The sequence below is a fragment of the Cellulophaga sp. genome (genome assembly GCF_039943695.1).
Taxonomy (GTDB): Bacteria; Bacteroidota; Bacteroidia; order Flavobacteriales; family Flavobacteriaceae; genus Cellulophaga.
On sequence record NZ_JBDVAA010000157.1, the window covers coordinates 1 to 42,830 of the forward strand.

The following is a 42,830-nucleotide window of genomic DNA, read 5'->3' on the forward strand; positions in this document are numbered from 1 at the left end:
GCCTCTGGTATTACAGATGCTACTACTTTAGCTACTATAAAAACATCTTTAGGAAAAGAATACGGAACAGAAGGTTTAGCCAATAGCTTTAAACAAATGACATACATTTACCCTAATGCAACAAACAAAGTTGCCGTTGGAGATACTTGGGAAAATGAATACTCTGGTAAGTTAAATACTAAAAACAAGTGGACCTTAGATGCACAAGATGCTAACACAACCACTTTAAGCTGTACTGCAGATGTTATAATGACAGTTAAAGATGCAAATGCTAATATGGATTTAACTGGTACGCAAACCACTAAAGCAATAGCTAATGCAAAAACTGGTTTTATTAACACAATGGAAGTTACCGGAACAACTAACGGAAATTCTACTATACCAATGTTAGGAGATCAAAAAATACCAACAAAAATTACATCAACAATTACTTATAAAACTATAGAAGAATAAAATATGTTCAATAAAAACATTAAAATAGGTATAGCAGCCTTAATTATAGCATACGCAGTATATCAATTTATAGAAGGTAACATAGGTAACGGAATTGCCCTTATCTTACTTTCTCTTGTATTTGTATTTCTTTACTTTAGAAACGAAATTATTTTACTTGCCTTTTTAAGGATGAGAAAGCAAGACCTTGCTGGAACCCAAAAATGGTTAACTAAAATTAAAAATCCTGAAGGTGCTTTAACAGTTAAACAACAAGGGTATTATAATTACTTACACGGAATTATTTTTTCTCAAACAAATTTAACTCAGTCTGAAAAATACTTTAAAAAAGCTCTTAAATTAGGCTTAACAATGGATTATGATGTTGCTATGGCTAAATTAAGCTTAGCAGGTATTGCAATGCAAAAAAGACGTAAAAGAGAAGCTACAATGCTTTTAAACGAAGCTAAAAAATTAGACAAACAAGGTATGCTTGCAGATCAGATAAAAATGATGAAGCAACAAATGAAGAAAATCTAATTATATAGAATAGTATTTTTAATTTAAAAAGCCCATTAAACTAAGTTTAATGGGCTTTTTAAATTAATAGTAATAACTACTTAATCTACTTTATAATATCCTTTATTAGGAATTTCAATAGTATACTTTTTTCTAGAATTATTATTTAAATGAGGCTCTCTTAACCAAGGATTGTGACGTTTTAAAATCTTATAGTTAATCTCGTACTCATTTGCAAAGTCAGCAAAATTAGATACAGGAACATCTAAATCTACCGTAAAGCTAGGCACAGCTTTATACATTTCATCTTCAGAAATTTCAAAACCATATTTTTCTGGTGCAGATAAAATTTCTTTTATTGCCATAATCCTAAATAAATATCTCCCTGTCTCCTGCCCTAATAATAAATCGTAATAAGAATCTACCTTCTGCTGTGTTAGATATTTATTAATAGCTCCTGCACCTGCATTATAAGAAGCAGCTGCCAAAGTCCAATTTCCAAATTTATTTTTATACTTTTTTAAGTACTTACAAGCAACCTCTGTAGATTTTTGAATGTGGTAACGCTCATCTACATTACTGTTAACCTCTAAACCATATTCTTTACCTGTAGCTCTCATAATCTGCCAAAATCCAGTTGCACCTGCAGGCGACACTACATTTTGTAATCCGCTTTCTGCAACCGCTAGGTACTTAAAATCATCCGGAACTCCGTTTTTAGCTAAAATTGGCTCTATTATAGGAAAGTATTTATTAGCTCTTTTCATTAACAACAAAGCATTAGATTGCCAGTATGTATTTACTAAAAACTCACGGTCTATACGCTCCATAACTTCTGGATCTGTTAATGGTACAGCTTCACCTGCAAAATTTAAATCTGCAGGAATATCAATAGAAGTAACTTTATATCCATTTTCTGGTGTCACAACATCTACATCTTCATTTAACTGTGGTATTACAGAAGTACTCTGTACTGCAAACATTAAAGAGCCTGCCACTAAAACCACTCCCAAAAACATCAATATACTTTTTACTATTTTCATCCTATATCTATTTCTATTTAAATTCAATTGCTACCAAAGATATTAAATACCTTATCTATTCTAAAATTATTTGTGGCAAATGCTCATTAAACCACTTAAATCTATTTATTACCATAATATGAGTTCCTTTTGGTACTATAATACAGTCTTTTATATGTTTTATAGGAAAAACAGGATCGTTATCTCCGTGTATATGAACTAAATCTGGACTATATTTTTCTTGATTCCAGTTTATAATCTGTTCTAAAGACCAATCTATGTAATATTTGTCGTTAACAGATAAATATTCCTCATACAACTCTAAACGTTTGGTTACCGTTTCTCCAAATGCATACTTAGCTAATACTTCCATATTAGTAACTAAACCTGTTGGCAATAACTTATATGCCTTGGTATACTTTGCTAAACGCATACGTTTAGGAAGCTCATACTTTGTTTTTACACTTGATATAATTATAACTTTCTTAACTTTAATATGTTTGGCCATTTCCTGAACCAAAATACCACCAAAAGATACACCTATTAATACAACGTTAGTTTCTTTAATTTTAGTACACATCTCCTTTGCGTACTCGTCTAATGTCATATTTTTTGCAGGTACAAACCACTCTAATAAATGTTGATTAAAATTTTCTTCTGGTAATTTAATGTTTTTAAATATCGATGGGTTTGCAGCCATACCTGGCATTAAGTAAACGTTAACCATATATTAATACAACTATTTCTTTAGTAAATTGAAAACTAGGTTTTTACGTATTTTTAACGTAACTTTGTTAGGTTGTTATCATTTTTTTCTCTGAAAAATATAATGATTTCACGATACTAAATATCGTTATTTTAGAACACAATAGCGCATATTTTAACTTCAATTTAAAATAAATACTATATGAATGCAGTAGAAATTAAAGACAATAGTTTTTTACGTCAGTATGAAACTAGAGTTAATGGGCATTTGGCCAAATTAGAATACTCATCACAAGAACGTAAAGTGTTTTTAACAAAACTTATTATTCCTGAAGAAATTATCGAAACTGAATTTAAAGAAGGCTTTATTAAGGCTGTTTTAAACGATATACAAGAAAAGAATATGCGAGTTGTTCCTACTAGTCCTGATGTCGCTAGCTTTTTAAGAAAAAACAAAAGACTCTACAAAGAAATGTTACCTATTGGTATACGTATCTAATAAAATTACAAAAGGTGCTTTAAAAGTTGTTCTACTTTAAAAGCACCTTTTTTTTATACCGTAACTTCGGTTTTAACAAAGTCAAATCGTACCAAACCATCCTCATCAATTTCCGTTAGTTGTATTGTATGCAATGTGTTTACCAACTCTGGGTTCCAAGGTGACTTAACTTTTACATAATTCTCTGTAAAACCAGTTATGTAACCTTCTTTATTTTCACTTTCAAACAAAACCGTTCTTGTAGATCCAAGTTGACTCTCATAAAATGCTCTACGCTTTTTAACAGACAAGCCACGTAACATTTTACTACGCTTAGCTCTTACATTTTTAGGTACTGCATTTTCCATGTCTGCAGCTACCGTATTATCTCTTTCAGAATAAGTAAAAACGTGTAAATAAGAAATATCTAATTCATTTAAAAAATGATACGTTTCTAAAAAGTGTTCTTCTGTCTCACCCGGAAAACCAACAATAACATCTACACCAATACAGGCGTGTGGCATAACTTCTCTAATTTTAGCTACACGATCTATGTATAAATTAGTTAAGTACCTACGTCTCATTAATTTTAAAATAGCATCACTACCACTCTGTAAAGGAATATGAAAATGAGGTACAAAAGAATTACTTTTAGACACAAAATCTATGGTCTCATTTTTTAATAAATTTGGCTCTATTGAAGATATTCTAAGCCTATGAATACCGTCTACAGTATCCAAAGCTTTTACCAACTCTAAAAATGTATGTTGGTGTTTTTTGTTTCCAAATTCACCTTTACCATAATCACCAATATTTACACCAGTAAGTACAATTTCTTTTATATTTTTTTCAGATATCTCTGCTGCATTCTTTAAAACATTTTCTAAAGTATCACTCCTAGAAATTCCTCTAGCAAGCGGAATTGTACAATAGGTACATTTATAATCGCAACCATCTTGTACCTTTAAAAAAGCACGTGTTCTATCTCCTATTGCATAACTACCAACATAAAAATCTGCTTCTTCAATTTCACAAGAGTGTACTTCTCCAAAATCGTTTTTAGATAAATCGTTTATATAGTCTGTAATTTTAAATTTCTCTGTAGCACCTAAAACCAAATCTACACCATCTACCGCTGCTAGTTCTTCTGGCTTTAACTGTGCATAACAACCAACTGCTGCTACAAATGCATCTGGATTTTTCTTTTGAGCTTGTTTTACTATAGATTTAAATCTTTTATCTGCATTTTCGGTTACAGAGCACGTATTAATCACATACATATCTGCAGCTTCTGCAAAATCTACTCTATCAAAACCTTCATCTACAAAGCTACGAGCAATGGTAGAAGTTTCTGAAAAGTTAAGTTTACAACCTAGTGTGTAAAAAGCTACTTTCTTCTTCATTTTTAATTAATTACAGCATTTTTATTGGGGTGCAAATATACAAATTACTTCTAGACCTTTACGGTGCAAGCCTTTCAATCTTCCAATTGTAATCTTCTTGCAACTCATATCTAATTCTATCATGTAACCTATTTGGTCTCCCTTGCCAAAACTCTATAGATACAGGTTTAACAATGTATCCGCCCCAATGCTTTGGTCTTTCTATTTCTTTATCTTTATACTCTTCCTCTAAAGATTTTAATTTATCTTCTAAAAACTCTCTAGAAGGTATCACCGTACTTTGGTCAGACACTATTGCACCTAGTTTACTACCATCTGGCCTAGATTCAAAATAACCATCAGATAAATTCTCTGCTATTTTTTCTGCCTTTCCTTTAATAATAACCTGTCTTTCTAAATTTGGCCAAAAGAAAGACACACACATATTAGGGTTGTTTGCTATTGCTTTACCTTTTTCACTATTGTAATTTGTGTAAAAAATAAAACCTTCATGTGTATATTTTTTAAGTAATACTACCCTACTTTTAGGAAAACCATCTAAACCAATTGTAGAAATTGTCATAGCATTAGGTTCCTCCACGCCATCTGTAGCTTCTACTTCATAAAACCATTTTTGAAATAATTCTATTGGGTTGTCAGATACTCCGCCTTCTAAAAGTTCACTTTTTTGGTATGATTTTCTGTAGTTCCCTAAATCCTTTTTCATAGTGTAATCTCTAATTTTACAACGTAAATAACATCGTTCTAAAACATAAAACAACTGTAATTTTACAACTACAAATTTACTAATTATTTAAGCAGAAGTTGGCTGGTTTTTACTGTTTTTAATATCGTTAACAATACTCTTATAATTAATAACTGCGACAGAAACTATAATAATTAAAACACCAATCCATTGTATACCCTTAATTTCTTCGCCCAAAATTATACTTGCAGTTAATATTGAAACCGGAATTTCTAATGATGTTAAAATACTACCCAAACCAATACCTGTAATAGGAAATCCTTTATTAAAGGCTATTGGAGGCAAAACTGCACCAAAAAAGCCTAAAAACAGTCCATATTGCCAAAAACTTAAGTTGGCATAGTCAAACTCCATAAGTAAGTCTGTATTCCAAATAAGTAATACTATTAGCAAACCACCTAAAACTAAATACTTACTCCTAACCATATTAGGTAAACTAACAGCAACTGTGTTAGATGCATACAAAGTAGCAGTATAACACATACTTGCCATAACTCCCAAAAAAAAACCTGTTGGATCTATAGCTTTGCTTTCATTAAAAACATTAACAGCAAATAAAGTTCCTATAATTACTAATAAACTCCCAAACAGTTTAAGTTTGTCTACTTTTTTACTTAAAATCATTTCTAAAACAACCCCCATCCAAATGGCTTGCATAAGAAAAATAATAGCCACAGAAACAGGAATATAATTAAGACTTAAATAATAAAAATAACTTGTTAAACCTGCTGCTGTACCAAAAAGTACTAACTTAAGTTTTCCGTTTTTATTTTCTTTAGTTTTTGCAACCGTGCGATTTTTTTTATTGAGTAATGCCAATAAAGCCACCCCTATAAAACCTATTAAATATTGCAATGTATTTAATCCGCTGGTACTAAATCCTTCTAAATTTGCTTTCTTTACAAATGTTGCCAACACACCATAACTAGCTGCCCCAATTAAAACAAATAGCGCTCCTTTTAACTTCTCCATATCTATAAATTATATTTTTAAAAGCTAAGACATTTGTGATGTAGTTTTGTAATAATTTTACACTACAAATTAAGCCTATTTAGCCTTTAAAAAGCCGGCAAAGATAAAACTTAAAAAATTGATAACAGTGTATACCTTTAAAAATCGAACGATTTACCATCTTCTCCTAATAGCACTGGAGTAAATACTTCTTCTGCCTCTTGCTTAAACAATTCGGTAGTTTTGTAACGTGTAGAATAATGACCTAAAACTAGAGCGCCTGCGTTAGCTTGCTTAGCTATTGTTGCAGCCTGTTTTGCGGTAGAGTGTTTTGTTTTTGTTGCTAATTCTGCTTCAGAATCTAAAAAAGTAGCTTCATGATACAATACATCTACCCCTTTTATAACTGGTATTATACTAGGTTCAAAAACGGTATCACTACAAAAGGCATAACTTTTAGGTTTAGGCGGATTAAAAGTTAAATCTGCATTAGCAACCAAAGTACCATTATCCAAAGTAATATCTTTCCCGTTTTTAATTTTTTGATAATAGCACTTGTCAATTTTATAAGAAGCTACTGCATCTATATTTAACTTGCGGTCTACTTCTTTTTCCTGAAACAGGAAACCATTTGTGTAAATTCTGTGATTTAATGGTATGGTAGATACTTTTACTTTGTCATCTTCATAAACAACGGTAGATTCTTTGCTAGTTAACTCGTGAAAATATAGCGGATAATTTGTCCAAGAATCCCCAAGTTTTAGCAACATTGTAATTGCTTCTTTAATTCCTTTTGGTCCGTAAATATGTAACTCTTTTTCTCTACCTAACAACCTAAAGGTAGATACCAAACCCGGAAGTCCAAAAAAATGATCTCCGTGTAAATGAGAAATAAAAATATGCTTAATTCTAGAAAACTTAAGCTTACTTTTTCTTAGTTGTACTTGTGTACCCTCACCACAATCTATTAAAAAAAGGTGCCCTCTTATATCTAATGTCTGAGATGTAGGGTTAGCCAGTGTGCGTGGTGTGGCTGCGTGGCAACCTAGTACAGTTAATTGCAAAATAGTAGTTATTGTTTGTTAGTATTTATAACAAACAAACATTGCTTATTTGCTAAAAAAAGTATTATTTAATTTAAAATTAGATGCCTAAATCACGTTCAATTTCTTCCATTTCTATAATATCCCTAGCTTCTTGTATGGTAGGAACAACAGATATTTCTTCTGGCACATCATCATAAGAAACCTTGTTAGTAACCAAAACAAAAGATTTATTAGCTCCTCTGTGCTGGTTAGATAAATCTAAAAACTCTAACACATCTGAACTTGTTAAAGCTGAAAAAGAGAAAAGGTTTACAATAATATTATCGTTCTTTATTTTCTCGTAAGCATTGTTTAAATTTTCTAAAAATTTAGCCAAAGAGATATTCTCTTGGTCTACAATTGTAGTTGTACCATCTTTATCAAAAACCATAGTAAATTATTTTATTTTAGATGCAAGCAAATAAATAACAGCCATACGTACAGCTACACCATTTTCTACCTGATCTAAGATTATAGATTGATTAGAGTCTGCAACATCACTAGTAATTTCTACGCCACGGTTTATTGGTCCTGGGTGCATTATTACTATTTCTTTATCTAAGCTTTCTAACAAAGCTTTGTTTACTCCAAATTGCTGAGTGTACTCTCTGGTAGTTGGAAAATAACTAATATCCATACGCTCGTTTTGTACCCGTAACATATTAGCTACGTCACACCAGTTTAACGCTTTACGCAAATCTGTTTCTACCGTAACACCTAAAGACTCTATGTGTTTTGGAATTAATGTTTTTGGACCGCATACTTTTACATTTGCCCCTTGTAATTTAAGTGCCAATATATTAGACAAAGCCACTCTAGAATGAAGAATATCACCTACAATAACAACATTTTTACCTCCTACATCTCCTAACTTTTCTCGTATAGAGTAAGAGTCTAACAATGCCTGTGTTGGGTGTTCATGTGCACCATCACCAGCATTAATTATTGCAGCTTTTACGTGCTTAGACAAAAACACACCTGCACCAGGGTTTGGATGCCTCATAACAACCATATCTACTTTCATAGATAATATGTTATTTACAGTATCTATTAACGTTTCTCCTTTTTTTACAGATGATTGTGATGCCGAAAAGTTAATTACATCTGCCGACAATCTTTTTTCTGCTAGCTCAAAAGAAAGTTTTGTTCTGGTACTATTTTCAAAAAAAATATTTGCAATAGTAATATCTCTTAAAGAAGGGACTTTTTTTATAGACCTATTTATTACTTCTTTAAAATGGTCTGCGGTTTCAAAAATGAGATTAATATCGTTTTTGTTAAGATATTTTATTCCTAATAAGTGATTAACACTCAATTCGCTCATTTTCGTTGTTTTATTCATTTATTAAATAGACAATGTCTTGCCCGTCATTCTCTTGCCAAAGTACTTGTACCTTTTCCTCGTTAATAGCATCTACTTGTCTACCTCTATAATTAGGTTGTATTGGCAAGTGTCTACTAAATCTACGATCTATTAAGGTTAGTAATTCTATTTCTGCAGGTCTACCAAAAGATTGTATTGCTGTTAAAGCAGATCTAATGCTACGTCCTGTATAAAGTACATCATCAATAAAAACCACTTTTTTATCTTCTACTAAAAAGTTAATATGGGTTTTACTGGCTTCTAGGGTTTTATCTCCTCTTCTAAAATCATCCCTGTAAAATGTAATATCTAAAGATCCTAGATCTATTTTTTTAACACCATACTCTTGTGTTAAAAGATCTGATAGTCTTTTTGCTAAATATATACCACGTGGTTGTAACCCTATTAAGACTGTGTCTTTAAAATCTGTATGATTTTCTAATAACTGACAAGCCAATCTATGTAATATGATTTGGATTTCTTTAGAGGAAAGTAGTACTTTTTTACTCATAGGTTAGGATACCAACGCTTTTGTTACACAAAAATAGCAATTTATACGTAAACTAGTTAAAGAAAGTAACCTCTTTATTTTTACTATGCTATTATTTTTTTAGACTGATGTTGGTTACGTTAGCCAATATCAACAATTTAACTTAAAAAATTAAGCATAAAAAAAGCCTAAACTTTCGTTTAGGCTTTTAAATTTATTAAAATGTGAGCTTACTTTTTGTTAGCTGCATCCATTTTATCTTTTAACGCTTGTAAAGCTTCGTTAGCATCACCTAAAGTTGGCTTAGCTTCATCAGCTGCAGCAGATTGTCTTTTAACAGCTGCTTTTACATTACGTTGCTCTTCTTCTCTGAAGATTGCAGTATGACTAGCAACAACTCTCTTAAATTCTTTGTTGAATTCAATGATTTTAAAGTCTGCTTCTTCACCTTTAGCAATTTTCTTACCGTCTTCTTTTTCTAAGTGACGAGTTGGTACAAATGCTGCAATGTCTTCGTTAAAGTTAACAATTGCTCCTTTGTCTACTATCTCATCAATAGTTCCTTTGTGAACAGAGTCTAAAGCAAATTCAGTCTCATATTTGTCCCAAGGGTTTTCGGTAGTTTGTTTATGACCTAAACTAAGTTTACGTGCATCAACATCTAATTCTAATACCTCTACTTCTAAAGTTTCACCAACAGTTACAAACTCAGATGGGTGCTTAATTTTCTTAGTCCAAGAAAGATCAGAAATATAGATTAAACCATCTATACCTTCTTCCATTTCTACAAACACACCAAAGTTAGTAAAGTTACGTACTATACCTTTATGTCTAGAGTTTACTGGGTATTTAGATACAATATCAGTCCATGGATCTGGAGTTAATTGCTTAATACCAAGAGACATTTTACGGTCATCACGATCTAAAGTTAAGATTTGAGCTTCTATCTCATCACCAACTTTTACAAAATCCTGAGCTGAACGCAAGTGCGTAGACCAAGACATTTCAGAAACGTGTACTAAACCTTCAACACCTTCAGCAACTTCAATAAATGCACCGTAATCTGCTATAACAACTACTTTACCTTTAACTTTGTCACCAACTTTCATTTCTTCGCTAAGCGCTTCCCATGGGTGCTTCTCTAACTGCTTAAGACCTAATTGGATTCTAGATTTGTTATCATCAAAATCTAAAATTACAACGTTCATTTTCTGATCTAACTCAACAACCTCATTAGGGTGGTTAATTCTAGACCAAGAAAGATCTGTAATGTGGATTAAACCATCTACACCACCAAGATCAATAAACACACCGTAAGAAGTAATGTTTTTAACAACACCTTCTAATACTTGTCCTTTTTCTAATTGACCTATAATTTCTTTCTTCTGTTCTTCAATATCAGCTTCAATTAAAGCTTTATGAGAAACAACTACGTTCTTAAATTCTTGGTTAATCTTAACAACCTTGAATTCCATGTTTTTACCAACATACTGATCGTAATCTCTAATTGGCTTCACGTCTATTTGAGAACCTGGCAAGAATGCTTCAATTCCAAATACATCTACGATCATACCACCTTTAGTTCTGCACTTAACAAAACCATTAACGATTTCTTCTTTCTCACAAGCGTTATTAACTCTATCCCAAGCCTTAATTGTTCTAGCTTTTCTGTGAGATAATACTAATTGTCCACTTTTGTCTTCACGAATATCAATTAAAACCTCAACGTTGTCACCAACTTTAAGATCTGGATTGTAACGGAATTCGTTTAAAGATATAACACCTTCAGACTTAGCGTTAATATCAATAATAGCTTCACGCTCAGTTAAATGAACAACTTTACCTGTAACTACTTCTTCATCTGCAGTATCTACGAAGTTTTCAGCAACCATTGCCTCAAACTCTTCTAATTTAGAATCGTCTACACGCTCAATTCCTTCTTCGTACTTATCCCAATCAAATTCAGCCAAAAATTCTTTTGGATCTTGCTTAGGTGTAACTGCTTTTACTTCTGTTGCCGGTGTAGATTCCTCTACTTGGGCGTTGTTTTTCTCTTCAGCCATTTGCTGATTAAAATTTGTATTTTGCAATGTTATAAGAGTTATACTTCCACTGCAAAAGATGTTATATAAGTTTTGTTTACTCCCTTTTCCTCTTACACTACCGTTAAAAAGGGGTGCAAAAATACAACTTATTACTTATTAAAACAAGTACTGTTTTTAACTAATTTTCAGGCATTTACAAAATCTATATACTTTTTTAAATTTTTTACTTTACAATTGATCTAATATTTACTATATTAGGCATTAGTAATTAACTATAAATAATAAACATTATGAGCGTAAAAGCGAAATACCAGTCTGTTTTAGACCTAGGTGAAAAATTAGCCATTAAAGACGGAGATGTTACTGAAGAAGGTGGCGTTTTAAAAATAAAAGGACAAGCTGCAACACAGTACGAAAAAAACTTAATTTGGGATAAAATTAAAGAAGTTGGTGGTGATAGTCCTGCAGATGTTAAAGCTAACATTACTGTAGCAGATGAGTCTGTATACCACAGACATACTGTACAAGGTGGAGAGTCTTTAAGTAAAATTGCAAAGCATTACTACGGTGACCCAATGAAATACAAGCAGATTTTTGAAGCCAATACTGGTCTTCTTAAAAATCCTGATGTTATACACCCTGACCAAGTTTTGGTAATACCAAATTTATAAAATACAGCGGTTTAAAAGAAAACGGCAATCTAAATTTAGATTGCCGTTTTTTTATGCTTATTGTTTTTCTATTACTCGTAATGCGTAATTGTGCATACGCTCAAACTGTTCTGCTAATCCCATATCGCTATTATCAAACTCTATTGCGTCTTTAGATAATATTAGCGGAGATTCTTTACGGGTAGAGTCTATATGATCTCTGCTACGTACATTTTTAAGAACATCGTCATAAGTTACATCATCTCCCCTATCTATTAATTCTTTGTAACGTCTGTGTGCTCTTGTTTCTGGAGATGCTGTCATAAAAACTTTAAACTCAGCATCAGGAAAAACAACAGAACCTATATCTCTGCCGTCCATAACAATACCCTTTTCCTTACCCATTGCCTGTTGCATTTCCACAAGTTTTACACGTACTTCTTTTATAGCTGCAACTTTACTTACCAATTTAGAAACCGCAAGAGTTCTAATTTCTTTTTCTACATTTTCATCATTTAAATACATTTCTGAAAATCCTAAATCTTCATTATGTACAAATTTTAAATTGATGTTAGGCAAATCTGCTATTAATGCAGCAAAATCATCACTTGTTTCTGACACAAAACCTTTTTTTACTGCATAAAGCGTTACTGCTCTATACATTGCTCCTGTATCTACATACACATAACCCAATGCTTTAGCTAATTGTTTTGCTATGGTACTTTTTCCGGTTGATGAATACCCATCTATAGCAATTGTAATTTTTTTCATATTAATATGCTTAAAATAAAGGCTATCTAAATTTAATTAAATAGCCTTTGGTATACTAGATTTTCTTTGCGTTTTTTACTTTTTGGTCTGTTACAGCAATATCTATAACCTGACTCATATCTGTTACATAGTGAAAAGTAAGTCCTTTTAGATAATCTTCTTTAATTTCTAAAATATCTTTGCGGTTGTCTTCACACAAAATTATTTCTTTAATTCTTGCCCTTTTGGCAGCCAAAATTTTCTCTTTAATACCACCTACAGGTAATACTTTACCACGTAAAGTAATTTCACCTGTCATTGCCAGGCTCTTTTTAACCTTGCGTTGTGTAAATAAAGAAACTAAAGAAGTTAACATTGTTACCCCTGCACTAGGACCATCTTTTGGCGTAGCACCTTCTGGCACGTGTATGTGCACATTATACTTGTCAAAAATATCGTCTTTAATTCCAAAATAATCTGAATTAGATTTTATGTACTCTAGAGCAATGGTAGCAGACTCTTTCATAACCTTTCCTAGGTTACCTGTAATATTCATAGCTCCTTTACCTTTAGATAAAATAGACTCTATAAATAAAATATCTCCTCCAACACTTGTCCAAGCTAAGCCCGTTACAACACCTGCAACATCGTTATTCTCGTACTTATCTCTTTCTAACCTTGCTGGGCCAAGAACTTTTTCTACAATCTCGTTGGTTACTTTAACCTCGTATTCTTCTTCTGTTGCTATAGATTTTGCGGCAAAACGTACCATTTTAGCTATTTGCTTATCTAAAGAACGTACACCAGACTCTCTTGTATAACCTTCTACTATTTTCTCTAATTGCGCCTTACCTATTTTTAAGTCTTTGGTTTTTAAACCGTGCTCTTTTAATTGCTTAGGCAACAAGTGTCTTTTTGCTATTTCTACTTTTTCTTCAATAGTATAACCAGACACGTTTATAATTTCCATACGATCTCTAAGCGCTGGCTGTATTGCACCAAGGTTGTTTGCAGTTGCTATAAACATCACCTTAGACAAATCGTACCCAACTTCTAAGAAATTGTCATAAAACTCGTTGTTTTGTTCTGGGTCTAAAACTTCTAACATTGCAGAAGAAGGATCTCCTTGATGACTATTAGATAACTTATCTATTTCATCTAAAACAAAAACAGGATTAGAGTGCTCTGCCTTTTTAATGTTTTTTAAAACTCTACCTGGCATAGCGCCAATATATGTTTTACGGTGTCCTCTAATTTCAGACTCATCTCGCAAGCCACCTAAAGACATTCTAACATAGCTTCTACCTAAGGCTTCTGCTATAGATTTACCTAAAGATGTTTTACCTGTACCTGGAGGTCCGTACAAACATAAAATAGGAGATTTCATATCATTTCTTAGCTTTAAAACTGCTAAATATTCTATAATTCTCTTTTTTACATCTTCTAACCCGTAATGATCTCTATCTAATATTCTTTGAGCCTCTTTTAAGTCAAACTTATCTGTAGAGTAATCTCCCCAAGGTAAATCAACAAAAAAGTCTAAGTAATTACGCTGTATGGCATATTCCGCTACTTGCGGATTCATACGTTGCATTTTACTAATTTCCTTATTAAAATACTCTCTTTCTTTTTTAGTAAACTTTTTATTTTTAGCTCTTTCTCTTAATTCTGCCAACTCATCTTCTGCCGTAGCGCCACCACCCAATTCTTCTTGTATGGTTCTCATTTGTTGGTGTAAAAAGTATTCTCTTTGCTGGCGGTCCATATCTGTACGTACCTTAGACTGAATATCGTTTTTTAATTGCAGTTTCTGCATTTCAACATTCATAAACTTTAAAGTAGCTAATGCTCTTTCTTTTAAGTTCTCTATCTCTAACAACTCTTGTTTGTCTTTTACAGGTAACCTTAAGTTAGATGATACAAAGTTTATTAAAAAAGAGTTACTTTCTATGTTTTTAATAGCAAATGAAGCCTCACTAGGAATATTAGGGCTTTCTGATATTACCTTTAAAGCCATCTCTTTAATAGACTCTATAATAGCTTTAAACTCTGGAGTTTCTTCTTCTCCTCTAACCTCTTTAGTTTCGCGTACTGTAGCGGTCATATAAGGTTTTTCGGTTAATACTTCTGCAACCTCAAACCTTTTTTTACCTTGTATTATTACCGTAGTGTTGCCATCTGGCATTTTTAAAACACGTAATATTCTGGCAACAGTACCTAAAGTATGTATATCATCTACACCAGGATTTTCTGTTTCTTCATCTTTCTGTGCAACAACGCCAATAACTTTAGATCCGTTATTAGCATCTTTTATTAAATGTATAGACGCGTCTCTACCAGCAGTAATAGGCACTACAACACCAGGGAACAATACTGTATTACGCAATGGTAATATTGGTAATGTTTCTGGCAATTGCTCTTTACTCATTTCCTCCTCGTCTTCAGGTGTTAATAATGGTATAAGCTCCGCCTCCTCATTAATACCTTGCAGCGCCAAATTGTCAAATTCTGAATCTCGCATAGTTATATTTCAGTCATTCTGTCATAAAATAAAAACAGAAATCTATTATTAAATTTTATTTATTTTTATCAATACTAAGTAAAAGCCTATATAACGTAGCTTGTACCGTACTTTAATCCTTTATGTAAAGTCAATTCTTATGCCAATACCAAGCAGATTGAAAAAAAATTGTAACAATTAAATCAATCTATCATCTATAAAACAAACCATACATTTTTTTGAGCCAACAAAAAGAACATATCAATACTTTATTGCTACAATGCAAGCAAGGTAAGCAAAGTGCACAGCTAGAGATCTATAACCGGTACTATAAAGCAATGCACAACACTGCATACCGAATTGTAAAACATAGCGCCGAAGCAGAGGATATTATGCAAGAATCGTTTTTAAGTGCATTTACAAAATTACATACCTATAAAGGTGAAGTAGCTTTTGGTGCTTGGTTAAAACGAATAGTAATTAACAATAGTATTTACCAATACAGAAAGCAACAAAAAAACACAGTAGTTGCTTTAGATGATATTATGTACAGGGTCAAAGATAATGATAGTAGTACAAAAGATGATGGTGAAACACAATTGAAGGCTCAAAAAGTGATGGATGCCATGCAACATTTAAAAGACAACTATAGAATTTCTTTGACCTTACATTTAATTGAAGGGTATGACTATGAAGAAATAAGTGAAATAATGAATATTAGTTATGCAAATTGTAGAACTACAATTTCTAGAGCTAAAGAAAGTTTGCGTAAACAATTAACTAGCGCTTGCATATGAAAAACAATACAGACATAGATAATTTATTTAAAGAGTTAAAAGGTAGTTTTGACACTCAAGAACCTAGCACTACACATACTGCTAATTTTATAGAGAAGCTTAATGCTACAAAAAAAACACCTAAAAAATTCTCTTGGAAACTATTTGCAATTGCAGCATCTATAGCATTTTTATGTTCAATAGGTTTTACACTATTTTACCAAAAGCAAACCACTAACGAGCAAATTGCAGAAATAGCTCCAGAGGTAAATGAAACTAAATTTTATTTTGCCAGCTTAATTAACACCCAAGTAAACGAACTAAAAAAAGAAACATCTCCTAGCACAAAAAAAATTATAGATGACACTCTTATACAACTAAATAAATTAGAGAGCGACTATAAAAAGCTAGAAAAAAACCTATTAAATGGTGGTAACACCAAATTAATACTAAGTGCCATAATTACCAATTACCAAACCAGAATAGATCTTATAAGAGATGTAATGGCACAAATTGATACTATTAAAAATTTAAAGAAATATAATGATGAAAACTCTACACTATAAGTTTATAACTTTACTACTACTTACTATTCCTATTTTAAGCATTGCTAACAATGACAAGGGAAAATACACTAAGGAAAAAACCATTAAAAAAGAATTTAGTGTAAATACAAATGCATTTTTAAAAGTAAATAATAAGTACGGCAACCTAAATATTACCTCTTGGGATCAAAACCGTATAGAAATAGAAGTACACATAAAAACCAGTGGAAATAATGAGGAAAAAGTACAGCGTAAATTAGACGATATTACAATTAGTTTTAAAGGTTCTAGTAGCAACGTATCTGCAAAAACTAATATAAATAAAACCAGTAGTTGGGGTTGGGGTAATAGCAACAATGTTAATATGCAAATTAACTACACCATTAAACTACCTGTTAAAAATAATATTGACTTAACTAATGACTATGGTTCTATTACCTTAGATAGAATTGATGGCCACGCAACTATAAACTGTGATTATGGCAGACTAGATATTGGCGAACTTAGAGGGCGTAACAACAACTTAAATTTTGATTACACTTCTAAATCTGAAATAGATTATATTAATAGTGCTAAAATTGATGCAGATTACTCTGGCTTTACCATTACAAAAGCTGGTAATTTAGATTTAAATACAGATTACACTAGCGCCTCTATAATCAAAATGGAAAATTTAGTTTACAATAGTGATTACGGGAGTTTATCTGTAAGCGAGGCAAAAAATATTGAAGGCAATGGCGATTATATTAGTATTAAGCTAGGTAAAATTAATGGCAACGTATCTTTAAATGCAGACTATGGCTCTATTAAAATTGCTGAGCTCACAGAAAACGCTGGCAACATTACTATTAATGCCGATTATACTGGAGTAAAAATTGGACACAACCCTAATTATAACTTTAAGTTTGAACTTAAATCTTCATACGGGGGAATAAACGGTGTAGACAATTGTAATATAAATGTTAAAGAAGTTAAAAACTCACAAAAATATTATAAAGGCTCTTGCGGATCAGAAAACAGCAATAACTTTGTAAACATAGCTACCGAATACGGAAGCATATCAATACATAAAAACTAAAAACACTTAAAATGAAAAAAATAATAACACTTAGCCTAGCTCTAACCTTAACTTTTGCAGCAAATGCACAGTGGGGAAAGCGTGTAAAAGGAAACGGAAATATTACTACAGATACTAGAAATGTTGGAGATTATGAAGCAATTTCTTTATCTGGTTTTTTTGATGTAGAACTTGTAGATGGTAAAGAAGGAAAAATTACTATCCAAGGAGATGAAAACATTATTAATCATATTAAAACAGAAGTTAAAAACGGAAAACTGGTAATTAAGGCTGAAAAAGGAATGAATTTAACTCCGTCTAGAAACAGCAAATTGTTAGTTACTGTACCTGTAGAACACATAAATGAAGCAACATTATCTGGCTCTGGCGACATAGTTGGCAAAACAACTTTAGTTAGCAATACTTTTGAAACTAGCATCTCTGGCTCAGGAGACATAAGCCTAAAAGTTAAAACAAAAGAACTAAAAGCATCTATGTCTGGGTCTGGAGATATTAATTTAAGTGGCTCTGCAACCGACTTTACTGTTAGAGTATCTGGTTCTGGAGATATCTCTGCATATGATTTAGAAGCAGACTATGTAAAAGCATTGGTATCTGGTTCTGCAGATATTAAAGTTACCGCTAAAGAAACTATAGACGCTAGAGTATCTGGTTCTGGTGATATTAGATACCGAGGAAATCCTAAAAAAATAGAAAGTAAAACTTCTGGTTCTGGTGGTATTTCTAAAGGATAATAATAATAATAATACAAAAAAGGAGGTTGCGTTTTGCAACCTCCTTTTTATTTAAAATCAATAGATTTAAAATATTTATTTTTTATCTACTCGTAAAAGCAATACTACACCTGCTATAAAAAATATGGCTAAAAACACAATAGCATTACGCATACTACCTGTTACTTGTGCTACAAAACCATATAAAAAGGTTCCTATTACAATTCCTATTTTCTCTGCAACATCATAAAAACTAAAAAAAGAGGTAGTATCTTTAGTATCTGGCAAAAACTTAGAGTAAGTAGACCTAGACAACGCTTGTATACCTCCCATAACCAAGCCTACACAACCAGCTCCTATGTAAAAATCTATAGGCGTTATCATATAAAATGCATAAATACATATTACTACCCATAATATATTTACCACTACAAGTGTTTTTACATTACCAAACTTTTTAGATGCTGCTGCTGTCACTAATGCTCCAAGAATAGCAACTATTTGTATCACTAAAATACTTACTATTAGGCCTGTTGTACGCTCCTTATCTGTCCCCCAAGCAATTTCTTCTTCTCCAAAATAAGTAGCAATTAGCATTACTGTTTGCACAGCCATACTGTATACAAAAAAAGCTATTAAATAACGCTTCAATTTTACCTGACTACCAAGTTGCCCCCAAACTCCTTTTAACTCTTTAAAACCATTTAAAATTACATTTTTACGGTCGCCCTCCTGCTTATTTCCTTTAGGCAAGTAGTAAAATGTATATTGACTAAAAATAATCCACCAAATACCAACAGTAACAAAAGAATATTTCATTGCTTTTAGCTCTGCAATACCCTCAGAATCTGTTTCAATTCCAAAAAGCTCCGGTTTCATCACCATCAACAAATTAAAAAGCAATAATATAACACTGCCTGCATAGCCCATAGAAAAACCTTTGGCACTAATAGCATCCATCTGCTCTGGGTGGGCCACATCTGGCAAATAAGAATTGTTTATAGCAAAACTCACCCAAAAACCAACTAACCCCATAAAAAAACAAAGCAAACCAAAGTATAAATTATCTAATGAAAACCAATACAAACCAATACATGAAACTCCGCCCAAATAGCAAAAGAATTTCATAAACATTCTTTTATTCCCTAGATAATCTGCAACGCCAGAAATTAAAGGTGTAATAATGGCAATAAATACAAATGCTAAAGATGTAGTATAACTAATTAAAGGAGCTCTAGCAATTTCGCCTCCAAAAATGGTTACTTTTTCTATGTTTGCTGCTCTAAAAAGTGCTCCATAAAAAATAGGAAAAATAGCAGATGCTATTACTAAACTGTAAACTGAGTTTGCCCAATCATAAAAAGCCCAGGCGTTTAATAGCTTTTTACTTCCTTTTACTAATGCAATACTGGTCATATAAAAAAATTAGAGCTGTTCAAATTTGGTTTTGAACAGCTCTAATATACAATTATAAATGATTTTTACTTTTATACTACAATTACTTAAAAGTAGTTACACCAAATTTCTTAGCTTCTTCTTTAGCTGCAGGCGCCCAAGCTGTTAAATTATTTATTCTAGTATCGTTAGATGGGTGTGTACTCATAAACTCTGGCTGAGATTGTCCTCCACTATTGGCTTTCATTCTTTTCCAAAGCTCTGCTGCTTCGTCTGGGTTATAACCTGCAATTGCCATAATTTGCAAACCAATACGATCTGCTTCTGTTTCATGACCTCTACTAAAAGGTAACATTACCCCTACTTGAGATCCTACACCGTATGCCTGGTTAAATGTATTTTTTGCTCCTTCATCCTTAATTAAAACATTACCTGCAACAGCACCTATTTGCTGTAACTGCCCTGCAGACATACGTTGCGCTCCGTGATCTGCTAACGCGTGCGCTACTTCATGCCCCATAACTACAGCTATACCTGTTTCATCTTGACAAATTGGTAAAATACCTGTGTAAAAAACAATTTTACCTCCTGGCATACACCAAGCGTTTACCGTATTATCATCTACCAAGTTATATTCCCATTTGTAATCTTGTAAATACCCAGGATACCCATTTGCTGTTAACCAACGTTCTGCTGCTGAAGCTATACGTTGCCCTACAGAGGCAATCATCCTTGCTTCACTAGTACCTGTTATTGTTTTGTTTTCAGTTAAAAACTGATCATATTGCGCAAAAGCAGTAGGAAATATTGAACTGTTTGGGTACATATTTAATGTTTTCTTTCCTGTAAACGGATTTGTTTTACAAGCAGAAACTGCTAAAAAAATAGTTAATACTAATAATATCTTCTTCATAATAGTAATGTGTTTAGTGTGCTTTTAAAAATACAAAAATATTCTATGTTGCTATAATATCATAGATATAATCTTAATTCTTTAGTTGATATGCAAAATAAATTTTCTAATTTTAAATTTGGAACGCTTTTTGAAACATCAAAAAAGAAAACGAAATAAAACAGATATCTTATGAAAAAAATTACCTTAACAATAGCAGCAATATTTGCATTAGTATTAACAGCTTGCAGTGGCTCTGACGGAAGAGATGGAATTGACGGACTAGACGGAGTTGATGCAATTGGCAGTGTCTACCAGGTTACTGGAGATTTTAACATTGGAAACAATTACACATTAACTTTTGAATTTCCTACTGCTGTAGAAGTTTTTGAGTCTGATGTTGTTTTAGTTTATATTTTATGGGAACAAGTTGATGGTACTGATGGGCAACCTATAAATGTATGGCGCTTAATGCCCCAAACTAGATTATTAGACCAAGGTACTTTAATTTATAATTATGACCATACTTTTGTAGATGCAAATTTCTTTTTAGATTCTGATTTTGATTTAAGTACTCTAAGTACTGATGACACAGCAAACCAAACATTTAGAGTTGCTATTTTACCTGCAGATGCTGTTAACGGCAAATTAGATACTAGCAATATTAATGATGTTATGGGTATTTTAGATACCAAAGAAGAAGATGTTATACAGGTTTCTTTAAAATAAGAATAGCTTACAATATTATAAGCCTCTACTTATTACTAGTAGGGGCTTTTTTTATGTCTTTAATTTGATAGGAATTGCGTTTAAAATCGACTAAATTTGAATAACCTTAAAATATAAAGATGATGTATAAAAAATTACTAATTTTAAGTGTAGTAGCGCTATTTATAAGTTGCAAAGGAAACTCGCAAAAAACTAAAGAAGCTACAAAAAAACAAGACTTAGCAAAAATTGAAAAAACAGATGCTCAGTGGAAAAAAGAATTAACACCTTTACAATATAACGTATTACGCAAAGCAGGTACAGAACGTGCTTTTTCTAGCAATCTTTTAGAAATTAAAGAAAAAGGAATTTATAGTTGTGCTGCTTGCGACACTCCTTTGTTTAAAAGTGAACATAAATTTAAGTCTGGTACCGGATGGCCTAGTTTTGATAGAACAATAGAAGGCAATGTTGCTTTTGATGTTGATTATAAAATTGGATACAAGCGTACAGAAGAACATTGCGCTGTTTGCGGCGGACATTTAGGTCACGTTTTTAATGATGGACCAAAAACAACAGGAGAAAGACACTGTATTAACGGTGCTGCTTTAAAATTTACACCTACAAAATAATGAGTAAAAAATATACTGTAGAAAAAACAGAAGAAGAGTGGAAAGCTGAACTTCCCGCGCAATCTTACAACGTTTTAAGAAATAAAGGGACAGAATACCCGCATACTGGCGAATTTAACCTGCACTTTAAAGATGGTAGTTATAACTGTAAAGGTTGTAATGCTAAACTTTTTGAAGCAGACCACAAGTTTGAAAGTGGTTGTGGATGGCCCTCTTTTGATAAAGCTATAGAAGGCTCTATTGAATATGTAAAGGATACAAGCCACGGAATGACACGAGTTGAAACTGTTTGCGCTAATTGTGGCGGACATTTAGGTCACGTTTTTGATGATGGACCACAAGAAACAACAGGACAGCGCTACTGCATAAACTCTGCTAGTTTAAATTTTAATCCGTCTTAAAAAAGTAATTTATGAGTTTTGTTAATGACTATAAAGAAAGTATGCTGTTTGAGTTTCACCGAAACAAAACAATGGCAGAAAAAACATTTAACCAACTTACCAACCAAGATTTGCATTGGACTTATGGTGAAGCTGATAATAGCATTGCCATTATTGTAAAACATATGGTTGGCAATATGCTAAGTAGATGGACAAACTTTTTTACTGAAGATGGCGAAAAAGAATGGCGCAATAGAGAGTCCGAGTTTGTTGCTCATTACCAAAATAAAGAAGAAATGCTAGTACATTGGAACAAAGGCTGGGATTGCTTATTTGCTGCAATAGATAGTATTAATGAAGATAATTTTAACAATAAAATTAAAATTAGAGCTGTAGAGCATTCTGTTATGGCAGCTGTAAGCAGGCAATTAGCTCACTACGCTGGGCATATTGCACAAATTGCTTACGTTGGCAGAATGCTAAAAGGTAAGCAATGGCAATCTCTCTCTATACCAGCAGGAAAATCTGATGAATTTAACAAACAAATGTTTAGCAAGTAACTGTTACTTACTTGTTAAACTTGTATAAAAAGTTGTTTTTATTTTATCCGCAGTTATAAAACTAAAGGTATAAGTAGCATCAAGCCAACTACAATAAATCAGAAATTATAATTGTTTAATTTTCTATAACATAAAAAAGGGTCGTAAAAAACTAAATTTTATTATTCTCTCCCTTAAAAATTGATTGTTTTTATGTGTAAAATATAAAGATAAGTACTAAAAAGTTAGCAATATGTTATTATTCATATTTATAGATTTTGGTAATTGCTAATTGATAATTGGTTTTGTACATTTGTGTGATTAAAATTAGAGACAAAAAAAGTATATATATGAGCAATTTTGATGTTATTGTTTTAGGTAGTGGACCAGGTGGTTATGTAACTGCAATTAGAGCTTCACAATTAGGTTTAAAAACAGCTATTGTAGAGAAAGAAAGTTTAGGCGGTGTATGTTTAAATTGGGGTTGTATCCCTACCAAAGCATTAATTAAATCTGCTCAGGTTTTTGAGTATTTAAAGCACGCGGGCGACTACGGTTTAAATGCTGATAATGTAGACAAGGACTTTGGTGCTATTATTAAGCGTAGCCGAGGTGTTGCTGAAGGTATGAGTAAAGGGGTTCAGTTTTTAATGAAAAAAAATAAAATTGAAGTCATTAACGGTTATGGTACTTTAAAGTCTGGCAAAAAGGTATCTGTCAAAGATGCAGACGGTAAAGAAACCGAATATAGTGCAGACCATATTGTTGTAGCAACTGGTGCACGTAGTAGAGAATTACCAAGTTTACCACAAGACGGTAAAAAAATTATAGGATATAGAGAAGCAATGTCTTTACCAGAACAACCTAAAAAAATGGTTGTTGTTGGTAGTGGTGCTATAGGTATGGAGTTTGCATACTTCTACAACTCTATTGGTACAGAGGTTACAGTGGTAGAATATTTACCAAGTGTAGTTCCTGTAGAGGACCAAGATATATCTAAACAATTAGAGCGTAGCTTTAAAAAAGCAGGTATAAAAGTAATGACTTCGTCTGAAGTTACTAAAGTAGATACTGCTGGTAACGGTGTTAGTGTACACGTTAAAACTAGTAAAGGAGAAGAAATTATACAGGCAGATGTTGTTTTATCTGCGGTAGGTATTAAAACTAACATTGAAAACATTGGCTTAGAAAATGTTGGTATTGCTACAGACAGAGATAAAATTATGGTAAATGATTATTATCAAACAAACATACCTGGTTACTACGCAATTGGAGATGTTACTCCTGGGCCAGCTTTAGCACACGTTGCTTCTGCAGAAGGTATTTTATGTGTAGAAAAAATAGCAGGTATGCACGTAGAACCTATAGATTACGGTAACATACCAGGTTGTACTTACTGTATTCCAGAAATTGCTTCTGTTGGTTTAACAGAAAAACAAGCAAAAGAAAAAGGATTTGATTTAAAAATTGGAAAGTTCCCATTCTCTGCTAGTGGTAAAGCTAAAGCTTCTGGTACTCCAGAAGGTTTTGTTAAAGTTATTTTTGATGCTAAGTATGGTGAGTGGTTAGGTTGCCATATGATTGGTGCTGGTGTTACAGATATGATTGCTGAGGCTGTTGTTGCTCGTAAATTAGAAACTACAGGTCATGAAATACTAAAAGCTATACATCCACACCCAACAATGAGTGAAGCTGTTATGGAAGCCGTAGCAGATGCTTATGACGAGGTAATACACTTGTAGTAGTAATTAAACTTACTTATACAAAGCCTAAAGTCTAAGCGTATTTTACACTTAGGTTTTAGGCTTTTTTAAATATTAAAATATGATTAAAGCATTTAGACTTATTGCAATATTAGAAGGAATATCTTACTTATTACTATTTGGTGTTGGTATGCCCTTAAAATATATGGCAGGGATTAAAGATCCTAACATATACATTGGTAATGCACACGGCATACTATTTATAGCATACGCTATATTGGCATTTTTTGTATGCAGACAATTAAAATGGGGTATAAAAAGATACGCTATACTATTTATAGCCTCCCTACTACCCTTTGGAACATTTTACATTGAAGAAAAATATTTTAGCCCTAAAGCATTAAAAGCGTAGGGCTTTTTTTATTTATTAGGAAGAAGATCACAATACCAAAAGGAAGTATCCCAAGTAGTATCTTCATCTTTTTTAAAGCAATTGTCATCTTTATTTGTCGTTGGCGTATATCCTTTTTGTACTTTCTCCCCTACTGTAAAACGTACAGGATTTTTAAAAATAGGACCATCATACACAAACGTATGAAACTCTCCGTTTTCTCCACAAGGATCTACATTCTCTGGTAAATCGTTAAAAAAACTTTCATCTACCTCTCTACCAACAAAGGACTCATCTAGTAACTTAGCATTTACACAAACTGTAATTGCTTTAAACCCCAATTGCAACAACTCTTTTAGTATCTCTTTTGTATCTTGTTTCCAAAGCGGAAAAACACCCTTTACACCAACTTCTTGAAGTTTCTCTTCTCTATACTTTTTTAAATCTTCTAAAAAAATATCTCCAAAAACTGCGTGTGTATACCCTTCTGCAATTAAGCCTTGCATTGCGGTTTTCATAACCTTATTGTAGGCAGACATAGATACATCTGCATTTAACTTAATAGTCTGTAAAGGCAGGCCAATAGCCTTTGCTTGCGCCTCTAAAAGCGGCAAACGTAAACCATGCATAGACACTCTGTTAAAACTAGCATTTACAGAAGTTACAAGTCTATCTACTTTATGTGTTTTAGACTGTTGCATTTTATACAGTGCCAAGGCAGAGTCTTTACCACTACTCCAGTTAAAATATGTTTTATGCATTAAGAATATTTATTTTGATGCTAAAAAGCTCTGTATAGCCAAATCATAACTCTGTAAGCCAAAACCTAGTATTACACCTTTAGCAACAGGAGATATATAAGATTGATGGCGAAATTCTTCACGCCCAAATGTATTAGAAATATGCACCTCTACAACTGGGGTTTCTATAGCTTTTATTGCATCACCAATACCAATAGATGTATGCGTGTATGCAGCAGCATTTAAAACAATACCATCATAACTAAAGCCCACTTCTTGTATTTTAGATATAAGCTCACCTTCGATATTAGACTGGTAATAACTTAACTCTATATTTTTATAAGTTAGTTGTAAGCCTGAAAAATAATCTACAAAAGTAGTATTACCATATATTGTTGGCTCTCTTTTACCTAAAAGGTTTAGGTTTGGCCCGTTAATTATAAGTATTTTCATATGGTAAAAATACTAAATATTACGCATAAAAAAAGGAAGCCAATTGGCTTCCTTTTAAATAATCTATATCAGTTATTTTTACAACTGAAACATAAATCCTATATTAAAAGTAGATGCATTTATATCATCTTCTAAACTAATACCAGCATATGATAAATTAAGCTCAATTGAATCTGCAATTCTGTACCCTAATTTAGGACGGTAATAAAAACCACCATCTACATTTTCCTTAAGGCCAAGAGCATAACCTAAATCTGTACCTATAGAAAAATCTTCAGTAATCATGAATTTAGCTACGGCAGCAATTGGCAAAAACTGAATATCATCTTGCTCTATTTCAATACCAGGACCTGCATCATAAGTTTTACCAAAATAGTGAGAATACCCAATAGTACCACCTGCGTAAAAAGTTTCTGAAACAGCTCCCAAATACTGTACATCCACACCTGCGTTAAAGCCATAAAAATCATCCAAATCTCCCATTGGAATACCTAAATTAACACCTGCTCCAAAACCTTCTTGAGCCTGCGCTCCAAAAGTAAATCCTAAAACTGCAATAGCTACAATAAATAACTTTTTCATAAATAATAATTTTAATTTTTAGTTTATAATTATAGTATAAACTTAATTAAATAATTTAATCGACCTACAGAAAAAGTAGTATTTATATTAATTTATAGATTATTTAACAAAATCAGTTTATAATAAAAAAGGCTACCTAAATTAGGTAGCCTTTAATATTATTAGCAAGTTTTGCTTAGAAATGTAAAGCGAAACCAATATTGAACTGAAACTGACTATCAGTTACATCCTCATCTAAAGATATATTATAACGTAAACCAGGCTCTACACTAACATTTTTACCTAAAAAAATTGCATATCCTCCTTGTAAACCAACGAAGGTTGCATTATCATCGTAGTCTTTAATACTTACTCCTGAAAAATCTACTTGTACAGGAATCATACTAGCAATATAGTACTTAGCACCTAACTTATAATTAAAAGAACTACTACCACGGCCACTTCCACTACCTTTAAAGTACCCTAAACCAACTTTTACAGCTAAATCATCAGCTATAAAATAACCTCCTTCTGCCCCAACACTCCAAGAAGTATCACCGTCCTCAGATCTTAAACTAAAAGAAGTATTTGATTCAGTTAATTTACCAAAATTAGTATTAGCTTCAATTAACCATTTTCCTTTACTAGTTTGTCCATTAATAACATCAGTTGATTCTTCCTGGGCCTGAACTCCCATAACAAACCCTAAACTTGCAACAGCTACAATAAATAACTTTTTCATAAAATAAATATTTTCTTTAAAAATTTAAAACAAATATACAGAATAAACTTACACAAATAGAAGTGTAAAAACCACAGTTAACGTAGAATTAACAAATCTATTTTTATAAAAAAAAGCCATCTATAACATAGACAGCCTTTTAAATATTATTAGCAAGTTTTACTTAGAAATGTAAAGCGAAACCAATTTGGAATTGAAAAACATCTTCTTCAGTATAATCATCATTCATAGTAATGTTGTAACGTAAACCTGGCTCAATACTAACATTTTCTCCTAAGAAAATAGCGTAACCACCTTGTAAACCTAAGTAACTTGGGTTTTCATCAAAATCCTTAATGCTAGCACCAGTATAATCAACTTGTACAGGAATCATACTAGCGATGTAATATTTAGCTCCAATTTTATAAGAGAACGCTGAGCTTCCAGCACCATCAGATCCATTATCTCCATACCCTAAACCAACTTTTACAGCTAAATCATCAGCAACAAAGTAACCACCTTCAGCACCTAAATTCCAAGAAGTATTACCATCTACTGATGTTAAACCAAAAGAAGTACTAGCCGCTTGAGTTCCAGCTTGACCACCAAAACCAGTATTAGCTTCAATTAACCATTTACCTTGAGCAGTTTGACCACCGTTAGTAGAAGTAGCTGCATCTTGTGCTTGTGCAGCAAAAGTAAATCCTAGAGCTGTGATAGCTACAATAAATAACTTTTTCATAAAAATAATTTTAATTTTTAGTTTATAATTATGCAGTAAACATAGATTGTTAATCTTGTTCACTTACAATGTTTGTTGTGTAAATGTAAGTAATTGTTGTAAACCAACAACAAACAGTTGTGAAGAAAAAAGACCGGTAAAAAACTCTTTTTTTAACCAAATTATTAACTTAATTTTAACCTATATGAAATGGAGACAGGGACTAACTGATTATCAGCACTATCTAAAAATAGAAAGAGGATTAATGGAGAATTCTATCACTAATTACGTATTAGATGTAGAAAAGTTAATTTCCTTTTTAGAGCAAAAAAATATAACAGAAACTCCCATTACTATTACTAAAGAAACTACACTAAGGTTTATATACGAGATATCTGCCAGTATTAACCCAAGGTCACAAGCAAGAATATTATCTGGTCTAAAGAGTTTTTTTAATTACCTAATTTTTGAAGATTATAGAGTAGACAATCCTATGGATTTAATAGAGGCTCCAAAAATTGGCAGAAAACTGCCAGATACCTTGTCTGTTGAGGAAATTAACACTTTGATAGACGCAATAGACCTAAGCAAGCCTGAAGGCGAACGCAACAGAGCAATGTTAGAAACTTTATATGGTTGTGGTCTACGTGTGTCCGAACTTACAAATTTGAGACTATCAGATTTATTCTTTAATGAAGATTTTATAAGAGTTACAGGAAAAGGAGATAAACAACGTTTTGTCCCTATTAGTAATATAAATAAAAAGTACATTACTATATATAAAGATGAAATTAGAAATCATTTAGATATAAAAAAAGGGTTTGAAGATATTTTGTTTCTAAACCGCAGAGGAAGACAATTAACACGTGCTATGATTTTTACTATTATTAAGCAATTAGCAGAAACCATTGAATTAAAAAAAACAATTAGTCCGCATACCTTACGTCACTCATTTGCAACACATTTGCTAGAAAATGGAGCAGACTTAAGAGCAATACAACAAATGTTGGGTCACGAAAGTATTACAACTACAGAAGTTTACGTACACGTAGACCGTACACACTTGGCAAGCGTAATTGCTAACTATCATCCTAGAAAATAATATTTTTACTTTATAATGTAACAAATTATAAATAACCAATACTAACAAGTACAACTACCAACCAAAAAAGTGAGCAAAGACTTAGAACATGCATTTGTAACAGAACTAGAGAACAACCAAAATATTGTTCACAAGGTCTGTACGCTGTACACTAATGACAAGGATGCTCATAACGACTTGTTTCAAGAAATAACTATACAACTATGGAAAGCGTACCCAAAATTTAGAGGCGATTCTAAATTTAGTACTTGGATGTATAGAGTGGCTTTAAACACTGCTATTACACTTTACAGAAAATCTAAAAGAAAAGTTAGCACACAAAGTTATGAGTCTGTAATTTTTAAAATCAAGGCTGATGAATATGATGAAACACAAGAATTACAACTAAAACTTATGTACAAAGCTGTAAAGCAGTTGGGAGACATAGATAAAGCATTGGTTTTTCTTTACTTAGAAGATAAGGATTATACAGAAATATCTGAAACACTAGGTATTAGCGAAGTAAACGCTAGGGTAAAGATGAACAGAATAAAGAAAAAATTAAAAACCATTTTAAATCCTTAATTGTATGGATGAATTGGATATCTTAAAAAAAGATTGGCAAAAAAAGGGAGACGAACTTCCTAAATTGTCGTACAATGATATTTACAAAATGATATGGAAGAAGTCTTCCTCTATTGTTAAATGGATATTTATAATTAGTATTTTGGAATTTGTACTCCCCAACTTACTCTTTATTTTCCCTAGTACAAGAGAACATATTGCTAAAATGTATTATGGTAATACATATGGTGTATTTTTTATAGCATTGTCTGTTATACAATACACTGTTATATTCTACTTTATTTATCAGTTTTATAAAAGATATAAAGAGATTTCTGTTTTAGATGACTCTAAGACGTTAATGAAAAATATTATACAGACTAGAAAAACGGTAAAACACTATGTTATTTTTAGTTTAGCTACCTTAATGTTTACAATGCTTGCACAAGCAGTTTGTGTTTATTTTGATCCTGTAATGCTCACCACAATTTATCCTGAAGAATTGCCTACAAACGTATCTGCAGAAAAATTTAAAACCATAATGACAATAACATTTGTTATTGTAGCTGTTGTAACTACTGTTGTATTTGCTTTAATTTATTTTCTCTTGTACGGGTTATTACTTAAAAAATTAAACAGAAACTACTACGAATTAAAAAAAATGGAGATTTAAACAAACTACCCTATTATACAACCAAAAAAAACCATCTGATTAATCAGATGGTTTTTTTTATACAAAAATGAAATACTAAATAATTAATCTAGTTTCCACTTTCTAAGTTCATTTTCTTCTTCTAGGGCTTTCAAATCTGCCTTAGAAATTACTTTTAAATAAGAAGGGTCTTGCTCTATAGCGTGCCCTAGCTTATCTATAATAGACTCAAAAGAGTCGTTTTCATAATCTATATCTAAAGGTTCTTTTATAACCATAGACTGTAAAATACCTTTTTTCTTTATTCTCAGTCCTTTTTTATCAAAAGAACGTCTAAAACCATCTATTACAACAGGTACAACAATAGGCTTGTATTTTTTTATAATATGTGCAGTTCCTTTACGTAAAGGTTTCCAAGGAGTGGTTGTTCCTTGCGGAAATGTAATAACCCAACCATCATCTAAAGCGGTACCAATATTACTAATATCACTCATTTTTACTTGCCTTTTTACATCTTGCCCGTCTGCACGCCACGTACGTTGTATACTAATAGAACCAGCGTAAGCCAAAATCTTAGTTAAAAGACTTTTTTTCATTGTCTCTGCAGCAGCTACATAGTACATATTCAACTTAGGCTTCCAGATGTAACCAATATTTCTAATATTATCTTCTCTACCACTTAAACTGGCATTAAAAACATGAAACATTGCAACTACATCTGCAAAGTATGTTTGGTGGTTAGATACAAATAGTACGCCTTTGTCTGGCAAGTCTCTTAGTATTTGTGATCCTTCTATTTCTAATTTATTAAACCCTTTGTACCTGCGGTGTGTAAATAAAGCCGCAATTCTTATTAACCACTTTTTTAAAAATAGTATATGTCCAAAAGGATTCTTTTTAAATAAACCCATAATTAATATTGTGTTGCCAAATCTACAAATTTATATAACTATAACAATTGTTTTAGTAGCTCTTTAAGTTCGCTCATTATCATTGCAGTTGCACCCCAAACAACATAACCACCTAATTTAAAGGCTGGTACATCTATATTTGCAGCATAAGAAGTTGTTAAATTTTGAGTACTAATTTTACTATCATCCATAAAATCTAGCAAAGAAACCTCTACTAAATGCTCTACTTCTGACTCTTGAATAACAAAAGGAGCTGGATTAGGGTATAATCCTATATAGGGTTGCACTTCAAAATTACTTGGTGGTATGTATATAGATGATAGCTCTGCCATTACCTGTATTTTTTGTTGTGGTACACCCACTTCTTCATACGTTTCTCTTAATGCTGTAGCTAATAGATTTTTATCTTCTTTTTCTACCTTACCACCCGGAAAACCAATTTGGTTAGAGTGCACACCTTTATAAGTTTTACGCAGCATTAACAACAAGTTGGTACTGTTTTCTTCTGTTGGGTAAAACAAAGCCATAACAGCTGCTTTACGTGCTTTATCACGCTGATTTTTCATTCTACTTAACTCATCTATTCTAATAGATGGAGCCATTTTATTATGAGATTCTTCACCTAGTAAAGGAAGATTCTTTATTTTTGAAATTCTCTTGGTAAAATCATCAAAATTCATGAATACAAAGGTACTATCTTACACTATACTATTACTACTAATTTTAACATTCAGTTGCAACAACGCGGCAAAACAAAAGCAAAAAACAGAAGATGCTAAAGTAAAAACAGACACTCTTGCAATAGACAGTTCTAAAGTTACTAAAAAAGAAGAAAAGTTTGTACTTACAGAGGAAAATGCTATTCCTTTTTTTTATGAATACAATAAAACATTAAAAGAAGATAAAGTAAAAATTACCACAAACCTTGGTAGCTTTACTTTGCAATTATTTGATAATGTACCTTACCACAAAGCTAATTTTATTTACCTAACAAAAAAAGGCTATTTTAATGACACCTATTTTCATAGAGTAGTCAAAAATTTTATTATTCAAGGTGGTAATGCAGATAATATAAAAACAGCTAAAAAAAGAGGAGAAATTGGCAGGTATTTATTACCTCCTGATACAAAAAAAGGACACAAACACCATAGAGGAGTGATATCTATGCCAAGCAGTGAAAATGATAACCCGCATAAATTAGCCTCTCCTTATGAGTTTTTTATTGTGGTAACAAAACCTGGGTCTTATCATTTAGATAAAGACTACACTCCTTTTGGTCGTGTTATAGAAGGTATGGATGTTGTAGATTTAATTAACAGACAACCTGTTGACAAAGGAGATTGGCCTAAAAAAAATATTTTTATAATTAAAGCTGAAGTTGTAAAATAGATTTTAGTTATCACTTTAATTAAAAATTATGCTTATTTTTTAGTTTCTACTGGCGGATAAATAGTTGGTAAAGCAATTTTAAATTTAACAGCCAACAAACGCACTGTAATTACAATAAAAATACAAATTACGTGTATATAATTAGGTTTCACAGGTAATTTTATCAATAAAAAATAACTACTAGCCCCTATTATACAAGCTGTTGCATACACTTCTTTTCTAAATATCACAGGAATTTCATTACACAAAATATCGCGTATAACACCTCCAAAACAGGCAGTTATTGTGCCAACAACAATACACATAATTGGCAGTAGATTTGCATCTAGTCCCTTCTCTACTCCTGCTAAAGTATAAAGACCAATACCTATGGTATCAAACAAAAAAAGAGAAGTTCTTAAGTATTTTAATTGTTTTCTAAAAATGATAGAGAGCACTACCGTAGTTAAAATTGTATAAATATAAATTGGTTGCAACAACCAAGTTACTGGTGTATTACCAAGCAACAAATCTCTTAATGTACCACCACCAACAGCTGTAACAAAGGCCACAATAAAAACTCCAAAAGGATCCAGTTTTTTATCCATTGCTACCAAAACACCAGATATAGCAAATGCTATTGTTCCTAAAATATCTATAACTAGATAAAACATAAGCTTATAATTCTTGAGTATAGTAGATATAATCTTTAATAACAGTGTCTACAAATTCTAAAGGTTTTTTATCTGTAGTTATACTAGTAACTTCTTTTATTTTATTAGACAAAGATACTATAACGTTGTGGTCTCCATTACGTTTTGCAGAGCTATATAATTCTTTTATAGTTTGCATCTCTGGATCTTTAAACACAGTTACCTGCGGGTAACTTGGCGAGTAATTTTCTGGTAAATTAGCCACCATTGTATCTTGCAATTTCACTTTTTTCTTTTCCGTAATTACTGTAGTTCCTGCAGCTATATCTCCCAAACGCTGTCCGTTACCTCTTAACAATATTGTAAGTACAGCAACACCTCCGGTAGACAAAACTACATCTACAATACGCATAATCCAACGTATAAAATAGCTAGAAAAATTTGGTTTAGACCCATCTAATTTTACAACTCTAATAGACATTATTTTTTTACCAACCGTAGAGCCATTCATCAAATACTCTAACAATAAATAGTAGAAAAAAGCTGGTAATGTTACAATTAAATACAAATGCCACATATCTTTAAAATGGATATTCATATATACCAACAAAAGAATCATAAGTAACGTGTAAACAAAAATAACAATGCTGTCTATAATATAGGCCAGCATCCTATCACCCAAATGTGCAGCATTTTGATGAATGCTAATATTTTGAGCAGTTTCTATTTGAATTTCGTTCATATTTTAGTTTCTTTGGTACAAATCTTAAAGCCAATGCGCGAAGCTGCCTTTGTAAAGCAAAATAAAGACAAATGGACTACTTTTGAAAGTGTCCTGGCAAAGAAAACGGAAATTGACCCAAACAAATTATCAGATTTGTATATCGAAATTACCGATCACCTTAGCTATGCCAAGACTTTCTACCCTGGTAGCAACACCGCATTTTTTTTAAATTCTTTGGCTTCAGAAGCTCATCAAAAAATATATAAGACCAAAAAAGAGCCAAAAAACAGAATAATCAGCTTTTGGAAAACAGAATTTCCCACATTATTTTATCACAATCGTCGTGAATTACTAATTGCATTTCTAGTTTTTTCATTTTTTTGCGCAGTAGGAGCTTTCTCTGCTGCTAATGATGGTGATTTTGTTAGATCTTTTTTAGGCGATGGCTATGTAAATATGACTTTAGAAAATATTGCCAATGATGATCCTATGGCTGTTTACAAACAGCAAAGTGAATTTAAAATGTTTTTAGGGATTACTATTAACAATATAAAAGTAGCTATGATGGCTTTTATATATGGTATTTTGCTTGGTATAGGTTCTTTATTTGTGATGATGCAAAATGGCATTATGCTAGGTAGTTTTCAGTATATGTTTTATGAAAAAGGATTGCTATGGGAGTCTGCACGTACTATTTGGATACACGGCACTATAGAGATATCTGTAATTATAATTGCTGGTTGTGCCGGACTTGTTTTAGCAAAAGGGATTCTTTTTCCTGGCACTTATACAAGACTAGAATCTTTTAAAAGAGGCACTGTAAATGGCTTAAAAATAATGCTATCTACTGTTCCTTTCTTTGTTGTAGCTGGCTTTTTAGAAGGTTTTGTTACTAGACATACAGAAATGCCAGATTGGCTTGCTATATTAATTATTACAAGCTCATTAGCTTTAATATTATATTATTACGTTATTTATCCTTATTTATTACACAAAAGAACCAACCATGCAGAATAACAATTACGTAGAGTTTAAAAAGAAAAGAGATTTAGGCGAAATTTTAGGCGACACTTTTGCTTTTTTAAGAACTCAATTAAAACCATTTTTTAACACCTTTTTTAAAATAGCTGGTCCGTACTTGGTTGTTTTTTTAATATGTAATGCTTTTTACACTTATACCATTGGTGGTAGTATGAATTTTAATGTTGAAAGTTCGGATGAAGCCTCTGAAATTTTTATGATGTTAACATCTGTATTTTTATTTCTCGTTTCTACTGGTGTAGCCTACGCAATGGCGCAATCTGTAACGTTACACTACATAAAAAGCTATGTAGAAAACAACGGGGTTATTAATTTTGATCAAATAAAATCTGAAGTATACAGTACATTTTGGAAGTTTATAGGATTAGCGTTTTTAGTAGGTATTTGCGTAATTGTTGGTTTAATGTTTTGCTTAATACCAGGAATATATTTGTATGTACCATTAACACTTGCTTTTAGCATCCTTATTTTTAACCAAAAATCTGTTGGTGATGCCTTTAGTGATAGCTTTAGTTTAGTTAAAGATTATTGGTGGATAACTTTTGCTACTCTTTTAGTAGTTGGTATTGTTGTAGCTGTAGCTGGTTATGCATTTAGTGTACCTTCTGCCATATATATGTACGCTAAAATGGGGGTATTTTCTGCAGAAATAGACCCAAGTAATATGGGAGATACATTAATAGATCCTATAGGGATTTTTATAAATGTTATAGCAGCTCTTTTTCAATATTTACTGGGTATTATTACAGTTGTTGCAGGCGCTCTTATTTATTTTGATTTAAACGAAAGAAAAAATTTAACGGGTACTATGGAGCGTATTAAAAGTTTAGGAAATACTACCGATTTATAATATGCAAAAACTTCTTTTTTCTTTTATTATTAGTATTACATTTTCTTTATCTGCGTATAGTTTTCAAGACTCTACTATGGTAGATTATGATGATGCACCTTTGTCTGTAAAGAAAATAACAAAAGAAGACTTACAATCTTATAAAGATGACTCTAGTTATAATTACACCTTAGAAAAAGCAGATAACTCTTGGTGGGATAAATTTAAATCTTGGCTTTACTCCTATTGGTTACGCTTTTTTCAGTGGCTATTTGGAGGAACAAAAGCTGTAGGCTATTTAGCTGCTTTTTTAAAAATTATACCGTACGTACTGCTTGGAATATTAATTTTTATTGGTGTAAAGTTCTTTTTAAAGGTAAACGCAAACAGTATACACTTATCTAAAAAAAATCAAAGTTCTGTTACCTTGTCTGAAGAAGAAAATATTATTAAGAACGAAGACATACAACAACTTATAAAAAAGGCTTTAGAGGATAAAAATTACAGATTAGCCATTAGATATTACTACTTGCATATTTTAAAAATAATGAGCGACAAAGAGCTCATAGATTGGCAATTACAAAAAACTAATGATGATTACCAACAAGAGCTAAGCGGCTCTACTTACGCTAAGTCTTTTATAACCATAACAAGATTATATGATTATGTTTGGTATGGAGATTTTACTATAGATGAACTTAAGTACAATAAAGCAGCAGAAGAATTTATTAAACTACAAAATAGCATCATTAAAAAGTGATAAAAAAAGGAAGCTCATATATCATCATTATAGCAGTAACACTTATTGTTTACTTGGCTTTAGAGTATAGTAAACCTAAAGAGGTCAACTGGTTTCCTTCTTTTGCTACTCACCATAAAATTCCTTTTGGCACCAAGGTTTTTAATGATATTTTAGAAAATAAATTAGGAGATAAAACAACATCTGTTTACGAACCACCTTTTATATTTTTAAATAAAAACGATACTATAACAGGTACATATTTGCTAATAAATAACAACCTTGAATTAGACAAAAGCGAAGTAAGTAAATTATTAGAGTGGACTGCCAAAGGAAATACACTTTACCTTGCAGGTTCTAGTTTTGGTAACGCTTTAGAAAATGAGCTTAATTTTAGCACAAAAACACTTTACACAGATGAATTAGATCATAAATTTTATATGCATTTAGTTAATCCGTCTATAAAAACTAAAAAACCTATTGTTTTTAGTAAAAAGTCCGATATTAATTATTTTTCTAAAATAGATACTCTAAACGCAAAAGTGTTGGGTGTTATAGATGATTTTGAAACAATCTCTATAAAAAATGCAAACATCATAAAACAAGACTATGGTAAAGGAACCGTTATTTTAAATCATTTTCCTTATGCATTTACTAATTTTTTTATTTTAGATAATGAAAACAATACAGATTACACATCGTCTTTATTAGCTTATATAGACACTTCTAAAAATATTTACATAGATAATCACCATAAATCAGGAAAAACCTTTTACACATCTCCAATGCGTATATTTTTAAGCGCAAAAGAATTAAAATGGGCATATTACATAGCTCTAATTGGCGCTTTATTTTATGTGTTTTTTGAAGGAAAAAGAAAACAACGTGCTATACCAATAGTTACTCCTTTAAAAAATCAGACTTTGGCATTTACCCGTACCATTGCAGATATGTATTACCAAAGAAACAGGCAAAAAGAAATTGCAGAGCATAAGATTAACTTTTTTATGGATTATGTACGCTCTAAATTTCATGTAAATACTTTAGAAAAGAACGATGATTTTTACAATACCGTTTCTGCAAGAAGTTTTCATACCAAAGAAGAAACAACAAAGTTGTTTTCATATTTTGATCAACTTTTACAACAACAAAATATAACTAATGTCCAACTAATAGCATTAGATAAAAAAATAGAACAATTTAAAGACAAAGCAAATGGAAGCAAATAACGATATCAATTTTGATAATAGAATACCTTTAGAAGATTTAAAAAATGCTGTTACCGAAATTAAGCAAGAGCTGGCTAAGGTAATTATTGGTCAAGATCGTTTTGTAGAGTTGTTAATTGTTTCGCTATTAGTAGATGGTCACGTTTTAATAGAAGGTGTACCCGGAATAGCAAAAACGGTTACTGCCAAATTATTTGCTAAAACTTTAAAAACAGAATTTAGTCGTATACAATTTACACCAGATTTAATGCCTAGTGATATTTTAGGTACTTCTATTTTTAACGTAAAATCGTCTGAATTTGAGTTTAAACAAGGTCCTATTTTTTCTAATATTATTTTGATTGATGAAATAAATAGAGCTCCTGCTAAAACACAAGCTGCTTTGTTTGAGATTATGGAAGAAACACAAGTAACTATGGACGGTAAAACCTATAAAATGGAGGCTCCTTTTATGGTTTTAGCTACACAAAACCCAATTGAACAAGAAGGTACTTATGCCCTACCAGAAGCACAATTAGACCGTTTTTTGTTTAAAATTAAAGTAGAATACCCAACACTAGAAGAAGAAATAAAAATACTAACAACACACCACCAACGTAAAGGCATAAAGCCGCAAACACTTATAAAAGATGTGTTGTCTCCTGCAAAATTAAAGGAATACAAAAAAAACATACAAGAAGTAATTGTTGAAGAAAAAATTCTACGCTACATAGCAGAAATAATTTCTAAAACACGTAACCACCCACATTTATACCTTGGTGGTTCTCCTAGAGCATCCTTAGCAACTTTAAATGCAGCAAAAGCTTTTGCTGCCATTAATGGTAGAGACTTTGTTACTCCAGAAGATGTAAAAAAAGCACTAACACCTGTACTTAACCATAGAGTTATTTTAACTCCAGAGCGAGAAATGGAAGGTATGACAACAGAAAGTGTTGTACATATGATTATGGAATCTGTAGAAATACCTAGATAATACATGCGTTTTTTAAAATCGTTTTACATACATAACACCTTTTTTTGGTACTTAGCCATACTTGCCGCAATGTTTATGACATCGTACTGGTACAAATGGCTATACCCTATTGCATGGCTTTGTACTATGGTTTTAATTGCCTTGTTTTTATTTGATATAGTTTTACTATTCGCATCAAAAAACAGTGTAAAAGCAAGCAGAACACTACCGCAAAAATTATCAAACAGTGACCATAACCCTATTGTTATGCAGTTTGTAAGTACTTATGCTTTTAAAACTGGTGTTTCTGTTGTTGAAGAATTGCCTATTCAATTTCAAAAAAGAGATTTTAAATACAATACAATACTTACAAAAAAAGAACCTAAAACTTTTGAATACACAGTTAGACCAGTAGAACGTGGTGAATATTATTTTGGCAACTTAAATATATATGCTTCTTCTCCCCTACGCATTGTAAAACGTAGATTTTTGTATCTTAAAAACCAGATGGTTCCAGTATATCCATCTATCATTCAAATGCAGAAATATGATTTTTTAGCTATCAGCAATAAATTATCAGAATTTGGAATGAAAAAAATTAGACGTATAGGTAATACGCAAGAGTTTGAGCAAATTAAAGAGTACGTTCCTGGTGATGACTTTAGAACCATAAACTGGAAAGCTACAGCTAAAAGTAACCAGTTAATGGTTAACCAATATCAAGATGAAAAATCACAACCCATTTACTCTGTAATAGATACTGGCAGAGTAATGAAAATGCCCTTTAATGGTTTAAAACTTTTAGATTATGCCATAAATAGTACGCTAGCATTTTCTAATGTAGCTCTTAAAAAGAATGACAAAACAGGAATGATATCTTTCTCTAAAAACATAGAGTCATTTTTACCTGCTATGCAAAAGCCTACTTATTTAAATGCCATACTAGAAAAGCTTTATAATATTACTACAGACTACGTAGATTCTGATTTTGGATTACTTTATGCACATTTAAAACGTAAAGTAAACCATAGAAGCTTATTATTACTATATACTAATTTTGAACATATAACAGCAATGCGCAGGCAGTTACCATATTTGCTTGCTATTGCAAAAAAGCATGTATTAGTTGTTATATTTTTTGAAAATACAGAATTAGAAAGCTTAATAAATTCTGATGCAGAAGACATACAGGGTATTTACCATAAAACTATTGCAGAAAAGTTTTCTATGGATAAAAGGTTAATGCAAAAAGAACTGCAACAATACGGCATACAAACAATACTTACCAAGCCAGAAGAGCTTACTATTAACACCATTAATAAATACTTAGAAATTAAAGCTAGAGGACTCTTATAAAAGTTAAAACTAAAAAGTTAGCTTCTGTAACAGAACCACTTACAAATAATACTTAAAAAAGTACTACAAATAAATAGTTTTAATGTAAAATTTCTTTATTTTTCCCTATATTATATATTTTAAACCATAATTACAACCTATGTTAAAATCAAACTACCAAAAAATATATAGCGGAAACCAATTTGATGTAAAAGCTATTGTAGAAAAATTACATTCAATAAATATAGAAGGCGTTGTAAAAGACGAGTCAGAATCTGGAAGACTAGCTGGTTTTGCTTCTGCTATACCTGGAGAACAAGACTTATATGTACATAATGATGAAGCAGAAAAAGCTTTAGAATTAATAAAAAGTCATTTTAAAAAATAACAACCAGAAATATTACCTAATTACTGCTTAAAAACAATAAAAAGTAGTAGTGTTAGGCAATAAAACTAAAACCTGTAATATCTTACACGTAATATTTAATTACAAGTAAGTATTTATTTACATATGAAAACTTCCCCCCAGTTTAAAGAATTAAGGTTTTCCAAAACTTTAATTCTTACCATTTTAGTTATATGTATTTTTCCTTTTATACTTCAGTTAATTGGAGTTGATTTTGGAAACATAAATATCATATTTAATGCTAACGGAGAAAAAGTCGCCTTAGACCATGCTTCTCAAGATCTAGTTTTAACTCATTTAAGAGGCACTTTTACACATTTAATTTTAGAATGGACAGCAATTTGTATTGCCATTGCAACTGCCGTATTAGCCTTTATACAATACAGAATAACAAACAACCCAACTACTCCTATTATTGGAGGCGCATTGTTATGTGCTGGTTTTATAGATGCCTTTCATGCTTTGGCAGCTATTAAAATAATAAATCCAGCTACTGGTAATGAAAATTTTTTACCATTTACTTGGGCACTATCTAGAATATTTAATAGTGTAATTTTAATTTTGGGTGTTAGTATAATTTTGTTACAAAAGAAAAGGATGCTTCCCAAAAACGGAAGGCGCTTTGTTTTTATTGTGACCTTAATTTTTGGTCTAATTGTATTTTTAACTGTATATTTTTCTGCCCTAAGTAAATCTTTACCAACTACAACAATACATGATAGTTTTATTACAAGGCCCTATGATTTAATTCCGCTTGTATTATTTTCATTTTTAGCATTATACTTATTTCCAAAGTTCCATAAAAAAGAAAACAATATATTTTCTAATGCTCTTTTATGGAGTATGATACCTGCTATAGCTACACAAATGTATATGGCTTTTGGGTCTGAACATTTACATGATTCTAACTTTAACATAGCCCATTCTTTAAAAGCAATATCATATGCTATACCATTTATTGGCATTATGCTAGACTATATATCTACTCATAAAAAAGAACAAATACGACTTACCGCATTAAAAAATGCTCATTATGCTGTTAGTCAAAAAAATAAAGAACTAGAACAGTTTGCCTTTATTGCATCTCATGACTTACAAGAGCCTTTACGTACTGTAATGAACTTTACTCAACTATTTAAAGAAGAGTATAGTGACAAGTTAGATAAAAATGGTATTACTTATTTAAACTTTATTAGACAAGCATCTACAAGAATGAGCTTGCTTATTAAAGCCGTTTTTGACTATTCTAGAATTGGAGCCAAAAATGAAATTAGTAAGGTAAAAACTAACAAATTACTTAATGAGGTTATTGCAGAAATGGACCATATTATTAAAGAAACCAATACTGTAATACACTATAAAAAGTTACCAAAAATAGAAGGTCAAAAAACAGAGCTACGTATTCTATTTCAAAATCTGCTATCAAATGCTATTAGATTCCAAAAAGAAGGCGCTACACCTGTAATAGAAATAAAAGCAAAAGACCTTGGAGATTTTTGGGAATTTAGTATAAAAGACAACGGTATTGGTATAGAAAAAAAGCATCAAGATAAAATATTTTCTATGTTTCAACGCTTACATTCTAAAGACGTTTATGAAGGAATAGGAATAGGGCTTACGCATTGCTTAAAAATTGTACTAATGCACCAAGGTAGAATATGGGTAACATCTGAACCAAATAAAGGGAGCGAATTTAAATTTACTATTAAAAAACAAGAATGAACATGCTAAAAAGTATATTGTTAATAGATGATGATGAGGCAACTAATTTTTTGCACAAAATGGTTATTAAAAAGCTTAATTGTACAAATGATGTTATTGTTAAAACTAACGGACAAGAAGCCATAGATTACCTTAAAACAGAAAAAGATGGTGTTTTTCCGCAACCAAGCTTAATTTTATTAGACATTAATATGCCTATTATGAATGGCTGGGAGTTTTTACAAGAGTATAAAAAGCTTGAAGAAAACCAAATGGCAGAAACTGTAATTGTTATGCTAACAACATCTTTAAATCCTGATGATAAAGCTAGAGCTTTAGGTTTTACCCAAATAAACGATTTTAAAAGTAAACCACTTACGCCAGACGGTTTAAGAGATATACTTAAAAGCTTTTTTATGTTTCCTGATGATATATAAACATAACAGCTAATAATTAAGGTATATTCACCAATATGCAAAAGATTACAGATCAAATGGGGAGGCAATTTGAATGCCCAAAAAGTCCCTTACGAATTATTTCTCTAGTGCCATCACAAACT

50 protein-coding genes are annotated in these 42,830 nt (G+C 31.6%); 27 read left to right on the plus strand and 23 right to left on the minus strand.

The genetic code is table 11. The features are described from left to right. Together ABJD66_RS10000 and ABJD66_RS10005 are read left to right on the plus strand one after the other, a co-directional pair. On the plus strand, nucleotides 1–453 hold a 453-nt coding region (locus ABJD66_RS10000), incomplete at its 5' end, for a DUF6263 family protein (RefSeq protein ID WP_348131029.1). A 3-nt stretch (nucleotides 454–456) separates the two neighbouring features. Next, the gene (locus ABJD66_RS10005; RefSeq protein ID WP_100895481.1) at nucleotides 457–972 is read left to right on the plus strand and encodes a hypothetical protein; all 516 of its coding nucleotides are present in this window, start codon (nucleotides 457–459) and stop codon (nucleotides 970–972) included. A gap of 80 nt (nucleotides 973–1,052) precedes the next feature. Here the strand turns inward: ABJD66_RS10005 and ABJD66_RS10010 are convergent, their stop codons facing one another. Together ABJD66_RS10010 and ABJD66_RS10015 are read right to left on the minus strand one after the other, a co-directional pair. Beyond that, nucleotides 1,053–1,994, minus strand: coding sequence for a lytic transglycosylase domain-containing protein (locus tag ABJD66_RS10010; RefSeq protein ID WP_348131032.1), 942 nt, complete (start codon nucleotides 1,992–1,994; stop codon nucleotides 1,053–1,055). Between the two features lie 55 nt (nucleotides 1,995–2,049). Beyond that, nucleotides 2,050–2,700, minus strand: coding sequence for an alpha/beta hydrolase (locus tag ABJD66_RS10015; protein ID WP_348131035.1), 651 nt, complete (start codon nucleotides 2,698–2,700; stop codon nucleotides 2,050–2,052). Between the two features lie 180 nt (nucleotides 2,701–2,880). Between ABJD66_RS10015 and ABJD66_RS10020 the strand changes: the two genes are divergently transcribed. Then, complete coding sequence (locus ABJD66_RS10020; protein ID WP_100895478.1) at nucleotides 2,881–3,177, plus strand: N-acetyltransferase; 297 nt, start codon at nucleotides 2,881–2,883, stop codon at nucleotides 3,175–3,177. A gap of 53 nt (nucleotides 3,178–3,230) precedes the next feature. On the opposite strand, the gene mtaB is transcribed toward ABJD66_RS10020, so the two are convergent. The 8 genes from mtaB to rpsA all read right to left on the minus strand — a co-directional run bounded on the left by mtaB (nucleotide 3,231) and on the right by rpsA (nucleotide 11,256). After that, complete coding sequence (gene mtaB, locus ABJD66_RS10025) at nucleotides 3,231–4,559, minus strand: tRNA (N(6)-L-threonylcarbamoyladenosine(37)-C(2))-methylthiotransferase MtaB (RefSeq protein ID WP_348131038.1); 1,329 nt, start codon at nucleotides 4,557–4,559, stop codon at nucleotides 3,231–3,233. A 58-nt stretch (nucleotides 4,560–4,617) separates the two neighbouring features. Further along, nucleotides 4,618–5,265 (minus strand): pyridoxamine 5'-phosphate oxidase, encoded by a 648-nt coding sequence (gene pdxH, locus ABJD66_RS10030; RefSeq protein WP_348131041.1) that lies wholly within the window; start codon nucleotides 5,263–5,265, stop codon nucleotides 4,618–4,620. An 87-nt stretch (nucleotides 5,266–5,352) separates the two neighbouring features. Then, complete coding sequence (locus ABJD66_RS10035) at nucleotides 5,353–6,276, minus strand: DMT family transporter (RefSeq protein WP_348131044.1); 924 nt, start codon at nucleotides 6,274–6,276, stop codon at nucleotides 5,353–5,355. 137 nt (nucleotides 6,277–6,413) lie between these two features. Next, on the minus strand, nucleotides 6,414–7,319 hold the full coding sequence (locus ABJD66_RS10040; RefSeq protein WP_348131046.1) for a ribonuclease Z: 906 nt from the start codon (nucleotides 7,317–7,319) through the stop codon (nucleotides 6,414–6,416). Between the two features lie 79 nt (nucleotides 7,320–7,398). After that, the gene (locus ABJD66_RS10045; RefSeq protein WP_100895473.1) at nucleotides 7,399–7,731 is read right to left on the minus strand and encodes a ribonuclease Z; all 333 of its coding nucleotides are present in this window, start codon (nucleotides 7,729–7,731) and stop codon (nucleotides 7,399–7,401) included. A 6-nt stretch (nucleotides 7,732–7,737) separates the two neighbouring features. Then, nucleotides 7,738–8,664 (minus strand): aspartate carbamoyltransferase catalytic subunit, encoded by a 927-nt coding sequence (locus tag ABJD66_RS10050; protein ID WP_100896844.1) that lies wholly within the window; start codon nucleotides 8,662–8,664, stop codon nucleotides 7,738–7,740. Nucleotides 8,665–8,674: 10 nt separating this feature from the next. After that, entirely contained in the window at nucleotides 8,675–9,214 is a 540-nt protein-coding gene (gene pyrR / locus ABJD66_RS10055) for a bifunctional pyr operon transcriptional regulator/uracil phosphoribosyltransferase PyrR (RefSeq protein ID WP_303543525.1), read from the minus strand. A 209-nt stretch (nucleotides 9,215–9,423) separates the two neighbouring features. After that, the gene (gene rpsA / locus ABJD66_RS10060; protein ID WP_100896843.1) at nucleotides 9,424–11,256 is read right to left on the minus strand and encodes a 30S ribosomal protein S1; all 1,833 of its coding nucleotides are present in this window, start codon (nucleotides 11,254–11,256) and stop codon (nucleotides 9,424–9,426) included. Between the two features lie 272 nt (nucleotides 11,257–11,528). On the opposite strand from rpsA, the gene ABJD66_RS10065 reads away from it, so the two are divergent. After that, nucleotides 11,529–11,909 carry a LysM peptidoglycan-binding domain-containing protein gene (locus tag ABJD66_RS10065; RefSeq protein ID WP_100895471.1) on the plus strand — a complete coding sequence of 127 codons (381 nt, stop codon included), beginning with the start codon at nucleotides 11,529–11,531 and terminating at the stop codon, nucleotides 11,907–11,909. A 57-nt stretch (nucleotides 11,910–11,966) separates the two neighbouring features. Here ABJD66_RS10065 and cmk read toward each other — a convergent pair whose 3' ends face one another. Further along, a complete protein-coding gene (gene cmk, locus ABJD66_RS10070; RefSeq protein ID WP_303543516.1) occupies nucleotides 11,967–12,659 on the minus strand; it encodes a (d)CMP kinase in 693 nt (230 codons plus the stop codon). Nucleotides 12,660–12,714: 55 nt separating this feature from the next. Next, entirely contained in the window at nucleotides 12,715–15,159 is a 2,445-nt protein-coding gene (gene lon, locus ABJD66_RS10075; RefSeq protein WP_100895469.1) for an endopeptidase La, read from the minus strand. Between the two features lie 218 nt (nucleotides 15,160–15,377). Between lon and ABJD66_RS10080 the strand changes: the two genes are divergently transcribed. Genes ABJD66_RS10080 through ABJD66_RS10095 form a run of 4 tightly spaced genes read left to right on the plus strand, consistent with a single transcriptional unit; the run spans nucleotide 15,378 to nucleotide 18,271 of the window. Further along, nucleotides 15,378–15,935 (plus strand): RNA polymerase sigma factor, encoded by a 558-nt coding sequence (locus ABJD66_RS10080; RefSeq protein WP_100895468.1) that lies wholly within the window; start codon nucleotides 15,378–15,380, stop codon nucleotides 15,933–15,935. Beyond that, nucleotides 15,932–16,480 carry a hypothetical protein gene (locus ABJD66_RS10085; RefSeq protein WP_348131053.1) on the plus strand — a complete coding sequence of 183 codons (549 nt, stop codon included), beginning with the start codon at nucleotides 15,932–15,934 and terminating at the stop codon, nucleotides 16,478–16,480. The genes ABJD66_RS10080 and ABJD66_RS10085 overlap by 4 nt, the downstream gene beginning before the upstream one ends. Continuing rightward, nucleotides 16,461–17,537, plus strand: a complete 1,077-nt coding sequence (locus tag ABJD66_RS10090; protein ID WP_348131099.1) for a hypothetical protein — start codon at nucleotides 16,461–16,463, stop codon at nucleotides 17,535–17,537. The genes ABJD66_RS10085 and ABJD66_RS10090 overlap by 20 nt, the downstream gene beginning before the upstream one ends. A gap of 11 nt (nucleotides 17,538–17,548) precedes the next feature. Further along, on the plus strand, nucleotides 17,549–18,271 hold the full coding sequence (locus tag ABJD66_RS10095) for a head GIN domain-containing protein (RefSeq protein ID WP_100895465.1): 723 nt from the start codon (nucleotides 17,549–17,551) through the stop codon (nucleotides 18,269–18,271). A gap of 75 nt (nucleotides 18,272–18,346) precedes the next feature. Here ABJD66_RS10095 and ABJD66_RS10100 read toward each other — a convergent pair whose 3' ends face one another. Both ABJD66_RS10100 and ABJD66_RS10105 read right to left on the minus strand, forming a co-directional pair. After that, a complete protein-coding gene (locus ABJD66_RS10100) occupies nucleotides 18,347–19,666 on the minus strand; it encodes an MFS transporter (RefSeq protein WP_348131056.1) in 1,320 nt (439 codons plus the stop codon). A gap of 82 nt (nucleotides 19,667–19,748) precedes the next feature. Then, entirely contained in the window at nucleotides 19,749–20,558 is an 810-nt protein-coding gene (locus tag ABJD66_RS10105) for a M48 family metallopeptidase (protein ID WP_100895463.1), read from the minus strand. 171 nt (nucleotides 20,559–20,729) lie between these two features. Between ABJD66_RS10105 and ABJD66_RS10110 the strand changes: the two genes are divergently transcribed. The 6 genes from ABJD66_RS10110 (at nucleotide 20,730) to ABJD66_RS10135 (ending at nucleotide 24,911) form a co-directional block, all read left to right on the plus strand. Beyond that, entirely contained in the window at nucleotides 20,730–21,266 is a 537-nt protein-coding gene (locus tag ABJD66_RS10110; RefSeq protein WP_348131060.1) for a collagen-like protein, read from the plus strand. 122 nt (nucleotides 21,267–21,388) lie between these two features. Then, nucleotides 21,389–21,877, plus strand: coding sequence for a peptide-methionine (R)-S-oxide reductase MsrB (gene msrB / locus ABJD66_RS10115; RefSeq protein ID WP_348131102.1), 489 nt, complete (start codon nucleotides 21,389–21,391; stop codon nucleotides 21,875–21,877). Then, the gene (msrB, locus tag ABJD66_RS10120) at nucleotides 21,877–22,278 is read left to right on the plus strand and encodes a peptide-methionine (R)-S-oxide reductase MsrB (RefSeq protein WP_100895461.1); all 402 of its coding nucleotides are present in this window, start codon (nucleotides 21,877–21,879) and stop codon (nucleotides 22,276–22,278) included. Before msrB (ABJD66_RS10115) ends, msrB (ABJD66_RS10120) begins: the two co-directional genes overlap by 1 nt. Before the next feature lie 11 nt (nucleotides 22,279–22,289). Continuing rightward, a complete protein-coding gene (locus ABJD66_RS10125; protein WP_348131063.1) occupies nucleotides 22,290–22,817 on the plus strand; it encodes a DUF1572 family protein in 528 nt (175 codons plus the stop codon). Between the two features lie 329 nt (nucleotides 22,818–23,146). Then, a complete protein-coding gene (lpdA, locus tag ABJD66_RS10130) occupies nucleotides 23,147–24,538 on the plus strand; it encodes a dihydrolipoyl dehydrogenase (protein ID WP_100895459.1) in 1,392 nt (463 codons plus the stop codon). Between the two features lie 82 nt (nucleotides 24,539–24,620). Next, nucleotides 24,621–24,911: a DUF3817 domain-containing protein gene (locus ABJD66_RS10135; RefSeq protein WP_100895458.1), complete on the plus strand. Its 291-nt coding sequence runs from the start codon at nucleotides 24,621–24,623 to the stop codon at nucleotides 24,909–24,911. Between the two features lie 8 nt (nucleotides 24,912–24,919). Here ABJD66_RS10135 and ABJD66_RS10140 read toward each other — a convergent pair whose 3' ends face one another. From ABJD66_RS10140 to ABJD66_RS10160, 5 genes are all read right to left on the minus strand, one after another. Beyond that, the gene (locus ABJD66_RS10140) at nucleotides 24,920–25,651 is read right to left on the minus strand and encodes a diphthine--ammonia ligase (RefSeq protein ID WP_348131067.1); all 732 of its coding nucleotides are present in this window, start codon (nucleotides 25,649–25,651) and stop codon (nucleotides 24,920–24,922) included. 9 nt (nucleotides 25,652–25,660) lie between these two features. Then, entirely contained in the window at nucleotides 25,661–26,083 is a 423-nt protein-coding gene (aroQ, locus tag ABJD66_RS10145; RefSeq protein ID WP_100895456.1) for a type II 3-dehydroquinate dehydratase, read from the minus strand. Between the two features lie 78 nt (nucleotides 26,084–26,161). Next, entirely contained in the window at nucleotides 26,162–26,665 is a 504-nt protein-coding gene (locus tag ABJD66_RS10150) for an outer membrane beta-barrel protein (protein WP_100895455.1), read from the minus strand. Nucleotides 26,666–26,840: 175 nt separating this feature from the next. Beyond that, the gene (locus tag ABJD66_RS10155; RefSeq protein ID WP_100895454.1) at nucleotides 26,841–27,386 is read right to left on the minus strand and encodes an outer membrane beta-barrel protein; all 546 of its coding nucleotides are present in this window, start codon (nucleotides 27,384–27,386) and stop codon (nucleotides 26,841–26,843) included. A 163-nt stretch (nucleotides 27,387–27,549) separates the two neighbouring features. Then, nucleotides 27,550–28,107 (minus strand): hypothetical protein, encoded by a 558-nt coding sequence (locus ABJD66_RS10160; protein WP_348131072.1) that lies wholly within the window; start codon nucleotides 28,105–28,107, stop codon nucleotides 27,550–27,552. Nucleotides 28,108–28,291: 184 nt separating this feature from the next. Between ABJD66_RS10160 and ABJD66_RS10165 the strand changes: the two genes are divergently transcribed. From ABJD66_RS10165 to ABJD66_RS10175, 3 genes are all read left to right on the plus strand, one after another. Continuing rightward, complete coding sequence (locus ABJD66_RS10165) at nucleotides 28,292–29,188, plus strand: site-specific tyrosine recombinase (RefSeq protein WP_348131075.1); 897 nt, start codon at nucleotides 28,292–28,294, stop codon at nucleotides 29,186–29,188. Between the two features lie 69 nt (nucleotides 29,189–29,257). Then, nucleotides 29,258–29,752: a sigma-70 family RNA polymerase sigma factor gene (locus ABJD66_RS10170; RefSeq protein ID WP_100895451.1), complete on the plus strand. Its 495-nt coding sequence runs from the start codon at nucleotides 29,258–29,260 to the stop codon at nucleotides 29,750–29,752. 4 nt (nucleotides 29,753–29,756) lie between these two features. Further along, complete coding sequence (locus ABJD66_RS10175; RefSeq protein ID WP_348131078.1) at nucleotides 29,757–30,404, plus strand: hypothetical protein; 648 nt, start codon at nucleotides 29,757–29,759, stop codon at nucleotides 30,402–30,404. Between the two features lie 83 nt (nucleotides 30,405–30,487). On the opposite strand, the gene ABJD66_RS10180 is transcribed toward ABJD66_RS10175, so the two are convergent. Beyond that, on the minus strand, nucleotides 30,488–31,294 hold the full coding sequence (locus tag ABJD66_RS10180) for a lysophospholipid acyltransferase family protein (RefSeq protein WP_100895449.1): 807 nt from the start codon (nucleotides 31,292–31,294) through the stop codon (nucleotides 30,488–30,490). A gap of 38 nt (nucleotides 31,295–31,332) precedes the next feature. Beyond that, on the minus strand, nucleotides 31,333–31,974 hold the full coding sequence (locus ABJD66_RS10185; RefSeq protein WP_348131081.1) for a CoA pyrophosphatase: 642 nt from the start codon (nucleotides 31,972–31,974) through the stop codon (nucleotides 31,333–31,335). On the opposite strand from ABJD66_RS10185, the gene ABJD66_RS10190 reads away from it, so the two are divergent. Continuing rightward, nucleotides 31,973–32,683, plus strand: a complete 711-nt coding sequence (locus tag ABJD66_RS10190) for a peptidylprolyl isomerase (protein WP_303543484.1) — start codon at nucleotides 31,973–31,975, stop codon at nucleotides 32,681–32,683. The genes ABJD66_RS10185 and ABJD66_RS10190 overlap by 2 nt on opposite strands. A gap of 32 nt (nucleotides 32,684–32,715) precedes the next feature. On the opposite strand, the gene ABJD66_RS10195 is transcribed toward ABJD66_RS10190, so the two are convergent. Then, the gene (locus ABJD66_RS10195) at nucleotides 32,716–33,336 is read right to left on the minus strand and encodes a trimeric intracellular cation channel family protein (protein WP_100895447.1); all 621 of its coding nucleotides are present in this window, start codon (nucleotides 33,334–33,336) and stop codon (nucleotides 32,716–32,718) included. 4 nt (nucleotides 33,337–33,340) lie between these two features. Beyond that, on the minus strand, nucleotides 33,341–34,057 hold the full coding sequence (locus ABJD66_RS10200) for an RDD family protein (RefSeq protein ID WP_348131085.1): 717 nt from the start codon (nucleotides 34,055–34,057) through the stop codon (nucleotides 33,341–33,343). Between the two features lie 33 nt (nucleotides 34,058–34,090). Here ABJD66_RS10200 and ABJD66_RS10205 point away from each other — a divergent pair, with 33 nt between their 5' ends. The 9 genes from ABJD66_RS10205 to ABJD66_RS10245 all read left to right on the plus strand — a co-directional run bounded on the left by ABJD66_RS10205 (nucleotide 34,091) and on the right by ABJD66_RS10245 (nucleotide 42,708). Beyond that, nucleotides 34,091–35,056, plus strand: a complete 966-nt coding sequence (locus tag ABJD66_RS10205; protein WP_303543459.1) for a stage II sporulation protein M — start codon at nucleotides 34,091–34,093, stop codon at nucleotides 35,054–35,056. Continuing rightward, complete coding sequence (locus ABJD66_RS10210) at nucleotides 35,046–35,930, plus strand: hypothetical protein (RefSeq protein WP_303543457.1); 885 nt, start codon at nucleotides 35,046–35,048, stop codon at nucleotides 35,928–35,930. The genes ABJD66_RS10205 and ABJD66_RS10210 overlap by 11 nt, the downstream gene beginning before the upstream one ends. Before the next feature lies 1 nt (nucleotide 35,931). After that, entirely contained in the window at nucleotides 35,932–36,669 is a 738-nt protein-coding gene (locus tag ABJD66_RS10215) for a DUF4129 domain-containing protein (protein ID WP_348131088.1), read from the plus strand. Continuing rightward, nucleotides 36,666–37,877 carry a DUF4350 domain-containing protein gene (locus tag ABJD66_RS10220; RefSeq protein WP_348131090.1) on the plus strand — a complete coding sequence of 404 codons (1,212 nt, stop codon included), beginning with the start codon at nucleotides 36,666–36,668 and terminating at the stop codon, nucleotides 37,875–37,877. Before ABJD66_RS10215 ends, ABJD66_RS10220 begins: the two co-directional genes overlap by 4 nt. Further along, entirely contained in the window at nucleotides 37,864–38,850 is a 987-nt protein-coding gene (locus ABJD66_RS10225) for a MoxR family ATPase (protein ID WP_100895441.1), read from the plus strand. The genes ABJD66_RS10220 and ABJD66_RS10225 overlap by 14 nt, the downstream gene beginning before the upstream one ends. 3 nt (nucleotides 38,851–38,853) lie before the next feature. Then, entirely contained in the window at nucleotides 38,854–40,185 is a 1,332-nt protein-coding gene (locus tag ABJD66_RS10230; RefSeq protein ID WP_348131093.1) for a DUF58 domain-containing protein, read from the plus strand. Between the two features lie 139 nt (nucleotides 40,186–40,324). Next, nucleotides 40,325–40,552 carry a DUF2007 domain-containing protein gene (locus ABJD66_RS10235; protein WP_303543450.1) on the plus strand — a complete coding sequence of 76 codons (228 nt, stop codon included), beginning with the start codon at nucleotides 40,325–40,327 and terminating at the stop codon, nucleotides 40,550–40,552. Nucleotides 40,553–40,675: 123 nt separating this feature from the next. Continuing rightward, complete coding sequence (locus ABJD66_RS10240; RefSeq protein WP_100895438.1) at nucleotides 40,676–42,292, plus strand: ATP-binding protein; 1,617 nt, start codon at nucleotides 40,676–40,678, stop codon at nucleotides 42,290–42,292. Continuing rightward, the gene (locus tag ABJD66_RS10245) at nucleotides 42,289–42,708 is read left to right on the plus strand and encodes a response regulator (protein WP_100895437.1); all 420 of its coding nucleotides are present in this window, start codon (nucleotides 42,289–42,291) and stop codon (nucleotides 42,706–42,708) included. Before ABJD66_RS10240 ends, ABJD66_RS10245 begins: the two co-directional genes overlap by 4 nt. Nucleotides 42,709–42,830: the final 122 nt, after the last annotated feature.

Excerpts from the sequence above, each read along its gene's own strand:
- ABJD66_RS10005 (WP_100895481.1), top strand. The coding sequence starts at position 457 with ATGTTCAATAAAAACATTAAAATAGGTATAGCAGCCTTAATTATAGCA.
- ABJD66_RS10010 (WP_348131032.1), bottom strand. The coding sequence starts at position 1,994 with ATGAAAATAGTAAAAAGTATATTGATGTTTTTGGGAGTGGTTTTAGTG.
- ABJD66_RS10015 (WP_348131035.1), bottom strand. The coding sequence starts at position 2,700 with ATGGTTAACGTTTACTTAATGCCAGGTATGGCTGCAAACCCATCGATA.
- ABJD66_RS10020 (WP_100895478.1), top strand. The coding sequence starts at position 2,881 with ATGAATGCAGTAGAAATTAAAGACAATAGTTTTTTACGTCAGTATGAA.
- mtaB (WP_348131038.1), bottom strand. The coding sequence starts at position 4,559 with ATGAAGAAGAAAGTAGCTTTTTACACACTAGGTTGTAAACTTAACTTT.
- pdxH (WP_348131041.1), bottom strand. The coding sequence starts at position 5,265 with ATGAAAAAGGATTTAGGGAACTACAGAAAATCATACCAAAAAAGTGAA.
- ABJD66_RS10035 (WP_348131044.1), bottom strand. The coding sequence starts at position 6,276 with ATGGAGAAGTTAAAAGGAGCGCTATTTGTTTTAATTGGGGCAGCTAGT.
- ABJD66_RS10045 (WP_100895473.1), bottom strand. The coding sequence starts at position 7,731 with ATGGTTTTTGATAAAGATGGTACAACTACAATTGTAGACCAAGAGAAT.
- ABJD66_RS10050 (WP_100896844.1), bottom strand. The coding sequence starts at position 8,664 with ATGAGCGAATTGAGTGTTAATCACTTATTAGGAATAAAATATCTTAAC.
- pyrR (WP_303543525.1), bottom strand. The coding sequence starts at position 9,214 with ATGAGTAAAAAAGTACTACTTTCCTCTAAAGAAATCCAAATCATATTA.
- rpsA (WP_100896843.1), bottom strand. The coding sequence starts at position 11,256 with ATGGCTGAAGAGAAAAACAACGCCCAAGTAGAGGAATCTACACCGGCA.
- ABJD66_RS10065 (WP_100895471.1), top strand. The coding sequence starts at position 11,529 with ATGAGCGTAAAAGCGAAATACCAGTCTGTTTTAGACCTAGGTGAAAAA.
- cmk (WP_303543516.1), bottom strand. The coding sequence starts at position 12,659 with ATGAAAAAAATTACAATTGCTATAGATGGGTATTCATCAACCGGAAAA.
- lon (WP_100895469.1), bottom strand. The coding sequence starts at position 15,159 with ATGCGAGATTCAGAATTTGACAATTTGGCGCTGCAAGGTATTAATGAG.
- ABJD66_RS10085 (WP_348131053.1), top strand. The coding sequence starts at position 15,932 with ATGAAAAACAATACAGACATAGATAATTTATTTAAAGAGTTAAAAGGT.
- ABJD66_RS10090 (WP_348131099.1), top strand. The coding sequence starts at position 16,461 with ATGAAAACTCTACACTATAAGTTTATAACTTTACTACTACTTACTATT.
- ABJD66_RS10095 (WP_100895465.1), top strand. The coding sequence starts at position 17,549 with ATGAAAAAAATAATAACACTTAGCCTAGCTCTAACCTTAACTTTTGCA.
- ABJD66_RS10100 (WP_348131056.1), bottom strand. The coding sequence starts at position 19,666 with ATGACCAGTATTGCATTAGTAAAAGGAAGTAAAAAGCTATTAAACGCC.
- ABJD66_RS10105 (WP_100895463.1), bottom strand. The coding sequence starts at position 20,558 with ATGAAGAAGATATTATTAGTATTAACTATTTTTTTAGCAGTTTCTGCT.
- ABJD66_RS10110 (WP_348131060.1), top strand. The coding sequence starts at position 20,730 with ATGAAAAAAATTACCTTAACAATAGCAGCAATATTTGCATTAGTATTA.
- msrB (WP_348131102.1), top strand. The coding sequence starts at position 21,389 with ATGTATAAAAAATTACTAATTTTAAGTGTAGTAGCGCTATTTATAAGT.
- msrB (WP_100895461.1), top strand. The coding sequence starts at position 21,877 with ATGAGTAAAAAATATACTGTAGAAAAAACAGAAGAAGAGTGGAAAGCT.
- ABJD66_RS10125 (WP_348131063.1), top strand. The coding sequence starts at position 22,290 with ATGAGTTTTGTTAATGACTATAAAGAAAGTATGCTGTTTGAGTTTCAC.
- lpdA (WP_100895459.1), top strand. The coding sequence starts at position 23,147 with ATGAGCAATTTTGATGTTATTGTTTTAGGTAGTGGACCAGGTGGTTAT.
- ABJD66_RS10135 (WP_100895458.1), top strand. The coding sequence starts at position 24,621 with ATGATTAAAGCATTTAGACTTATTGCAATATTAGAAGGAATATCTTAC.
- ABJD66_RS10140 (WP_348131067.1), bottom strand. The coding sequence starts at position 25,651 with ATGCATAAAACATATTTTAACTGGAGTAGTGGTAAAGACTCTGCCTTG.
- aroQ (WP_100895456.1), bottom strand. The coding sequence starts at position 26,083 with ATGAAAATACTTATAATTAACGGGCCAAACCTAAACCTTTTAGGTAAA.
- ABJD66_RS10150 (WP_100895455.1), bottom strand. The coding sequence starts at position 26,665 with ATGAAAAAGTTATTTATTGTAGCTATTGCAGTTTTAGGATTTACTTTT.
- ABJD66_RS10155 (WP_100895454.1), bottom strand. The coding sequence starts at position 27,386 with ATGAAAAAGTTATTTATTGTAGCTGTTGCAAGTTTAGGGTTTGTTATG.
- ABJD66_RS10160 (WP_348131072.1), bottom strand. The coding sequence starts at position 28,107 with ATGAAAAAGTTATTTATTGTAGCTATCACAGCTCTAGGATTTACTTTT.
- ABJD66_RS10165 (WP_348131075.1), top strand. The coding sequence starts at position 28,292 with ATGAAATGGAGACAGGGACTAACTGATTATCAGCACTATCTAAAAATA.
- ABJD66_RS10175 (WP_348131078.1), top strand. The coding sequence starts at position 29,757 with ATGGATGAATTGGATATCTTAAAAAAAGATTGGCAAAAAAAGGGAGAC.
- ABJD66_RS10180 (WP_100895449.1), bottom strand. The coding sequence starts at position 31,294 with ATGGGTTTATTTAAAAAGAATCCTTTTGGACATATACTATTTTTAAAA.
- ABJD66_RS10190 (WP_303543484.1), top strand. The coding sequence starts at position 31,973 with ATGAATACAAAGGTACTATCTTACACTATACTATTACTACTAATTTTA.
- ABJD66_RS10185 (WP_348131081.1), bottom strand. The coding sequence starts at position 31,974 with ATGAATTTTGATGATTTTACCAAGAGAATTTCAAAAATAAAGAATCTT.
- ABJD66_RS10195 (WP_100895447.1), bottom strand. The coding sequence starts at position 33,336 with ATGTTTTATCTAGTTATAGATATTTTAGGAACAATAGCATTTGCTATA.
- ABJD66_RS10200 (WP_348131085.1), bottom strand. The coding sequence starts at position 34,057 with ATGAACGAAATTCAAATAGAAACTGCTCAAAATATTAGCATTCATCAA.
- ABJD66_RS10205 (WP_303543459.1), top strand. The coding sequence starts at position 34,091 with ATGCGCGAAGCTGCCTTTGTAAAGCAAAATAAAGACAAATGGACTACT.
- ABJD66_RS10210 (WP_303543457.1), top strand. The coding sequence starts at position 35,046 with ATGCAGAATAACAATTACGTAGAGTTTAAAAAGAAAAGAGATTTAGGC.
- ABJD66_RS10215 (WP_348131088.1), top strand. The coding sequence starts at position 35,932 with ATGCAAAAACTTCTTTTTTCTTTTATTATTAGTATTACATTTTCTTTA.
- ABJD66_RS10225 (WP_100895441.1), top strand. The coding sequence starts at position 37,864 with ATGGAAGCAAATAACGATATCAATTTTGATAATAGAATACCTTTAGAA.
- ABJD66_RS10230 (WP_348131093.1), top strand. The coding sequence starts at position 38,854 with ATGCGTTTTTTAAAATCGTTTTACATACATAACACCTTTTTTTGGTAC.
- ABJD66_RS10235 (WP_303543450.1), top strand. The coding sequence starts at position 40,325 with ATGTTAAAATCAAACTACCAAAAAATATATAGCGGAAACCAATTTGAT.
- ABJD66_RS10240 (WP_100895438.1), top strand. The coding sequence starts at position 40,676 with ATGAAAACTTCCCCCCAGTTTAAAGAATTAAGGTTTTCCAAAACTTTA.
- ABJD66_RS10245 (WP_100895437.1), top strand. The coding sequence starts at position 42,289 with ATGAACATGCTAAAAAGTATATTGTTAATAGATGATGATGAGGCAACT.